Annotated in this window: 56 protein-coding genes and 1 pseudogene (1 of these 57 running past the window's edge); 21 read left to right on the forward strand and 36 right to left on the reverse strand. The window is 69.9% G+C overall.

Annotated elements, in window-relative coordinates; all coding sequences use genetic code 11:
- A pseudogene (locus DDV73_RS28165) lies at positions 1 to 186 on the forward strand (IS982 family transposase); the annotation flags it as partial.
- A gap of 25 nt (positions 187 to 211) precedes the next feature.
- Here the strand turns inward: DDV73_RS28165 and DDV73_RS01785 are convergent.
- The 6 genes from DDV73_RS01785 to kdd form a co-directional block, all read right to left on the reverse strand.
- On the reverse strand, positions 212 to 970 hold the full coding sequence (locus DDV73_RS01785; protein WP_109505546.1) for a polyprenol monophosphomannose synthase: 759 nt from the start codon (positions 968 to 970) through the stop codon (positions 212 to 214).
- Between the two features lie 17 nt (positions 971 to 987).
- Positions 988 to 2,535, reverse strand: a complete 1,548-nt coding sequence (gene lnt / locus DDV73_RS01790; RefSeq protein WP_240617049.1) for an apolipoprotein N-acyltransferase — start codon at positions 2,533 to 2,535, stop codon at positions 988 to 990.
- 472 nt (positions 2,536 to 3,007) lie between these two features.
- Complete coding sequence (kal, locus tag DDV73_RS01795) at positions 3,008 to 3,403, reverse strand: 3-aminobutyryl-CoA ammonia lyase (RefSeq protein ID WP_109505547.1); 396 nt, start codon at positions 3,401 to 3,403, stop codon at positions 3,008 to 3,010.
- Complete coding sequence (kamE, locus tag DDV73_RS01800) at positions 3,400 to 4,152, reverse strand: lysine 5,6-aminomutase subunit beta (protein WP_240617050.1); 753 nt, start codon at positions 4,150 to 4,152, stop codon at positions 3,400 to 3,402. Before kamE ends, kal begins: the two co-directional genes overlap by 4 nt.
- Positions 4,149 to 5,720 carry a lysine 5,6-aminomutase subunit alpha gene (gene kamD / locus DDV73_RS01805; RefSeq protein WP_109505548.1) on the reverse strand — a complete coding sequence of 524 codons (1,572 nt, stop codon included), beginning with the start codon at positions 5,718 to 5,720 and terminating at the stop codon, positions 4,149 to 4,151. Before kamD ends, kamE begins: the two co-directional genes overlap by 4 nt.
- Positions 5,720 to 6,772 (reverse strand): L-erythro-3,5-diaminohexanoate dehydrogenase, encoded by a 1,053-nt coding sequence (gene kdd / locus DDV73_RS01810; protein ID WP_109505549.1) that lies wholly within the window; start codon positions 6,770 to 6,772, stop codon positions 5,720 to 5,722. Before kdd ends, kamD begins: the two co-directional genes overlap by 1 nt.
- 165 nt (positions 6,773 to 6,937) lie before the next feature.
- On the opposite strand from kdd, the gene DDV73_RS01815 reads away from it, so the two are divergent.
- From DDV73_RS01815 to DDV73_RS01825, 3 genes are all read left to right on the forward strand, one after another.
- Complete coding sequence (locus tag DDV73_RS01815; protein ID WP_109505550.1) at positions 6,938 to 8,392, forward strand: KamA family radical SAM protein; 1,455 nt, start codon at positions 6,938 to 6,940, stop codon at positions 8,390 to 8,392.
- Between the two features lie 83 nt (positions 8,393 to 8,475).
- Complete coding sequence (locus tag DDV73_RS01820) at positions 8,476 to 8,949, forward strand: VOC family protein (protein ID WP_109505617.1); 474 nt, start codon at positions 8,476 to 8,478, stop codon at positions 8,947 to 8,949.
- Positions 8,950 to 9,142: 193 nt separating this feature from the next.
- Positions 9,143 to 10,105 carry a type IV toxin-antitoxin system AbiEi family antitoxin domain-containing protein gene (locus DDV73_RS01825; RefSeq protein ID WP_161962261.1) on the forward strand — a complete coding sequence of 321 codons (963 nt, stop codon included), beginning with the start codon at positions 9,143 to 9,145 and terminating at the stop codon, positions 10,103 to 10,105.
- 96 nt (positions 10,106 to 10,201) lie between these two features.
- Here DDV73_RS01825 and DDV73_RS01830 read toward each other — a convergent pair whose 3' ends face one another.
- Positions 10,202 to 10,639, reverse strand: a complete 438-nt coding sequence (locus DDV73_RS01830; RefSeq protein WP_109505552.1) for an Lrp/AsnC family transcriptional regulator — start codon at positions 10,637 to 10,639, stop codon at positions 10,202 to 10,204.
- A 40-nt stretch (positions 10,640 to 10,679) separates the two neighbouring features.
- Here DDV73_RS01830 and DDV73_RS01835 point away from each other — a divergent pair, with 40 nt between their 5' ends.
- The 4 genes from DDV73_RS01835 to DDV73_RS01850 are packed head-to-tail and all read left to right on the forward strand — an operon-like array spanning position 10,680 to position 13,481.
- Positions 10,680 to 11,615, forward strand: coding sequence for a 5'-3' exonuclease (locus DDV73_RS01835; protein ID WP_338066370.1), 936 nt, complete (start codon positions 10,680 to 10,682; stop codon positions 11,613 to 11,615).
- A complete protein-coding gene (locus DDV73_RS01840; RefSeq protein WP_109505554.1) occupies positions 11,612 to 12,229 on the forward strand; it encodes a hypothetical protein in 618 nt (205 codons plus the stop codon). Before DDV73_RS01835 ends, DDV73_RS01840 begins: the two co-directional genes overlap by 4 nt.
- An 18-nt stretch (positions 12,230 to 12,247) precedes the next feature.
- Positions 12,248 to 13,222 (forward strand): zinc-binding dehydrogenase, encoded by a 975-nt coding sequence (locus tag DDV73_RS01845; protein WP_109505555.1) that lies wholly within the window; start codon positions 12,248 to 12,250, stop codon positions 13,220 to 13,222.
- A gap of 10 nt (positions 13,223 to 13,232) precedes the next feature.
- Complete coding sequence (locus DDV73_RS01850; protein ID WP_109505556.1) at positions 13,233 to 13,481, forward strand: hypothetical protein; 249 nt, start codon at positions 13,233 to 13,235, stop codon at positions 13,479 to 13,481.
- On the opposite strand, the gene DDV73_RS01855 is transcribed toward DDV73_RS01850, so the two are convergent.
- The 11 genes from DDV73_RS01855 to pafA all read right to left on the reverse strand — a co-directional run bounded on the left by DDV73_RS01855 (position 13,474) and on the right by pafA (position 24,527).
- Positions 13,474 to 13,764: a hypothetical protein gene (locus DDV73_RS01855; protein ID WP_109505557.1), complete on the reverse strand. Its 291-nt coding sequence runs from the start codon at positions 13,762 to 13,764 to the stop codon at positions 13,474 to 13,476. The genes DDV73_RS01850 and DDV73_RS01855 overlap by 8 nt on opposite strands.
- Before the next feature lie 5 nt (positions 13,765 to 13,769).
- Positions 13,770 to 16,568, reverse strand: coding sequence for a DEAD/DEAH box helicase (locus DDV73_RS01860; protein WP_109505558.1), 2,799 nt, complete (start codon positions 16,566 to 16,568; stop codon positions 13,770 to 13,772).
- The gene (locus DDV73_RS01865) at positions 16,565 to 17,446 is read right to left on the reverse strand and encodes a diacylglycerol kinase (RefSeq protein WP_109505559.1); all 882 of its coding nucleotides are present in this window, start codon (positions 17,444 to 17,446) and stop codon (positions 16,565 to 16,567) included. Before DDV73_RS01865 ends, DDV73_RS01860 begins: the two co-directional genes overlap by 4 nt.
- A 27-nt stretch (positions 17,447 to 17,473) precedes the next feature.
- The gene (locus DDV73_RS01870) at positions 17,474 to 18,520 is read right to left on the reverse strand and encodes an ABC transporter substrate-binding protein (RefSeq protein WP_109505560.1); all 1,047 of its coding nucleotides are present in this window, start codon (positions 18,518 to 18,520) and stop codon (positions 17,474 to 17,476) included.
- On the reverse strand, positions 18,517 to 18,936 hold the full coding sequence (locus tag DDV73_RS01875; protein ID WP_109505561.1) for a hypothetical protein: 420 nt from the start codon (positions 18,934 to 18,936) through the stop codon (positions 18,517 to 18,519). The genes DDV73_RS01870 and DDV73_RS01875 overlap by 4 nt, the downstream gene beginning before the upstream one ends.
- Positions 18,933 to 19,769 (reverse strand): twin-arginine translocase subunit TatC, encoded by an 837-nt coding sequence (gene tatC / locus DDV73_RS01880; protein WP_109505562.1) that lies wholly within the window; start codon positions 19,767 to 19,769, stop codon positions 18,933 to 18,935. The genes DDV73_RS01875 and tatC overlap by 4 nt, the downstream gene beginning before the upstream one ends.
- A gap of 20 nt (positions 19,770 to 19,789) precedes the next feature.
- Positions 19,790 to 20,065, reverse strand: a complete 276-nt coding sequence (gene tatA, locus DDV73_RS01885) for a twin-arginine translocase TatA/TatE family subunit (protein ID WP_240617051.1) — start codon at positions 20,063 to 20,065, stop codon at positions 19,790 to 19,792.
- 46 nt (positions 20,066 to 20,111) lie between these two features.
- A complete protein-coding gene (locus DDV73_RS01890; protein ID WP_109505564.1) occupies positions 20,112 to 21,095 on the reverse strand; it encodes a helix-turn-helix transcriptional regulator in 984 nt (327 codons plus the stop codon).
- Between the two features lie 10 nt (positions 21,096 to 21,105).
- A complete protein-coding gene (locus tag DDV73_RS01895; protein WP_109505565.1) occupies positions 21,106 to 22,074 on the reverse strand; it encodes a helix-turn-helix transcriptional regulator in 969 nt (322 codons plus the stop codon).
- A gap of 21 nt (positions 22,075 to 22,095) precedes the next feature.
- On the reverse strand, positions 22,096 to 23,073 hold the full coding sequence (locus DDV73_RS01900; protein WP_109505566.1) for an FKBP-type peptidyl-prolyl cis-trans isomerase: 978 nt from the start codon (positions 23,071 to 23,073) through the stop codon (positions 22,096 to 22,098).
- Between the two features lie 92 nt (positions 23,074 to 23,165).
- On the reverse strand, positions 23,166 to 24,527 hold the full coding sequence (pafA, locus tag DDV73_RS01905) for a Pup--protein ligase (protein ID WP_109505567.1): 1,362 nt from the start codon (positions 24,525 to 24,527) through the stop codon (positions 23,166 to 23,168).
- An 85-nt stretch (positions 24,528 to 24,612) separates the two neighbouring features.
- Between pafA and DDV73_RS01910 the strand changes: the two genes are divergently transcribed.
- Positions 24,613 to 24,981: an alkaline phosphatase family protein gene (locus DDV73_RS01910; protein WP_109505568.1), complete on the forward strand. Its 369-nt coding sequence runs from the start codon at positions 24,613 to 24,615 to the stop codon at positions 24,979 to 24,981.
- 72 nt (positions 24,982 to 25,053) lie between these two features.
- Positions 25,054 to 26,592 carry an LCP family protein gene (locus DDV73_RS01915; RefSeq protein WP_109505569.1) on the forward strand — a complete coding sequence of 513 codons (1,539 nt, stop codon included), beginning with the start codon at positions 25,054 to 25,056 and terminating at the stop codon, positions 26,590 to 26,592.
- Here the strand turns inward: DDV73_RS01915 and DDV73_RS01920 are convergent.
- Both DDV73_RS01920 and DDV73_RS01925 read right to left on the reverse strand, forming a co-directional pair.
- On the reverse strand, positions 26,568 to 27,413 hold the full coding sequence (locus DDV73_RS01920; RefSeq protein ID WP_109505570.1) for an isocitrate lyase/PEP mutase family protein: 846 nt from the start codon (positions 27,411 to 27,413) through the stop codon (positions 26,568 to 26,570). The two genes, DDV73_RS01915 and DDV73_RS01920, sit on opposite strands and share 25 nt — an antisense overlap.
- Positions 27,414 to 27,479: 66 nt before the next feature.
- Positions 27,480 to 28,055 carry a TetR/AcrR family transcriptional regulator gene (locus tag DDV73_RS01925; protein ID WP_109505571.1) on the reverse strand — a complete coding sequence of 192 codons (576 nt, stop codon included), beginning with the start codon at positions 28,053 to 28,055 and terminating at the stop codon, positions 27,480 to 27,482.
- Between the two features lie 95 nt (positions 28,056 to 28,150).
- On the opposite strand from DDV73_RS01925, the gene DDV73_RS01930 reads away from it, so the two are divergent.
- From DDV73_RS01930 to DDV73_RS01945, 4 genes are all read left to right on the forward strand, one after another.
- On the forward strand, positions 28,151 to 28,627 hold the full coding sequence (locus tag DDV73_RS01930) for a nuclear transport factor 2 family protein (protein ID WP_109505572.1): 477 nt from the start codon (positions 28,151 to 28,153) through the stop codon (positions 28,625 to 28,627).
- A gap of 38 nt (positions 28,628 to 28,665) precedes the next feature.
- Positions 28,666 to 29,607, forward strand: a complete 942-nt coding sequence (locus tag DDV73_RS01935; RefSeq protein WP_109505573.1) for a bifunctional helix-turn-helix transcriptional regulator/GNAT family N-acetyltransferase — start codon at positions 28,666 to 28,668, stop codon at positions 29,605 to 29,607.
- Between the two features lie 110 nt (positions 29,608 to 29,717).
- Positions 29,718 to 30,104, forward strand: coding sequence for a hypothetical protein (locus DDV73_RS01940; RefSeq protein WP_109505574.1), 387 nt, complete (start codon positions 29,718 to 29,720; stop codon positions 30,102 to 30,104).
- A 6-nt stretch (positions 30,105 to 30,110) separates the two neighbouring features.
- Positions 30,111 to 32,216: a caspase family protein gene (locus DDV73_RS01945; RefSeq protein WP_109505575.1), complete on the forward strand. Its 2,106-nt coding sequence runs from the start codon at positions 30,111 to 30,113 to the stop codon at positions 32,214 to 32,216.
- Between the two features lie 7 nt (positions 32,217 to 32,223).
- Here the strand turns inward: DDV73_RS01945 and prcA are convergent, their stop codons facing one another.
- From prcA to dop, 4 genes are all read right to left on the reverse strand, one after another.
- The gene (gene prcA / locus DDV73_RS01950) at positions 32,224 to 33,162 is read right to left on the reverse strand and encodes a proteasome subunit alpha (protein ID WP_109505576.1); all 939 of its coding nucleotides are present in this window, start codon (positions 33,160 to 33,162) and stop codon (positions 32,224 to 32,226) included.
- A gap of 34 nt (positions 33,163 to 33,196) precedes the next feature.
- Complete coding sequence (prcB, locus tag DDV73_RS01955) at positions 33,197 to 34,033, reverse strand: proteasome subunit beta (protein WP_109505577.1); 837 nt, start codon at positions 34,031 to 34,033, stop codon at positions 33,197 to 33,199.
- On the reverse strand, positions 34,030 to 34,227 hold the full coding sequence (locus DDV73_RS01960) for a ubiquitin-like protein Pup (RefSeq protein ID WP_109505578.1): 198 nt from the start codon (positions 34,225 to 34,227) through the stop codon (positions 34,030 to 34,032). The genes prcB and DDV73_RS01960 overlap by 4 nt, the downstream gene beginning before the upstream one ends.
- A gap of 121 nt (positions 34,228 to 34,348) precedes the next feature.
- Positions 34,349 to 35,857, reverse strand: coding sequence for a depupylase/deamidase Dop (dop, locus tag DDV73_RS01965; RefSeq protein ID WP_109505579.1), 1,509 nt, complete (start codon positions 35,855 to 35,857; stop codon positions 34,349 to 34,351).
- Between the two features lie 39 nt (positions 35,858 to 35,896).
- On the opposite strand from dop, the gene DDV73_RS01970 reads away from it, so the two are divergent.
- Positions 35,897 to 36,433: an NUDIX hydrolase gene (locus DDV73_RS01970; RefSeq protein WP_240617052.1), complete on the forward strand. Its 537-nt coding sequence runs from the start codon at positions 35,897 to 35,899 to the stop codon at positions 36,431 to 36,433.
- Between the two features lie 11 nt (positions 36,434 to 36,444).
- Here the strand turns inward: DDV73_RS01970 and DDV73_RS01975 are convergent, their stop codons facing one another.
- Together DDV73_RS01975 and DDV73_RS01980 are read right to left on the reverse strand one after the other, a co-directional pair.
- Positions 36,445 to 36,897, reverse strand: a complete 453-nt coding sequence (locus DDV73_RS01975) for a hypothetical protein (protein ID WP_161962262.1) — start codon at positions 36,895 to 36,897, stop codon at positions 36,445 to 36,447.
- A gap of 16 nt (positions 36,898 to 36,913) precedes the next feature.
- A complete protein-coding gene (locus DDV73_RS01980) occupies positions 36,914 to 37,195 on the reverse strand; it encodes a hypothetical protein (protein WP_109505582.1) in 282 nt (93 codons plus the stop codon).
- Between the two features lie 169 nt (positions 37,196 to 37,364).
- Between DDV73_RS01980 and DDV73_RS01985 the strand changes: the two genes are divergently transcribed.
- Positions 37,365 to 37,727: a hypothetical protein gene (locus DDV73_RS01985; RefSeq protein ID WP_109505583.1), complete on the forward strand. Its 363-nt coding sequence runs from the start codon at positions 37,365 to 37,367 to the stop codon at positions 37,725 to 37,727.
- Entirely contained in the window at positions 37,720 to 38,202 is a 483-nt protein-coding gene (locus tag DDV73_RS01990) for a hypothetical protein (RefSeq protein ID WP_338066371.1), read from the forward strand. The genes DDV73_RS01985 and DDV73_RS01990 overlap by 8 nt, the downstream gene beginning before the upstream one ends.
- On the opposite strand, the gene DDV73_RS01995 is transcribed toward DDV73_RS01990, so the two are convergent.
- Positions 38,132 to 38,785, reverse strand: coding sequence for a hypothetical protein (locus tag DDV73_RS01995; protein WP_154402569.1), 654 nt, complete (start codon positions 38,783 to 38,785; stop codon positions 38,132 to 38,134). The two genes, DDV73_RS01990 and DDV73_RS01995, sit on opposite strands and share 71 nt — an antisense overlap.
- 69 nt (positions 38,786 to 38,854) lie before the next feature.
- Between DDV73_RS01995 and DDV73_RS02000 the strand changes: the two genes are divergently transcribed.
- Positions 38,855 to 39,493, forward strand: a complete 639-nt coding sequence (locus DDV73_RS02000; protein ID WP_109505585.1) for a class I SAM-dependent methyltransferase — start codon at positions 38,855 to 38,857, stop codon at positions 39,491 to 39,493.
- Here the strand turns inward: DDV73_RS02000 and DDV73_RS02005 are convergent.
- A complete protein-coding gene (locus DDV73_RS02005; protein ID WP_109505586.1) occupies positions 39,451 to 40,428 on the reverse strand; it encodes a helix-turn-helix transcriptional regulator in 978 nt (325 codons plus the stop codon). The two genes, DDV73_RS02000 and DDV73_RS02005, sit on opposite strands and share 43 nt — an antisense overlap.
- Positions 40,429 to 40,520: 92 nt before the next feature.
- Here DDV73_RS02005 and DDV73_RS02010 point away from each other — a divergent pair, with 92 nt between their 5' ends.
- Positions 40,521 to 41,666 carry an epoxide hydrolase family protein gene (locus tag DDV73_RS02010; RefSeq protein WP_109505587.1) on the forward strand — a complete coding sequence of 382 codons (1,146 nt, stop codon included), beginning with the start codon at positions 40,521 to 40,523 and terminating at the stop codon, positions 41,664 to 41,666.
- Positions 41,667 to 41,732: 66 nt separating this feature from the next.
- Here the strand turns inward: DDV73_RS02010 and DDV73_RS02015 are convergent, their stop codons facing one another.
- The 4 genes from DDV73_RS02015 to DDV73_RS02030 all read right to left on the reverse strand — a co-directional run bounded on the left by DDV73_RS02015 (position 41,733) and on the right by DDV73_RS02030 (position 46,166).
- Positions 41,733 to 41,936 carry a hypothetical protein gene (locus DDV73_RS02015; RefSeq protein ID WP_109505588.1) on the reverse strand — a complete coding sequence of 68 codons (204 nt, stop codon included), beginning with the start codon at positions 41,934 to 41,936 and terminating at the stop codon, positions 41,733 to 41,735.
- 200 nt (positions 41,937 to 42,136) lie between these two features.
- Complete coding sequence (gene arc / locus DDV73_RS02020; RefSeq protein WP_109505589.1) at positions 42,137 to 43,873, reverse strand: proteasome ATPase; 1,737 nt, start codon at positions 43,871 to 43,873, stop codon at positions 42,137 to 42,139.
- 100 nt (positions 43,874 to 43,973) lie between these two features.
- Positions 43,974 to 44,948 carry a tRNA (adenine-N1)-methyltransferase gene (locus tag DDV73_RS02025; RefSeq protein ID WP_109505590.1) on the reverse strand — a complete coding sequence of 325 codons (975 nt, stop codon included), beginning with the start codon at positions 44,946 to 44,948 and terminating at the stop codon, positions 43,974 to 43,976.
- Between the two features lie 54 nt (positions 44,949 to 45,002).
- Entirely contained in the window at positions 45,003 to 46,166 is a 1,164-nt protein-coding gene (locus DDV73_RS02030) for a site-2 protease family protein (RefSeq protein WP_109505591.1), read from the reverse strand.
- Positions 46,167 to 46,259: 93 nt separating this feature from the next.
- Here DDV73_RS02030 and DDV73_RS02035 point away from each other — a divergent pair, with 93 nt between their 5' ends.
- Positions 46,260 to 47,123 carry a RecB family exonuclease gene (locus tag DDV73_RS02035; RefSeq protein ID WP_109505592.1) on the forward strand — a complete coding sequence of 288 codons (864 nt, stop codon included), beginning with the start codon at positions 46,260 to 46,262 and terminating at the stop codon, positions 47,121 to 47,123.
- On the opposite strand, the gene DDV73_RS02040 is transcribed toward DDV73_RS02035, so the two are convergent.
- The 3 genes from DDV73_RS02040 to metH all read right to left on the reverse strand — a co-directional run bounded on the left by DDV73_RS02040 (position 47,117) and on the right by metH (position 53,134).
- Positions 47,117 to 48,517, reverse strand: coding sequence for an alpha/beta hydrolase family protein (locus DDV73_RS02040; protein ID WP_109505593.1), 1,401 nt, complete (start codon positions 48,515 to 48,517; stop codon positions 47,117 to 47,119). The two genes, DDV73_RS02035 and DDV73_RS02040, sit on opposite strands and share 7 nt — an antisense overlap.
- 53 nt (positions 48,518 to 48,570) lie before the next feature.
- Entirely contained in the window at positions 48,571 to 49,239 is a 669-nt protein-coding gene (locus DDV73_RS02045; protein WP_276310075.1) for an HAD family hydrolase, read from the reverse strand.
- Positions 49,240 to 49,330: 91 nt separating this feature from the next.
- Positions 49,331 to 53,134 carry a methionine synthase gene (gene metH / locus DDV73_RS02050; RefSeq protein ID WP_109505595.1) on the reverse strand — a complete coding sequence of 1,268 codons (3,804 nt, stop codon included), beginning with the start codon at positions 53,132 to 53,134 and terminating at the stop codon, positions 49,331 to 49,333.
- Between the two features lie 171 nt (positions 53,135 to 53,305).
- Between metH and DDV73_RS02055 the strand changes: the two genes are divergently transcribed.
- Positions 53,306 to 54,157, forward strand: coding sequence for a PAC2 family protein (locus DDV73_RS02055; RefSeq protein ID WP_109505596.1), 852 nt, complete (start codon positions 53,306 to 53,308; stop codon positions 54,155 to 54,157).
- A gap of 319 nt (positions 54,158 to 54,476) precedes the next feature.
- On the opposite strand, the gene mshC is transcribed toward DDV73_RS02055, so the two are convergent.
- A protein-coding gene (gene mshC, locus DDV73_RS02060; protein ID WP_109505597.1) for a cysteine--1-D-myo-inosityl 2-amino-2-deoxy-alpha-D-glucopyranoside ligase crosses the window boundary here: on the reverse strand, positions 54,477 to 55,022 show its 3' portion. It continues 681 nt past the right edge of the window; 546 of the gene's 1,227 nt are visible here — the last part of the coding sequence; the start codon falls outside the window, past its right edge; it ends in the stop codon at positions 54,477 to 54,479.

Consider the following 55,022-nt stretch of genomic DNA (forward strand, 5'->3'; position numbering starts at 1 on the left):
CAGATCATCGAGTCGGTCAACGCGACCCTGAAGACCCAGCTCGGCATCGAACGCCATCGCGGCAAGACCATCGACGGCGTCTGCACCCGCATCGCTCAACGAGTACTCGCCCTGACCGCCGCAATCTGGCACAACGACCGACTCGGACTCACCACCCGACGCTCACTGACCGCCTACGACCACTGAGCCCTTGGAATTTCTCATCTAGCGGCTAGGCGCGCCGCCTGCTGAACGCGCGGCGGATCTGCTTGCGGCGCTCGCGCAGACCCCAGCGGGTGATCTTCTTCAGCGACTCGCTTGCCACCGAGCCGCTCATCTTCGAGTCGCCCCGCTCCCGCTCGATGAACTCGATCGGCACCTCGGTGACCTTCAGCTCGGCCTGAAGCGTGCGCCAGGCCAGGTCGGTCTGGAAGACATAGCCGGCCGACTGCACCGAGTTCAGGTCGATCTTCTCCAGCGTGGTCCGCCGGAACAGCCTGTACCCCGCGGTCGCGTCACGGACCTTCACGCCCAGCAGCAGCCGGACGTACAGATTGCCGCCGCGCGAGAGCGCCTCCCGCGACTTGGGCCAGTTCACCACCGAGCCGCCCGGAACCCAGCGGGAGCCGATCACCAGGTCGGCACCGGGCAGCGCCGTGAGCAGCCGCTGGAGCTGCTCGGGCTGGTGCGATCCGTCGGCGTCCATCTCGCCGATCACGTCGTAGCCGGCGTCGAGCGCCTCCCGGAAGCCATGGAGGTACGCCGCACCCAGGCCTGCCTTCTCGGTCCGGTGCACGACCCGCACCTGCGGATCGGCCGCGGCCAGCTGGTCGGCAAGGGCGCCGGTGCCGTCGGGTGAGTTGTCGTCGACGATCATCACGTCGACGCCGGGCTGGGCGGCGCGCAGCCGACCGACGATCCACTCGATGTTCAGCGCCTCGTTGAAGGTGGGGACCACCATCACGACGCGACCGAGACCCTCGATGCTCATGGCGGGGACTTTCTGTGTCAGACCGGTAGGGGCGCGTCCTTCTCCACGGGAGGCTCCTCGATGGGCTCCGGTGAGGACTGCTTTCTACGACGATACGGGACGATCGCACACAGGATTGCACCCACGGAGACGGCTACTGCGGCGTACCCGCTCCACGGTCCGATCCTGACGCCGAGCGTTAAGTGATCGTTCAGGACGACGTCATCGACCAGCACCCGCTGGGTCCGGATGTCGGCGCGGGCCAGGACCTCTCCGTCGGGCGCGATGATGCCGGACACGCCGTTGGTGGCGGCGACGACGACGTACTTTCCGGTCTCGATGGCCCGCAGTCGGCTGATCGCGAACTGCTGCTCGATCTGGTCGGTGTGGATGAACATGGCGTTGCTGGTCTGGACGACGAGGAGCTCGGCACCCTCCCGCATCTGGTCGGCGATCCCGTCGTCGTACGCCACGTCGAAGCAGATCGCGTCGGCGACCTTCGCGCCGGCGATCAGGAGCGGCTCGGTGCGGGTGCCGCTGGCCATGTCGCGCGGGATCAGCGCCAGCTTGCCGAAGTTCTCCTTGAAGACCCGGTCGCGCCACGGGATGTACTCGCCGAACGGCACCGGGTGCCGCTTGGTGTAGCGGTCCCCTCCCCCGGTACCGGGATTCCAGACGATGCCCTGGTTCATGACCTGGTCGGGGTCGGGCGCGTCCACGATGCCGCCGACCACGATCGGCACATCGATGGCGGCGGACGCGTCGAGGATCCCCTGGTTCACGCCGGGGTCGCCGAACGGGTCGACCGCGGTCGAGTTCTCCGGCCAGAGCACGAAGTCGGGCTTCTTCTCCTCACCGCGGGCGACCCGCTCGGCGAGGTCGACGGTCGCCGACACATGGTTGGCGGTGACCTCGCGGTGCACCGACAAGATGTCGTCTCCGGAGCCCGGGACGTTGCCCTGGACCGCGGCCACGGTGAGCCGTCGGCCGTCGTCGGGTGGCTGGTACGGCGCGGCGGCGGGGGCGATCGAGAGCAGTGCGGCGCCGGCGACCAGGCCGACACCGGCCAGCCTCCCGGTGCGGGCGTGCAGGACCGCCCAGGCCCCGGCCGTGCCGAGGAGCGCGATCAGCAGGCTGACGCCGTTGACGCCCAGCCACGGCAGCCCGGCCGCCCACGGGGTGTCGACGACGGCGAAGCTGAGCCGGCCCCAGGGGAACCCGCCGAACGGCCACGACCCGCGCAGCACCTCGACCGCGACCCACAGGCAGGCGCACCAGAACGGCCAGCCCTTCAGTCGCTGGACCACGGTCAGCGCTGGGCCGAGCGCCACGAACCAGACGGTCTGGGCGGCCGCCAGAGCGATCCACGCATCCGGGCCGACGGCGCGCATCCAGGAGATCAGCGTGAACATGAACCCGACCCCGAACGCGAGGCCGGGCAGCCATGCACGGCGGACCGGGATGTCGCGCTGGACGAGCACGAACGCCGCGACCGCTATCGGCATCAGGAGCACCAGGCGGAGCGGCTCGAAGGCGAGGGCCAGCGCGGCCCCGGCCACCAGCGCTACACACGTCCGGACGGCCACACGCCCAGCCTACAAAGCAACGCGGCCGTGCCCTCCAACGCACTGCGCCCGTCCCGACTGCAGTGCGTTGGGGTGCACGGCCTTAGGTGTCCCCTGCAGGCTCGGAAGAGGCCCGCACGCTTCGGACCAACCCGAAGCCGGCTGGCTGCCGACGGCGGGAAGTTGTCTACGGCGCTGGGGCCCCTTCCGCATTCACCCTCGCGCGCGAGACCGGCCTCCGGGAACCGTGTCGAGCGGGCCGTGGTACCCGACCCGACGACACGGCCACCTGGAGGGCGGTCCGCTGCCACGATCTGCACGGGCGAACCCCTGCACCGTTGCAATTGGGGAGTGCCACTGTCAACTCCGCTCTGACCTGCGAAAACGCCTAAAACCGCAGGTCAGAAAGGGGGCCTTTCCAATCAAAAGGTGCGGGAAAATTTCAAAGTTTCCCGGCGTGTCGCCGCTGACACGCCGACTCGGTGTGCATTTCCTATCGGGAAGGCGGAACGACGACCGTCCCGGTGGCCGTCGTCGCCACGATCGGCTCGGCCAGGAAGCTGGCCGCACCCGGTGCCGCGGAGGTCGCGGCACCGCGCGCCACGACGTACACGACGAAGTCGATGACCCGCGACCGCGTGCCGACCTTGACCAGCTCGGCGGTGATCTCCAGGACGTCTCCGGCGCGGACCGGGGCCTTGAACTGCACGTCGGAGTACGACGCGAAGAGGCCCTCGTCGCCGTCGGTGACGATCGACATCTCGGTGGCCACGTCGCCGAACAGGCCGAGCGAGTAGGCGCCGTCGACCAGGTTGCCGGCGTAGTGCGCGTGCGAGTACGGAACGTAGCGGCGGTGGGTGATCTTCAAGCCGGGTACGGCGTTGGTCATGAGGCCCTCTTCTCGACGAGTCGGTGGACAAGGAAGCTGGCGACCTCGCCCGGCGTGGTCCCCCGGGAGAAGACACGGTCGACGCCGAGCTCCTCGGACATGGTCTCGTCGAAGCGCGGTCCGCCGACAATCAGCAGTGGCCTCTTGGCAGCCGGGTAGGACTCGCGGAACGCCGCCGACATCTCGCGGGTGTTGAGGATGTGGGCGTCCCGCTGGGTGACGACCTGCGACACCAGGACGGCGTCCGCCTTCTCCTGGCGGGCCCTCTCAACCAGCTGCGGCACCGAGACCTGGGCGCCGAGGTTGACCACCTTCAGCTCGCGGTAGTACTCAAGGCCCTTCTCCCCCGCGAACCCCTTGATGTTCATGATCGCGTCGATGCCGACGGTGTGCGCGTCGGTGCCGATGCAGGCGCCGACCACGGTCAGCCGCCGGCGCAGGCCCTTACGGATCGCGAGGTTGGCCTCCTTCGGCGACAGCAGCGGGTAGTCGCGCTCGACGACCTCGACCTTGCTGGTGTCGACCAGGTGGTTGACCCGGCCGTAGACCACGAAGAACGTGAAGTCGGGCCCCATCGGCTTGGCGTGTACGACGAGCGCCGGGTCCATGCCCATCTTGTTCGCGAGCTGCGCTGCCGCGCCCTCGGCGACCTTGCTGTGCGGCATCGGCAGCGTGAAGCTGAGCTGCACCATCCCGTCGCCGGTGGTGTCGCCGTACGGCCGGATGATGTGGTTCTGCTCCTCGCTCACGACTCCACCTCCAGGATCTCGCTGGCCGGGTTGTAGTAGGTCTCCGACTTCTTGGCCACGCCGTCAAGGCCGCGGCCGGCGTTGGCCGGCCGCTTCATCAGGCCGAAGGTGCCGTCGGCGATCGCGTCCAGCAGGCCGTTCTCGTGGTCGACGATCCGGTCGAGCAGGTCGATCGACTCCCCCAGCACCTGGCGGGCCCGGTTGGCGATGAACCCGTCCGGCTCCGGGCGGAAGTCCTCGTGCAGCTTGCCGGCGGAGTCCATGACGTAGCGGACGTTCTGCAGCGCGAGGTCGCGGTCCGACAGCCACGGCGTCACCACAGCCTCAGTCATCATGCCGACCAGCAGGATGCCCTGGCCGGTCAGCGCGCCGACCAGGTTGAAGAAGCCGTCGAGCAGGTAGCCGCGGAACACGTCGCCGGTCATGTGCCGGGTCGGCGGCATCCACTTCAGCGGTGCGTCCGGGAACAGGTCGCGGGCCAGCATCGCGTGCGCGAGCTCGAGCCGGAACGAGTCCGGGACCGCCGGGTCGATCTCGAAGGCGTGGCCCAGGCCGAGCTGCCAGTCCTCGAGGCCCGCCTCCTTGGCGAAGTACTCGTTGAGCAGCTGGCTGGTGGTGACGGTGTGGGCGGCCTCGACGGCGTCGGCGGTGGTGAGGTAGTTGTCCTCACCGGTGTTGATGATGATGCCGGCGCGGGCGTGGATCTGCCGGGACAGGCGCTGGTCGACGAAGGTGCGGATCGGGTTGATGTCGCGGAAGAGGATCCCGTACATCGAGTCGTTCAGCATCATGTCCAGCCGCTCCATGCCGGCCAGGGCCGCGATCTCCGGCATGCACAGCCCGGAGGCGTAGTTGGTCAGCCGGACGTAGCGGCCGAGCTCCTTGCTGGACTCGTCCAGCGCGGCCCGCATCAGCCGGAAGTTCTCCTGGGTGGCGTAGGTGCCGGCGAAGCCCTCGCGGGTCGCACCCTCGGGCACGTAGTCGAGCAGGCTCTGCCCGGTGGAGCGGATCACCGCGATGATGTCGGCGCCCTCGCGCGCGGCCTGCTGGGCCTGCGGGATGTCCTCGTAGATGTCGCCGGTCGCGACAATCAGGTAGATCCACGGCTTGCGGGGAGCGTCGCCGTGCTTCTTGATCAGCTTGTCGCGCTCGGCGCGGCGGACGTCGATGCGGCGTACGCCGGCGGCCACCTGCTTGCGGGACGCGGCCTTGGCGCGGGTGGCCTCCTTGCCCTCCGGAAGCCGGAACCGGACACTGCCGGCACTCGCCTTCTGGGCCAGCGTGGGCAGGTCGTCGGCCTCGCCGCGGACCAGCGCGTCCCAGACGGGAAGGGCGACGCCGTGCTCCAGGCCGAGGTCGGCGCGCACGCAGTCGAGGAGCCGGTTCACCCAGGGAATGCCGTCCGCATCCGCGCCTTCGAGGCCCGCCAGTCGCAGGGTGGCGCGCTCGACGGCGACGGTGGTGTGCTGCTGCGCGAGCTCGACGATGGGCTTGCCGACCTTCTCGGCGAGGCTGCGCGCCTGACGGACGGTGGCCGGGTCGAGCTGAAGCTTGCCGGGCTGTGTCATCAGCGGGCCGCCTCGTGTGCCAGCCGGTCGGTGAAGAGCTTGCGAACGCCGTCGGTGCTGCGCAGCAGCTCCATCGCGTACGCCGCGTGGCCGGGGACGTAGCCATTGCCGACCAGCATCGTGACGTCGGCCGCGAGGCCCTCGGCGCCCAGCGCCGCGGCGGCGAACGAGGTCGCCATCGAGAAGAAGATGACGGTGCCGCGGTCGGCGGTGCTCAGCACCGCGCCGCCCTCGCAGCCCGGGACGTCGACACAGACCACGGTCACGTCGGCCGGGCCGCCGGCGCTGGTCACCGCGTCGCGGAGCGCGAGCGGGTCGCGGGCGTCGGCGATCACGACCTGATCGGCAATGTCCGCGCCCTTGAGGGTCGCGGCCTCGGCCTCGTGCGGCACCACGCCGATGGTGGTCCTCGCGCCGGCGGCCTTGGCGGCCGCCAGGCTGAGCGAGCCCGACTTGCCGGCACCGCCGATGACGGCGACCACGGGTGCGTCGTACTGCTCGACGATGCGGCGGGTGAGCGCCGGCGCGCCGCAGACGTCCATGACCGCGAGGCTCAGGTCGGCCGGCAGGTCGTCGGGGATGACGGCGGCGATCGAGCGACCGAACAGGACGGCGTACCCGTCGGCGGGCACCTGCTCGCTGCGCCCGTCCCACCGTGCGAGGCCGTCCTCGATCACCAGCGGCGTCAGGCTGAGCGAGACCAGGGTGGCGATCCGGTCGCCAACCTTCAGGCCGAGATTTGACTCCGGGCCGACCTCCTCGACGGTCCCGACGAGCATGCCTCCGGATCCGGTTTCCGGGTTCTGCATCTTGCCGCGGCTGGCTACGATCGCCAGCACCTCGGAGCGGATCGCATCCCCGTCGCCGGAGTGCTTGCGCTCCAGCTGGCGGAATGACGCCGCATCGAGGTTGAGCTTCTCGACCCGGACCCGCACCTCGTCGGGCCACAGGTCGCGCCGGGCGTCCAGACGCTCGGCCGCCTGAGGCAGCACGGGGCGCTCGTCGAGAACCCGGTGCAGACCGGTCGGGTCTCCTTGCGCTGCGTTGACCACCGCGTGTCCTCCCAGAAATTTATCGTCGTACAGAAGATCTTACGGCTGAGTATTAGACGTGCCGTACATTCTCCTAATACTCTGTCAGATATAAGGCGCGTCACACAACACACGCGTCCCCGATGCGCGCCGTACATCCGGCGCGACGAACCAGTGGGAGTGCCGATGAGCATCGAGACCTCGATCGGTCTGGAGACCGGTCAGCCGTACCCTTACCGCCGCGTCGAGCTGGTCGAGCCCGACTGGACTCGGTTCCCCGGCTGGAAGGACGTCACGACCGCCGACTGGGAGTCGGTCCAGTGGCAGCGTGCTCACTGCATCAAGAACGTCCGGCAGCTCCGCGAGCTGCTCGGCGATCTGGTCGACGAGCGGTTCTACGCCGACCTCGAGCGCGACCAGGCCGAGCGGGCCACGATGTCGATGCTGGTGCCGCCGCAGATGATGAACACGATGGTGCCGGACGTGGCGCCCGCTGGTCCCGGCTCGCTGACCGAGGCGTTTTACGCCGACCCGATCCGCAACTACATGCTGCCGGTCTTCTCCGACCGGCGTACCGACTGGCCGTCGCACCCGCACGCCACTCGGGACTCGCTGCACGAGCACGACATGTGGGTGGCCGAGGGGCTGACCCACCGCTACCCCACCAAGGTGCTCGCCGAGCTGCTGCCGACCTGTCCGCAGTATTGCGGTCACTGCACCCGGATGGACCTGGTCGGCAACTCGACCCCGGTGATCGACAAGCTCAAGTTCGCCGGCAAGCCGGCCGACCGGCACGAGTCGATGCTCGACTACCTGCGGCGCACGCCGGGGGTGCGCGATGTCGTGGTGTCCGGTGGTGACGTCGCCAACATGCCGTGGGCGCGGCTCGAGGCCTTCCTGATGTCGCTGCTGGAGGTCGAGAACATCCGCGACATCCGGCTCGCGACCAAGGCGCTGATGGGCCTCCCCCAGCACTGGCTTCAGAACGACGTCGTCGAGGGCATGGGCCGAGTCGCGTCGCTGGCCAACGAGCGCGGCGTCTCGATCGCGATCCACACCCACGTCAACCACGCGGCCTCGGTGACGCCGCTGGTGGCGAAGGCGACTCGCGCCATGCTCGACACCGGGATCCGCGACGTACGCAACCAGGGCGTGCTGCTCAACGGCGTGAACGCCGACCCGCACGCGCTGCTGGACCTGTGCTTCCGGCTCCTCGACGGCGCCCGGATCATGCCCTACTACTTCTACATGTGCGACATGATCCCGTACTCGGAGCACTGGCGGGTCTCGGTCGCCGACGCGCAGCGGCTGCAGCACCACATCATGGGCTACCTGCCGGGCTTCGCGACGCCGCGCATCGTGTGCGACGTACCGTTCGTCGGCAAGCGCTGGGTGCACCAGCTCGCGTCGTACGACGTTGAGCGCGGGATCTCGCACTGGACGAAGAACTACCGCACCTCCATCGAGGCCTCGGACGCCGACGCGCTGAGCCGGACCTACCAGTACTACGACCCGATCCACACGCTGCCCGAGGCCGGCCAGCAGTGGTGGACCGAGCACGGCTCGCTCGACGAGTCGGCGCTGAAGGCCGCGGAGATGGCCGAGGCGTCGCGGCGTACGGCGGCGCTTCAGGCGTTCTGATGGTTTCTTTCTCAACCGATGAGTTGAGGACGTGTGGTGGGTCTGTCTCTTCGACGGACCCACTACTTCATTTGGAGGACATCATGTCCAGCATCGTTCCCAACCTCTGGTTCGACACCGAGGCCGAGGAGGCCGCTCGGTTCTACGTCTCCGCTCTCGGCGGCAAGATCCACAACGTCACCCACTACGGCCCCGGCATGCCGCGGGAGTCCGGCGTGATGACCGTCGAGTTCGAAGTCCGCGGGCAGGAGCTCACAGGCATCAACGGCGGCCCGGAGTTCAAGTTCACCGAGGCGGTGTCGCTGGAGGTGCAGTGTGAGGACCAGGACGATCTGAACCAGGTCTGGGACGCCCTGGTCGACGGCGGCGAGCCCGGCCCCTGCGGCTGGCTGAAAGACCGGTACGGCCTCTCCTGGCAAGTCACCCCCAAGAGCCTGGCCGACATGACCCGCCGCGGCGACAACGAAGCCTTCGCTCGCGCCATGGCCGTCGTCCTCACCACCAACAACCAGCCCTTCGACATCGCCGCCATCGAGGCGGCGTACGCCGGGGCGTAGGTGGTGGGATCCCCGGTCGACCGGGGATCCCTGACGTTGTGGGTCGTTGCAACGGCCCACAACGTCAGGAAGAGGCCAACAGGTCGCGTGCCCGAGGCCCACTAACTGTCCACAGAATCGACAGTGCCCGATCTATCCACAGGCAGACGCCGGGCGCCGGCCCGATCGGGCTGAATCGATGACCCTTGCTCGCATGGATTCTCTACTACGCGGCATCTGCGAGTCCGAAGGAGTCTTCCTTCGACGAGAGGCCGAGAGCTTCGGCTACCACGACCGCGAGATGGCTCGTCTCGTTCGAAGCGGTGTGTGGCATCGCGTGCGCCGCGGTGCTTACACCTTCCGCGACTCGTGGGACCAGCTAAATCCGCATGGTCAGCACCTGCTCCTAGCGAGAGCCGTGCTGCGTACTGCGAACACACCCGTCTGCCTGTCTCATGCCAGCAGTGCGATCGCTCTCGGCGCGGATATCTGGGACATCCCACTCGACGAGGTGCACCTGACCCGACACGACGGCAAGTGCGGGCGTCGCGAGGCCGGGGTTCGGCAGCATCGTGGCGTGGTCCTGCCCGAGGACCTCAAGGTCTCGGGCGCCGTTCCTCATATGTCGGCCACCCGGACTGCCCTTGAGGTGACGACCATCGCCGATGTCGAGCACAGCCTGGTTGTCGTGAACTCGCTGTTGCATCGAAAGCTCACGACGCAGGAGGCGCTCGCTGAGCGCTACCAGCTCATGCAGTTCTGGCCTGCGACTTTGGCAACCGACCTCGTCCTCCGGTTGTGCGACGACCGCATCGAGTCCCCGGGTGAGTCGCGGTCTGCGTATCTCTTCTTCCGTGGCGGGATACCGCGCCCCAAACCTCAGTACGACGTCTTCGACGAGCTAGGCGAGTTTGTCGGGAGGGTTGACTTCGCGTGGCCTGATCTCGGGGCCTTCATCGAGTTCGACGGCAAGGCCAAGTACACAAAGTTCGTCCGCGAGGGTGAAACACCGGGTGATGTCGTACTCCGGGAACGACAGCGCGAGGTGCGCATCTGTGAGGTCACCGGCTGGCGATGCCTTCGTCTGACCTGGGCGGACCTTGCGCGGCCCGCAATCACCGCAGCACGAATCCGAGCGTTCCTCGGCCTGGACGGGCGCGTTCGCCCGGGCACCTAACCCAGGGTTGATGGGCACTTCCTGACGTTGTGGGGCGTTGCAACGGCCGACAACGTCAGGTATCCCCGGCTGGCCGGGGATTCCTCCACCCCTCCCCTACGTCACCGGCCGGTTCTCGTACGGGGTGGAGAGGACGATGGTGGTGCGGGTGGAGACGTTGGCGGCGGCGCGGATGCGGGCGAGGAGGTCTTCGAGGTCGCTGGGGGTGGCGACTCGGATCTTCAGGATGTAGGACTCCTCGCCGGCGACCGACCAGCAGGACTCGATCTCGACGATCTCGCGGAGCCGCTGGGGCGAGTCGTCGGGCTCGGACGGGTCGATCGGGCGGATCGAGATGAAGGCGGTGAGCGGACGACCGATCTGTTCATGGTCGATAGTCGCGCCGTACCCCTTGATCAGGCCGCGGGACTCCAGGCGCTTGACGCGCTGGTGAACGGCCGATGTCGAGAGACCAGTGGACTTCCCGAGGTCGGTGTAGGACATCCGGCCGTCGGCAGCCAGCAGCGTGAGGATCTTGCGGTCAGTCTCTTCCACGCGGGACAGAGTAGCGCCGCGTCATGCAAGGATGCGGGACGTGACCAACCCGCAATCTTCGCGTCTGATGCTGCTCGACACAGCGAGTCTCTACTTCCGCGCGTTCTTTGGCGTTCCGGACACGATGCGCGCACCCGACGGCACGCAGGTCAATGCGGTGCGCGGACTGATGGATTTCATCGCACGCCTGGTCGGCGAGTACCGGCCGACCCACCTCGCGTGCTGCTGGGACAACGACTGGCGGCCGCAGTGGCGGGTCGACCTGATCCCGTCGTACAAGTCCCATCGCGTCGAGTACGTCGTGCCCGGGCCGACGCCGGACCGCGAGGTGGTGCCGGATCCGCTGGAGACGCAGATCCCGATCATCGTCGACGTGCTGCAGGCATTCGGGCTGGCGATCGTCGGCGCCGACGAGCACGAGGCGGACGACGTGCTCGGCACGCTGGCCACCGACGCCGGGATGCCCACCGACGTGGTGACCGGCGACCGCGACCTGTTCCAGCTGGTCGACGACGACGCCGAGGTGCGGGTCCTCTACATCGCCCGCGGGGTCGGGCGGCACGAGCGGGTCACCAACGCGGTCATCCGGGAGAAGTACGACGTCGACGCCAGCCAGTACGTCGACTTCTCGGCCATGCGCGGCGACACCTCCGACGGGCTGCCGGGCGTGAAGGGGGTCGGCGAGAAGACCGCCGCTACCCTCCTGCACCGGTTCGGCGACATCCCCGGGATCGTCGCCGCGGCCGAGGACCCCGACTCCGAGATGGGCCCCGGCCCGCGCGGCAAGATCAAGGCGGCCTCCGGCTACCTCGCGGTCGCCCCGAAGGTCGTGGGAGTGGTCCGCGACCTCGACCTCGGCAAGCCCGACCTGACCCTCCCCCGCACCCCCAAGGACCCTGAAGGGCTCCTCGAACTCGACAAGCGCTGGGACCTCGGCAGCTCCGCGGTCCGGCTGGTCGAGGCACTCCAGGGATGACCAATGCCGGGGCGCTTGACGTCTCCTACCGTCCGACCCCGAGGATCTGGTTGAGGCTGGTCGGCACAGCGTGGAACGTCGGCCTAGCGCTGCTTTGCTGCTGGATCGGGGTCTGGGCAGTCAGCCGAGACGGCCGTGGCCTGGTCGACCTCGTGCTCGGTCCCGTCCTGGCCGTCGTCGGGGTGGTCTTCGTCGTCGTCTCGCTACGGCACCTGATCCGCGGCGTCCGCTGGGCCAGGAGGCACCACCGGATTCTGGCCATGGACGCGCGGGAGATCCGCATCATCGCCGCCTCCTCCACGCTGAGATGGGACGACTGCGCTGCCGTCGTGGTGAGCCGCGGCCCGTGGCCGCGAGCGGCTCGGCGCGGCATCTGCGTCGTACAGTTCGTCGCAGCCAGCCCGGACGTGGTCGTGGGCAGTCCGGACACCAGGCACGCCGGAGGGCTGGCCGCGATCCTCGGCATCTCGGCTGCGGATGCGCGGACGACCTGTGTGATGACCAAGGCGATGACCCACAGTGTCGGCGATGTGGTCGCCTTCGCCCGGGCCGCGAATCCCGGCCTGCAGATCGTGTCAGCAGCCGACATCGGGCTTGACCTCAAGGGAACTTGAGCTTGCAGGCTGGTCGGCATGAGAGCGATCAGACTGCATGAGTTCGGCCCGCCGGAGAACCTCGTCCTCGACGAGCTCCCGGACCTCCACCCCGCGGCGGGCGAGGTGCGGATCGCGGTGTCTGCCAGCGGCGTACACCTCATCGACACCTCGCTGCGCCGAGGTGAGACCGGTGGCCCGATGCCGGCGCAGCCCGAGCTGCCGACGATCCCGGGCCGCGAGGTGGCGGGCGTCGTGGACGAGCTCGGCGACGGCGTCGACCCGGCGCTGCTCGGACGGCGGATGGTCGCCCACCTCGGCCTGGTCCCCGGTGGGTACGCCGAGCAGGCGGTCACCGCGGTCGGCAACCTGATCCCGATCCCTGATGGCGTTGCCGAGGACGAGGCGGTCGCACTGGTCGGCACCGGCCGCACCGCGGCGGCGATCCTCGAGGAGGCGGCGATCACGGCCACCGACGTGGTGCTGATCCCGGCCGCTGCGGGCGGGATCGGCTGGCTGGCAGTCCAGGCCGCCAAGAACGCCGGTGCGACGGTCATCGCGGCGGCGCGCGGTGAAGAGAAGCTCGCCCGGCTCCAAGAGCTCGGTGCCGATCAGGTGGTCGACTACAGCCAGCCCGGCTGGGCCGAACAGGTCGGGCGCAAGGCAACCGTTCTGCTTGACGGTGTGGGCGGTGACATCGGCCGGGCCGCGATGAAGCAGCTGGCGCCGGGCGGTCGGATGGTGATGTTCGGCTACTCCGCCGGCGCGCCCACCGAGCTCACCACGGCGGACATCGTCGAGGGCGGGCTGACCGTCTCCTGGAGCCTCGGGCCGAAGATGTTCGCCCGGCCTGGCGGGATCCGCGGTGTTGCCGAGGAGGCGGTGGCACGCGGCGGTCGCGGCGAGTGGCGTCCGCTTACCACGACGTACCCGCTCGCCGACGCCGCCCGCGCCCACCGTGACCTCGAGACTCGCCGTACCGTTGGAAAGGTGGTGCTTCTCGCCGGCGCGTAGCATCGAACCCATGAGGATCGCCGCCACGTTCGTGGCCACCGGGCTGCTGCTCGCGGTCGGCTCGAGCACGCCGACGGTTGCCGGCCCGGTCGACATCGACCGCGATGACGAGATCATCGGGCCGACCGTCGAGCAGCTCGACCCGCGAGTCGAGGCGTGCATCCTGCCGGTGGTCTACCGCGGTGGTCCGTTGGAGCCCTGCGCGTTCGCTGATGACCGGTTTACCCAGCCCGAGATCGTGCCGTTGCGTCCTAGGTGAGCCGCTCGGCGTGCAGCTTGGCGGCGCCGGCCTCCCACTCGTCCAGAGCGACCGTGAGCATAGAGACGGTCTCGTCGAGGTCGATCGGGTCGCGGATGTAGGCCTCGCCGGCGGCATGAGGCAGCGTGACCCGCCAGTGCCCGGCCCGGCGGCCGGCAGGGAGCTCCAGGTGGACGACGACGTCGGTCGAGCCGTCGTCGTACCGGATCAGGTCGATGTCGTGCACGCGGTAGAACGAGGAGCCCTGGTCGAGTGCGCGCGCCAGCTCAAGGGTCGTGACCATCGGGCTCACTCGTTCAGCGAGGAGTAGGCGACCACGCCACGGCGCAGCCGGTGCGACGTGTCTCGGGCGGTCGCACGCAGCGTGCGGTCGTCGCCGGCGGCGTCGGCGACCTGGTCGGCGAGGTCGAGCAGCTGCTTCATCCAGCGCACGAAGTCACCGGCGGCCAGGTCGGTTGCCCCGAGTACGTCGTCGAGCGCGTCGCCCTCCGCCCAGCGGTACGCCGCCCACGCGAAGCCGAGGTCGGGCTCGCGGAGGAAGTCGAGGTGATGGTCCCGCTCCAGCGTGTCGAGCTGGCCCCAGAGCCGCACCATCTCCCCCGCCACGTCGCGCACCCGGGTGCCGGGCAACCGCGGCGACGAGGCGTCGTCGGGCCGGCGGGCCTCGAAGACCAGCACCGACAACACCGCGGCCAGCTCACTCGGAGTCAGCCCGTCCCACAGCCCGTGCCGAAGCGACTCGGCGGCGACCAGGTCCATGTCGGTGTAGATCCGCATCAGATGCCGGCCACGGTCGGTGACAGTGTCGCCGTCGAGGTAGTCGAGTGCGGTGAGTACGTCGCAGACCCGGTCGAACTGGCGGGCGATGGTGTTGGTGCGCGACTCGATCCGGCGCTGCAGGGTCTGCGTATCGCGGTTCAGCTTGAACCACCGCTCGCCCCAGCGCGCGTGGTCCTCACGGTCGGGGCAGCCATGGCACGGGTGCGCCTTCAGCGCGGACCGGAGCCGGGCGATCTCCTTCTCGGGGCCGGTCGGCGCGGTCGCGTCACGGCCGGAACGGCCCTTCTGCGGCGGCACCATCAGCCCGTGGGTCTTGTCGCGCAGCGCGGAGGCCAGGTCGCGGCGCATCTGCGGGTTGCGGCCGTTGAAGGTCTTCGGCACCCGCATCCGGGTAAGCGCGGTGACCGGCGTCGGGAAGTCAATGATCGCCAGCCGCCGGGCCTGTCGGTCGGCGGTCAGCACGTAGGGCCGGGGCTCGTCGCTGCGTGGCCCGGGGTCGACGACGACTGCCAAACCACTGAACTTGCCGCCGGGTACGTCGATCACGTCGCCCGTCTTGAGCCTGGCCAGCGACTCCATCACCTCAACCCGGCGATCGAGCCGGCGCGCCTTGGCAGAGCCCTTCTCGGCATCGGAGATCTTGCGGCGGAGCGCGGCGTACTCCATGAAGTCGCCGAGGTGGCAGGTCGCGGCCTCTGCGTACCCGGCCAGCGCGTCCTCGGCCTTGCGCAGCTGGCGGGCCAGCCCGACCACGGCCTTGTCGGCCTGGAACTGCGCGAACGACGACTCCAGCAGCTCGCGGGCGCGCTCCCGGCCGAACTGGTGCACCAGGTTGACGGCCATGTTGTACGACGGCCGGAACGACGAGCGGAGCGGGTAGGTGCGGGTGGAGGCGAGGCCGGCGACCTCACGCGGGTTGAAGCCGGGCTGCCACATCACGACGCCGTGGCCCTCGACATCGAGCCCGCGGCGACCGGCTCGGCCGGTGAGCTGGGTGTACTCCCCCGGCGTGATGTCGGCGTGAGTCTCGCCGTTCCACTTGCTGAGCTTCTCGATCACGACGGTGCGGGCCGGCATGTTGATGCCGAGCGCGAGCGTCTCGGTCGCGAAGACCACCTTGCACAGCCCGCGCAGGTACAGCTCCTCCACGCACTCCTTGAACGTCGGCAGCATCCCGGCGTGGTGCGCGGCGACGCCGCGGGTGAGGCCGTCGAGGAACTCGTGGTAGCCGAGGACGTGCAGGTCGTCCTCGGGCAGGTGCCGGCACCGCTCCTCGACGAAGGCGAAGATCTCGTCGCGCTCGTCGGGGGTGGTGAGCCGGAGGTTGGCGTTCAGGCACTGGGTGACCGCGGCGTCGCAGCCGACCCGGCTGAAGATGAACACGATCGCCGGCAGCAGGCCCTCGCGGTCGAGCCGGTCGATCACGTCGGGGCGGGTCGGGATCCAGACCCGGCGGCCGTTGCCGACCTGACGGTGCTTGCTGGTGCCCTTCCGGTTGCGGTCGCGCGGCGAGCGCCGGTCGCGCATCCGCGAGCTGGCCCAGTCGTCGCGGGCGATCTTCATCAGCTCGGGGTTGACCGCCGCGCCCTCGCGGACGAAACCGGCGGCCGCGTCGACCTCGGAGGTCGAGAACAGGTCGTGCAGGTTGCGGCCGACCATGACGTGCTGGAACAGGGGTACCGGCCGCTTCTCCTCCACGATCGTGGTGGTCTCACCGCGTACCGTCTCCAGCCACTCGCCGAACTCCTCGGCGTTGGACACGGTGGCGCTCAGCGAGACCAGGGCGACCGAGTCCGGGAGGTGGATGATCACCTCTTCCCAGACCGCGCCGCGCGAGCGGTCGGCGAGATAGTGGACCTCGTCCATGACCACGAAGCCGAGCCCGGTCAGCGTCCGGGAGCCGGCGTACAGCATGTTGCGGAGCACCTCGGTGGTCATCACCACGATCGAGGCCTCGCTGTTGACCGAGTTGTCGCCGGTCAGCAGGCCGACCTTGTCGGGCCCGTAGCGGCGGACGAGATCGTTGTACTTCTGGTTCGACAGCGCCTTGATCGGGGTGGTGTAGAAGCACTTGCGGCCGGTCTCGAGCGCCAGGTGTACGGCGAACTCGCCGACGATGGTCTTGCCGGAGCCGGTCGGCGCGGCCACGAGTACGCCGCGGCCGTCCTCGAGCTCCCGGCAGGCCCGCTCCTGGTAGTCGTCGAGCTCGAAGTCGTAGTGGCCGGCGAACTCCTTGAAGACCGGGTGCTGGCGGCTGCGGGCCGCGTCGGCGTACCGCTCGGCGGGCGACCTGGTGTCCCCACTCATGCGATCACCTTCAGCGCGCCCGGCGCGCACTCGACGGTCAGCGGCAGCGCGCCGAGCCGCTCGCCGTCGGCGTACGCCACGATCCCGCTGGCGGCCACGGTCACCCGGCGGACCCGGTGGTGCTCGTACTGCGGATGGCTGGTGTGGGTGCCCTTGAAGAGCTTGGGGTAGGTGCGGATCAGGTCGAGCTTGGACATCGGCTTGATGATCACCACGTCGATCAGGCCGTCGTCGAGTACGGCGCCCTCGGTGATCCGCAGGCCGCCCCCGAAGGACGGGCCGTTGCCGACCGCGACCAGCATCGCGTCCAGCCGATGGGTGACGCCGTCCAGCTCCAGGGTGTAGGCGAGCGGCTCGAAGGTGCGCAGCTCGGCCAGCGTGGCCAGGTTGTAGCGCATCTGCCCCTTCGGCCAGGTCATCTCGTTGGCCCGCTCGTTGACGACCGCGTCGAAGCCCGCGGCCAGCACCGTGATGAAGTACGTCGCGCCCGCACGCGCCAGGTCGACGGTGCGGGTGCGGGAGGCGATCACCACGTCGGCTGCCGCGGCCGGGTCGCGCCGGGGAATGTCGAAGTAGCGGGCCACGTCGTTGCCGGTCCCGGCCGGGATCAGGCCGAGTGCGGTGTCGGTGCCAGCGACCGCCTGGGCGCCGAGGTGTGCGGCGCCGTCACCGCCGCAGACCACGAGCGCCTCGATTCCGCCGGCGACCGCCTGCTTGGCGAGCTGGTGTGCCTCGTCGGCATCGCGACCCTCGATGGTGCGGACGTCGAAGCCCGCCTCGCGTAGCCGCGGCAGTGCGATGTCGCGTGCGCGCGCCCCACGGCCCTTGCCGGCGGTGGGGTTGGTCAGAAGGGCGATCCTGCGCGCGGTGCTGGCCACCGGATGAGCCTATCCGGCGGCCCAGGCTCAGCCGGTGTGCAGGACCCGAAAGCGATCCGGAGTCTCCGGATCTCGGTCGACCACCTGGACCGGTGACCACGCCCACTGCCAGACGCCGATCCCGGGCGCGCGGGAGAACCGGATCGGCCCGCGGGTGCCCTCGACGGCGACCCGCGACCAGAACCCGGCGCCGGGCGAGCACAGCGCCTGGGCGAGGACGAGCGCCGTGTCGTAGCCCTCGAAGGCGACGAACGACGGTGCTTCGGACAGCCGGTCGCGGAGGGCTGCTTCGACTCGCGTCCAGAGCGGGCTTTGGTCCTCGGACTGGTAGCGCAGGAACGGGATCGCGGCGCCGTCGCCGCCCAGCAGCCCTACCCACTCGGCGAACTCCGGCTGCCCGGCCGGGCCACCGATCAGAACGTCGGCGAGCCGCCGGTCGCGGCGTACGGCCCGGACGATCGAGACCGTAGGCTCGGGGTGGCCGGCGAGCAGCAGGACCGCGGTCGCGCCGCTCTCGGCGAGCTCGTCGCACCCAGCCGTGGTGGTGAGCGTGCGGGCGTCGAGCGCGACGACACCTCCGCCGCGTCGCGCCAGGCGGTCGCGCAGGATGGCCGCGCCGGCCGCCCAGTAGACACTCCGCTCGGTCGCCACGGCGATCCGACGGTGGCCGGCGCCCAGGAGGAAGTCGGCGTACACCCGCCAGCCGTGCGACTGCGCCGGGGCGAGGCGGGCGACCACGTCCGTCGGCTGTTCGGTGAGTGCGTCGAGCACCGCCGACGAGCAGAGGAACGGCAGGCCGAGAGCAGCGGCCCGCGCAGCAGCGGCGCGAGCGACCACGCTGTGGTACTCCCCCGCCAACGCCGCTACGCCAAGGCGAGCCAGGTCGCCGACGGCCGCAGCGGCCCTGGCCGGGTCGGCCGCGGTGTCGCGGACCACCAGCTCGAGCGGTCGGCCGTCGATCCCGCCGGTGTCATTGACCTCGCGTACGCCGAGCTCGAGGCCGGCGAGCAGATGCCTGCCGGCCGTGACCCAGCCGGGCTGTGTCAGAGGGACGAGTGCGCCGATCCGGATCAAGGACGGCCGAACGCTCCGAGCCGAATCGCGGCGGTGAACCGCTCGGGCTTGCCGCCGACTGCCTTGGCGAGCCGGCCGAGCGCGGTCAACACCAGATCAGCGCTGAACTCGTGGCCGGGGCAGGCGAGTGTGAGCCGGCCGTCGTACTCGATCAGCAGCACCTCGCCGTTGTGCCATGCCTGGTGGGCCTGCCGCCGCCAGCCGCTGCCCGCGACCTGGCGTGGGTAGGCCTGGTCGATGGCAAGCAGGTCGCAGTCGAGCTCCTCGGCGGCCGTCGGGCTGGTCAGCCGGCCGTGGATGTGGTGACCGAACCGCTCGCCGGAGTCGGCGTACCAGGTGACGTCCGACTCCCCGACCCAGGACGGGAGGTCGAACGGGTCGGCATCCGCGATCGCCGGGCCCCCGTCCCCGCTCATAGCTCCGACATCTCGTCGTCGTCGAGGTCGGCGAGCGCGTGCCGGCCGCGACGGCGGTCCACGAACCGGCAGATCACCTCGGAGACGAAGAACAGCGCCATCATCGGGATCGCCAGGAAGAGCATGGTGAACGGGTCCGCGGACGGGGTGGCCACCGCGGCGAACACGAAGACGACGATCGTGATCCAGGGCCGGTACTGACCGAGGGACCGGCCTGAGACGACTCCCGCGGCGTTCAGCAGGATCACGAAGACCGGGATCTCGAACGCGATGCCGAACACCAGCAGCGTCCGCGACAGGAAGGTGAGGTACTCGGAGAAGTCGACCAGGTTGGTGAGCCCGCCGGGGGTGAAGCCGATCAGCACCTCCAGGCCCTTGGGGAGCGTGAGGTAGCCGACGGCGGCGCCGAGCAGGAACAGCGGACCCGCGATGGCGGCGAAGATGCGAGTCCACTTGCGCTCGTTGGCGTGCAGCCCGGGGAGGATGAACGCCCAGATCTGGTAGAGCCACAGCGGGCTGGTGACCACCACCGCGGCCAGCCCGCACAGCTTGAGGTGCAGCATCAGCGGACCGCCGGCGCCGCTGACGGTCGGCGTGGTCTCGATGTTGTCGGGAAGCCGCGCGGCCGCCTGCTCGTAGGGCCGCATCATCAGCTCGAAGATCTGGTCGAAGAAGAACAGCGCGACCACGATCCCGACGACCAGGATGACGGCGACCTTCAGCAGCCGAGCGCGGAGTTCCCGCAGGTGGTCCGACAGCGCCATTCGCCCGTCGTCGCCGACGGGATGGTGCGGCCGGCCGCGAAAGAGGTCAACGACCCCGACGATGGACACGACCCGTGTGTGAGCTGTGGTCAGCTAGTGGTGCCGTCGCGGTGCTCGCGAGTGATCGGGTCGGCCTCGGCCTCGGTGCGGCTCTGGCGGGACTCGATCTCGCGCTGCTCCGGGGTCTTCATGTCGTCATCGTCGTCGTCGATCAGACCCTTGGTCTCGGTCTTGAAGATCCGCAGCGCACGCCCGCTGCCTCGGGCCAGCTCGGGGAGCTTCTTGGCGCCGAAGATCAGGACCACGATGAACAGCAGCACGAGCCACTCAGCGCCCTGCGGCATTCCGATAAGCGGGTAGATCATGGCTTCCTCACGTGGGGTAGGTGCACTGGGACCATCGTACGCCGCGTCACTCGTAGAGCCGCAGCGCGTCCCGGGCGGCGGCTCTGGACGACTCGGTGAACTCTTCGGGCTCGATGACGGTGGCGTACGGCGCCAGTCGCAGGATCAGCCGCTGCAGCCAGCGCGGATCCCCGACGTACATCTCGACCTCGAGCCTGCCGTCGCCCACCTCGCGGGTGGACACGACCGGGTAGTACTCGGCGACCCAGCGGGCGGCGGTCTCCAGCAGCAGCCGTGCCCGGAGGTCGTCCTCGGACGGCTGGAAGATGCCTGCGGACAGGTCGCGCGGACCCTCGCTCGCGTGCTCGGACACGGGGAGGTCGAGTGGCTCGGCGCCGACGATCCGGTTCAGCCGGAACAGCCGGTAGTCGTCGGCGAGGTGACACCAGGCATCGAGGTAGGTGCCGCCCTGGGCGGACACGATCCGCAGCGGGTCAACCGCACGCTCGGTGTTCTCGTCACGGGCCGGCACGTAGTAGGTCAGGTGGACCTGCCGGCCCGCCTCGATCGCCTTGGTCAGCAGCGCCCGCAGCCCGTCGAGCTCGCGCTCCCGCCGGTCGACGGTGACGTCGACCTGCTGAGCTGCGCGGGCGCCGTCCTCGGCGGCGCCCTCCAGCTTGCGGATGGTGCGGTCGACGACGTCGGCGGTGGCGGCGTCGGCGCCGTCGCGGAGGGTACGCAGCGCGACGATCAGAGCGGAGGCCTCGGTGGGCGTGAGTCGGAGCGGCCGGGCGAGGTAGTCGGCGTTGGAGACCCGGACCACGCCCTGCTCTTCGAGCGCGTCGTAGTCGACGTCGATCAGGTCGTCAGGGAAGCCGCCGGGCAGACCGCACAGGAAGAGTACGCCGAGGTCTCGGCGCAGCTGGGCGGGCGTGACGCCCAGCGCGGCCGCCGCTTCGTCGACCCGCACCTCGCCGCGCTGGTGCAGCCACGGCACCAGCGTCAGCAGCCGGGCGACCTGCTCCTTGGCTCCGCTCGCGGCCGAGCTCATCGGGACCTACTCATCGTGCCCCCGCCGCATGGGTGAGCCGGTCGACGATCACCTTGCGCAGCTCGTCCGGCGCCTCGACGTACACGTTCGCGGCGTACCCCATCAACTCGTCGGCGAGGATGTCCGTGCCGGCGAACGGCACCGAGAGCCGGTCCCAGGCGGACGCGTCGTCGGGTCCGTCCACCCGCTCGCCGCTCGTGGCGCGGCGACGCAGCCCGTAGCAGGTGCCGGCCCGGGCGAGCAGGGTCGCGGTCTCCTGGTTGCGCGGTGCCGGCGCCAGCCGTCGGGTGACCTCGCGGAGGTCGGCGTTCTCCGGGATCGTGTATGAGCCGGGCGGACCTGACTTGCGGGCGGTTCCGCGGACCCGGGACAGCCGGAACACCCGGTCGTCGTCACGGTCGACGTCGCGGCCGACGACGTACCACCGCCCGGAGTAGCGGACCACTCCCCACGGCTCGAGCCGACGGGTCGCCACCTCCGCCGAGCCGCCGCGCTGGTAGTCGAAGGTGACCGGGATCCGCTCCTGCGCCGCTTCCCAGAACACGTCGAACGACGGCTCCTCCGCGGTCAGCTGGGGCTCCACGATGTCGAGCGCGGACTCGTCGACGGTGACGCCCGCGGCGGTCAGCTTCTTGAGCGCGTCCGAGGTGGCGTCGGCCAGCCGGGCGTGCTGCCAGACCCGGGTCGCCAAGCCGACCACGGCCGCCTCGTCGGCGGCCAGGTCGATCTCCGGCAGCGCGAAGTCGTCGGGGCGCACGCGGTAGCCGGGCTCCTCGAAGAAGGCGTCCAGGCTGCCGACCTCGATGGGTACGCCGAGCGCGCGCAGCTCGTCCTTGTCGCGCTCGAACATCTTCTCGAACGCGTCGTCGCTCGCCTCGGCGTAGAGGATCTCGCGGATCCGCTCCTTCGGGACGTAGTGGCGCTGCACGAGGAGCATGATCAGCAGGTTGAGCAGTCGCTCACTCTTGCGGACCGACATGACTTCCTCGCCGTACGCCGATCAGGCTGCGCCGAGGATGTCCACGACGAAGACGAGGTCGGCCTTCTTGCCGATGGTCGGCGGCTGGCCCGCTTCGCCGTACGCGTCCTTCCACGGGATCACCAAGATCACCCGGCTGCCGATGGTCTGGCCGGTGAGACCGTCGACCCAGCCCTTGATGACGCCACCCGGGAACTTCAGCGGGAACGCCGCCGGTTCCTTGCTGTACGACTCGTCGAAGGGCTTCTTTCCGCCGAACGTCACACCGAGATAGTCCGCGGTGATCTCCTGGCCAGCCGTGACCGGCTTGCCGGTGCCCTTGATCACCGGGATCACGCGAGTCTTGTCGCCAGGACGCGCGGCCGCGCTGAAGTCGAAGCCGGTGGGGACGTCCTTCTTCCAGATGATCTTCGGCGCGTCGGACGGCTGCGGAACCGCCTTGCCGGCCGGCTCCTTCAGCGGCGGGTCGACCTCGGAGATCAGGTCCACGATGAACACAACCTGGTCCTGGTTGCCGATGCCGAGCTGCGGGTTGCCGGCGTCACCGAAGGCGTCCTTCGGCGGTGCGGCCACGGCGACGCGGGAGCCGATCTTGTGGCCCTCGATCGCGGCCTTGATGCCCTTGGCCAGCTCCTCGCCCACGGTCAGCTTCTGAGGAGTCTTCTCCCCGTAGGTGCTGTAGGCCTCTTCCTCGGTGAACCCGTTGCCGATCCAGAGGTGGGCCATCACGATGTCGCCGTCCTTGACCTCGGCGCCCTCGCCCTCGACCAGCGTCTTCGACTCCAGCTTGTCGACGCCGATCTCGCCGCCCCACTTGACGGTGAGCTCCTTGCCGACGTCACCGCCGATCGTCAGCGAGTCCAGGCCCTTGCCGCTGGTGGCAGTGGAGCCGTCCTCGTCGCCGCAGGCGGCGAGTCCGGAGGCGAGCAGGGCGACGACGCCGACAGCGGCGATACGGCGGGCGAGCGACTGGCTCTTGAGCCGGGACGACCGGGACACGTTTCCACCTTCATAAGACTGATCCACGACATGGGTTTGCACCACAGCGCGGCTACCCTACCCGGCGTACCTGAGTACGCCGAAGGGGACGCTCACATGCCGTCGATCAGCCTCTGGACGCGCTCGTCCTGAGCGCGGAACGGGTCCTTGCACAGCACGGTGCGCTGGGCCTGGTCGTTGAGCTTGAGGTGCACCCAGTCGACGGTGAAGTCGCGGCGCCGCTCCTGGGCGCGCTTGATGAACTCCCCGCGCAGCCGGGCGCGGGTGGTCTGCGGCGGCAGTGACTTGGCCTCGAAGATCTTCAGGTCGGTGGCGACCCGGGCGACCGCGCCGCGCTTCTCCAGCAGGTAGTAGAGGCCGCGGTTGCGGTGGATGTCGTGGTAGGCGAGGTCGAGCTGGGCGATCCGCGGGTGGCCGAGCGGGAGGCCGTGCTTTGCGCGGTAGCGCTCGATGAGCTTCCACTTGATCACCCAGTCGATCTCGCGGTCGACCAGACTGAGGTCGCCGGAGTCGACCGCCTTCAGCCCGCGCTCCCACAGGTCGAGGGTGCGCTCGATGGTGGGGGTGTGCAGGTCGCGCCGGTCGACGAAGTCGCGGGCCTTGGTGAGGTACTCCTCCTGGATGTCCAGGGCGCTGGCCTCGCGGCCGTTGGCCAGCCGCACCTTCCGCCGACCGGTGAGGTCGTGGGAGATCTCGCGGATCGCGCGGATCGGGTTCTCCATCGTGAGGTCGCGCATCACCACCCCCTCCTCGATCATCCGCAGCACCAGGTCGCAGCTGGCCACCTTGAGCATCGTGGTGGTCTCGCTCATGTTGGAGTCGCCGACGATGACGTGCAGCCGGCGGTACTTCTCGGCGTCGGCGTGTGGCTCGTCGCGGGTGTTGATGATCGGCCGGCTTCGGGTGGTGGCGCTCGAGACGCCCTCCCAGATGTGCTCGGCGCGCTGGCTCACCGCGAACGACGCACCTCGCGGTGTCTGGGTGATCTTGCCGGCACCGACGATGATCTGCCGGGTCACCAGGAACGGGATCAGGATGTCGGCAAGCCGGCTGAACTCGCCCTGTCGGCCGACCAGGTAGTTCTCGTGGCAACCATAGGAGTTGCCGGCGGAGTCGGTGTTGTTCTTGAACAGGTAGATGTCGCCGGAGATGCCCTCGTCGTGGAGCCGCTGCTCGGCGTCCAGCAGCAGCCCTTCGAGGACCCGCTCCCCCGCCTTGTCGTGGGTGACCAACTCGACGATGTCGTCGCACTCGGGAGTGGCGTACTCCGGGTGGCTGCCGACGTCGAGGTAGAGCCGGGCGCCGTTGCGGAGGAAGACGTTGCTGCTGCGCCCCCAGGACACGACCTTCCGGAACAGGTAGCGCGCCACCTCGTCCGGGCTCAACCGACGCTGTCCGCGGAACGTGCACGTCACGCCGTACTCGTTCTCGATTCCGAAGATCCGCCGGTCCATGCCCCAACCCTACGGGCGCAACGGGCATCGTGGGGCGCCGGTCGCACGTCGGTCCTACAACACTTTTCGGACAGCCCTCTCATTCATGAGTAAGTTAGTCGACAACCAGGTCAGTGACACGCCGGTCGTCACGCAGGACTGGCACGCGACGTTCCTCGAGCTTGCCGGCACCGAGCCCGACCCGGACCGCCCTCTCGATGGCGTGTCCCTTGTCGGCCATCTGTTAGGCGGCCGGCCGGCGCCCGAGCGGGACCTCTTCTGGCGGATGCGGGGCAGCCGCGCGCTGCGCCGCGGCGACCTGAAGTACTACCAAGGTGCCGATGGCGTGGCCAAGCTGTTCGACCTCGCCACCGACGCCCGGGAACCGGCCAATCTCGCCGCCAAGTGGCCCGACGACCTGGCGGCTCTGAAGGCTGCGTGGGAGGACGTGAACGCGACACTTCTCCCCTACTGAGGCATCTGTGCATCCACCGGTTGGCGCAGCGGCTAATCTGACCTGATCAACGGGCAGGCGAGGGGGAAACGGATGGGTGCAGGTGAGCCTGCCGGCCGTCGCGCCCGCGGCGGCCGCCGCGCTCTGCGCGCTCCGAAGAAGCGCGCCCGCAACATCTGGACCGCCCTCGGGGTCACCACCGCCTGCGCGCTGCTGCCCGGCAGCGGCTTCCTGGTGGCCGGTCGCAAGCGGCTCGGCCTGTTCGTCCTGGTGCCGTACCTCCTTCTCCTCGGCGTCCTGATCTGGTACGCCGCGACCCACCGCCGCGACATCATCCGACTGGCGGTCGACCCCAATGGACTTGCGGCGATCGCGTGCGGCCTGCTGATCGTCCTCGTGGTGTGGGTCGTCGTCCTGATCGCCAGCTACCGGATGCTGCGACCCGAGAGCGCACTCGGCTGGCACCAGGCGCTCGGCGGCACCTGGGTGGCGGTGCTGTGCGTGCTGATGGCGCTGCCGATCGGCGTCGGCGCCCGGTACGCCATGGTCCAGCGCGACCTGATCACCTCGGTCTTCGACGACAGTGACAGCCTGACGAGCCCGGAGTTCGACGAGGAGAACCCCTGGGGCGACGACGGCCGAATCAACCTGCTGCTGCTCGGCGGTGACGGCGGCGTCGACCGGGAGGGCATCAGAACCGACTCGGTAATGGTCGCCAGCATCAACACCAAGAACGGCAAGACCGTGCTCTTCAGCCTCCCCCGCAACCTGGCGGAGGTGCCGTTCAAGAAGGGGACGCCGCTGGCCGAGCTGTACCCGGAGGGGTTCACCGGCGAGGGCGACGAGCTCGAGTGGGTGCTCAACGCGGTCTACCGGAACGTGCCGGCCATGCACCCGCAGGTCCTCGGCGCCGGGTCGGACAACGAGGGTGCCGACGCGCTCAAGCTCGCCGTGTCCGGCGCGCTCGGCCTCAACGTCGACTACTACATGCTGATCAACCTGAACGGCTTCGAGCAGGTAGTCGAAGCGATCGGCGGCGTGACGGTCAACATCAACGAGCCGATCCCGATCGGCGGTGACACCGACCGCAACATTCCGCCGTCCGACTATCTCGAACCCGGACCCAACCGGCACCTCAACGGCCACGACGCGCTGTGGTTCGCCCGCGGCCGCTGGGGCTTCGACGACTACCACCGGATGCGGCGGCAGCGCTGCGTCATGGACGCCATCATCGAGAAGGCGGACCCGGCCACCGTGCTGCGCCGCTACGAGAAGCTCGCCTCGGCCGGCAAGGAGATCCTCCGCACTGACATCCCCCAGGAGCTGCTCCCCGACCTGGTCGACCTCGCTGGCGACATCAAGGGCGCCAAGGTCACCAGCATCGTCTTCGAGCGCTCAGATGCCTTCAGCCCGAGCGACCCGGACTACGACTGGATGCACCGCCAGGTCAAGCGGGCGATCGGCATCGGCGGGAAGGGCAAGCCCGGCAAGCCGACCTCCTCCGCGACGGGCAACCCCGGCGGTGATCCGACCGGTGATCCCACAGACGACCCGACCGGCACGTCGGGCACCGATGTGGAACCCGACGAGCCGGAGGACTCCTGTGCCTACGACCCGGTGGAAGAGGAGTGACCCTCCACTAGGGCGTTGAGGGTGCCGTAGTCGACCGAGCCCTGCTCGGCCCACGCGTAGGTCCCCGCGGTGACCAGCTCGTCGACCGCCCGCCGGTACTGGCCGTAGGCCGCCGAGGCGGCGGCCGAGCCGGCGGATACGCGACGGACACCGACCTCGGCGAACTCCTTGACGCTCGGTGAGCCGGCGCCGACCAGCATGTTCACCGGCGCCTCGATGGCGGCGACAAGGCGCTCGGCCACCGCGAGGTCGGCCACCCCCGGGACGAAGATGCCGCTGGCCCCCGCCTCGAGGTAGGCCGCCGCCCGGCGCACGGTCTCGTCGTAGCGGCCGTCCTCCTCGCCGATCCCCCACAGGTATATGTCGGTGCGCGCGTTGACGTAGAGCCGGACGCCGGCCTCCTCGGCTGCGGCGCGGACCGCCGCGATCCGGGACGCCTGCTCCTCGGCCGGGCGGATGCCGTCGGGCGTGGTGTCCTCCAGGTTGATCCCGACGACGCCGGTGGCGACCAGGTCGCGGATGTTGGCGGCCAGGCCGTCGGTGTCGTCGGCGAACCCGCCCTCGAAGTCCACCGAGACCGGCACGTCGACGGCCCGGACGATGCGCTCCGCCAGGTCGATCACCGGCGCGGCGGACATCTGGTTGCCGTCGGGCAGTCCGTAGGCCCAGGCGACGGCGGCGCTGGTGGTGGCCACGGCCTTGGAGCCGGCGTCCTGCGCGATCACGGCGGACGCGACGTCCCAGGCGTTGGCGAGGACCAGGGTCCCGTCGGCGTGCAGGTCGTGGAAGAGATCGGCGCGGTCAGCTTGAGAAGAGGTCATGGCGAGAGCCTTGCAGAGGCCACCGACATTTCCTCGCGACAATCGGACCTGAACAGATCGGGCCAATCAGGTCGTGACCATCGCCGCCAGCGCATCCGCGAAGCGCTCGGGATCGACGTCGGCCGGAGGCCCTCCGACGAAGGCCGTCATGAAGTGGTAGCCGAGGCTGGCCGAGAGCACGACCGTCGCCGTCGCGGCGGCGTCGCGCCCGGCCAGCCGGGCGGCCTCGGAGATCTCGTCGGGCACCGTCACGATCAGCTCGTGGAGCTTGCCGAAGTCTTCGGCGAGGGCGGGAAAGCGGCCACCGTCGCGCATGAGTACGGCGATCAGCAGGGCGCGCTCGCGCAGGAACCGCTGGTTGTCGGCGATCTGGTCCCGGACCCGCTCCCGGCGGGCCAGAGCCCCGTCGTCGTCCGGGGCGGCCGCCAGTCCGTCCTCACGCGCCCGCACCAGGTCCAGCTCGCGGCCGACCACCGCCAGGAAGACCTCCTCCTTCGAGCGGAAGTGCCGGTAGAACGAGCCCGAGCCGGAGGCCAGGCCCGCGGCGGCCTCGATCTGGCTCACCGAGGTACCGGCAAAGCCGTTGGTCGCGAACAGCCGGAGGGAGACGTCGAGGACGCGGTCGCGGGTGCCAACAGCCATGCCGGCAAGGCTACTGGCGGTCCCTTGCTCGAGCCACGCGGCAAATGCAAGAGTTGTCTTGCATTTGGGAGTCAACACCGAGAAGGAGACCCGAGATGGGCCGATTCACCCGCGCCGAGCTGGCGGCGGCGTTCCACCACTACAGCGCGGTCGTCGACGGCTGTGCGACGTCCGGCGACTGGGGGCCGTTCGCGGACCTGTTCACCGAGGACGTCCACTACATCGAGCATGCGTACGGCGAGTTCCACAGCCGCGAGGACGTGCGGACCTGGATCGTTGGCGTGATGGCGCCGTTCCCGCACATGCGGTTCCCGCACGAGTGGGTGGCCTACGACGAGGAGAACGGCGCGATCCTGATCGGCATCAAGAACCTCCTGGACCACCCGACCGAGCCGGGCGCGGAGTTCTGGTTCCCGAACTGGACCCGCCTGGTGTACGCCGGTGACGGGCTGTTCTCCTCGGAGGAGGACGTCTACAACCCGCACCGCGATGCCGGCCGCGTGATCGGCGAGTGGATGAGCGCCGGCGGGCAGATGCTCACCAAGCCGATGGTGGACATGAGGTTCTATTAACCGTTGACAGTGACAACGGTAGTTGTTGCAATAGACAAATGAGCCAGCAGGTCACCGCCGAGCGGGTCGCCCGGGTCCGCGCCTTCAACCGCTTCTACACCGACGTCATCGGCGTGCTCCGGGGCACGCTGCTGGACAGCCCGTTCACGCTCACCGAGGCGCGCGTGCTGTTCGAACTCGCCCACGGAGAGGCCGCCGACGTGGCCAGCCTGCGCGCCGACGCCGACATCGACCGTGGCCACCTCAGCCGGGTGCTGACCCGGCTGGAGGCCGATGACCTGGTCCGCCGTACCCGCTCCGAGGCGGACTCGCGGCGACAGGTCGTCGAGCTCACCGACAAGGGCCGGGCGGCGGCCGCCGACCTGGACGGCCGCTCTGTCGCCTCGGTGACCGAGCTGCTCGAGCCCATCGCCGGGCCCGAGCAGGAACGGCTGCTGGCTGCGATGGCCACGATCGAGGAGCTGCTCGGCAAGCGCGACCGGTCGCCGGGCTTCACGGTGCGCCCGGCCCGTCCGGGTGACCACGGCTGGATCGTGGAGCGGCACGGGGCGCTCTACCGGTCCGAGTACGGCTACGACGAGCAGTTCGAGGGCATGGTCGCGCAGATCATGGCGGACCTGATCGAGGCCCGCGAGGACCCCGGCGTCGCCGTCTGGGTGGCCGAGCAGGACGGCGTCCGGGTCGGCGCGATCTGCTGCGCCCGCGACGACGAGGAGACCGCGCGGCTGCGCTGCCTGCTGGTCGAGCCGACGGCGCGCGGCGCCGGCATCGGCCGCTACCTGGTCGACGAGTGCCTGCGCTTCGCCCGGCAGGCGGGCTACCGCCGGATGGTGCTGTATACCCACGAAGGGCTGGACGCTGCCCGGCGTGCGTACGAGCGGGTCGGCTTCACGCTTGAGGCGGCCGTGCCCCAGCACGCCTTCGGCACCGACGTCGTCGAGCAGACCTGGGCGCTCGACCTCCGCTCCCCTGTCCGCTGAACAGCGGAGTTGCCGAAACCGCTTGTGGCCATCACATGCCGGGAGGATCCTGAGACAAGCGAGCCGTGTCCGGGACGGCAAGGCTCGCGATTGCGTTCTACGGAGGGGCGATGGCGCTCGATCTGGTGCTGGCCGTCACGGAGGACGGCGCTGATGACGTCCGCCTTGACGAACACGCGCGGCTGCTGCGCGAGGAGTTTCTCGATCTCGATCTGACGGCCGTGCCAGCGACGGACGGTCCCGCTCCCCAGGGCACCCGCGGCGACCTGGCGGCGACGGCGGGCGCCCTCGCGCTGACGGTGCCGGGCCTCGACGTGCTCCGGGGCGTGGTGCTGCTCGTGCATGACTGGCTGAGCCGCGCGGTCGACCAGCGGGTGGCGCGAACCGTCACTGTTGAGCTCGCCGGCGACCGGATCGAGCTGACCGGAGCCTCGGGCGAGCTGCAGCAGCAACTGGTCGACGCCTGGCTGCGCCGCCACGCCACCGCCACGGAGTGAGACCCGATGACCGGCGAGCGGCATGCCCTGATCGTCGCCGTCGACCAGTACGAGCACCCGGGTCTGGGGCAGCTGGCCGCACCGGCGTACGACGCCGCCGCACTCGGTGCGGTGCTGGACGACCCAGCCATCGGCGGGTACGACGTACAGACCCTCGGCAACCCGACGTCACGCGAGCTGATGCTGGGACTCGAGGACTTCTTCGCCGATCGCGACCCGACCGACCTGCTCCTGGTCCACGTCTCGTGCCACGGCATCAAGAACCCAGCTGGCGAGCTCTTCCTGGCCGCCTCGGACACCCAGCCCGACCGGCTGGCCTCGACCGGCGTACCCGCTGCTTTCGTCAACCGGCAACTGGCCGACAGCCGCGCGCAGCGGGTCGCGCTCTTCCTCGACTGTTGTTACGGCGGGGCATTCCCACGCGGCATGGTGGTGCGTTCGGTCGCCACGGCGCCGGGCCGAGACCTGTTCGCCCAGCAGGACGACGCGGGCGGCGGCCGTGGCCGGGTCGTGGTCACGGCGTCGAGCGCGATGGAGTACGCCTTCGAGGAGGGCAAGCTCGCCAGCACCAGCCAGCAGGGGCCATCGGTGTTCACTAGCGCGGTGGTCGACGCCCTCCGCTCCGGTGAGGCCGACATGGATGGCGACGGCTGGGTCGGACTGGGCGAGCTGTTCGAGTACGTCGCCTCCCGGGTCCGCCGCAGCACTACCCACCAGACGCCGCACATGTGGGTCTTCGGTGCCCAGGGTGGCGAGCTCCTGATCGCGCGCAGCCCGAGCCGGGCGGTGCGCCCAACCCCGCTGCCGCCGCAGATCGCCGAAGCACTGTCCGCCGAGTTCGTCGGCACCCGGCTGGGGCTAGTCGGCCTGCTCCGCGAGCGGGCCGCCGCAGACGACCTCGGTCAGGCACTCGCCGCGCGGGAGGCGCTGCAGCAGCTGGTGGACGACGACAGCAGACGGGTGTCGACGACGGCCGCCGAGGCGATCGCGGAAACCTCGCTGCGGGTCGAACCGCCGGTCCTCTCGCTCGGTGCCGAGCCAGTTGAGGTCCGGCTCGTGGGCCCGCCGCTCGCCCGTGCCGTGACGGCTCGCGCCAGCGCACCATGGCTGCGGGTGGATCTGGGTGAGGACTCCGCAGCAGTATCGGCTGGCGCCGGTCCGGGTGAGTACGACGCGGCGGTCCGCCTGGAGGGGCCGGCCGGCGTAGTTGATGTCCCGGTGCACGTCAGCATCCCGCAGTCGGGGAGCCCGCCTGCCGCACGGCCTGCGCCAGCGCCCGAACCACCGCCTGCGCTACCGCCGATGCCGACCCGGCCTTCCTCGTCGCCCGCCTCTGAAGCGCCCGCGCCGGACCTGCCGTGGTGGCGGCGTCTCGAGTGGCAGGCAGTGGTGCTGCTCGCGGTCGGCAACCTGCTCGCCTTCGGGATCGGGCCCGCCGGCTCCGGCTGGATCGACGAGCGCCATGGACTGAAAGGGGAGGCGAGCTATGTCGATGGCTACTGGTTCGCCGAGCTGCTGTTGGTGGTGGCGGCCTGCCTGGTGCTCGCCTGGACCAGGAGCCGGCCAGCGGCGTACGGCGCTGCGGCCGGCGCTGCGGCATACCTCACGGTCGCCGGCATCGTGATCGGGCTGTCGGGCCTGGCGGCATCGGACTGGCTGCTCGCGGCGACGGCCCTGGCGATCGTGGCGATCACGGCGTCGGCGGTCGCGATCCGGCCCGTGCTGCCGCGGGCGCGCTCGCTTGACCTCGGCGGCACGGTGCTGGTCGTGCTGGCAGCGGTGTCGGCCGTGGTCTCAGACGCGACCACGGGTGAGCCGAACTGGCTGGAGATCACCCGCGGGTTCTCCCTGGCCGGCGCGGCGGCGTTGCTGGTCCTCGGTCTCCTGGCCGCGGCCGTCCCCTGGACCGGTAACGCACGAGGCTGGCGCGGTGAACAGGCCTGGTTCTACCGGGCTGCCCTGACGACGTACGTTGCGCTCGGAGCCGTCAACCTATGGATCTCCGAGGCGGAGTTCGACCTGCCACAGGAGACGGTGGTCTTCGCGATCTCCAGCTACGTGCTGGTGCTGTCCGGCGCGACGTTGGCCTATCTCCACCACACCCGCGCGTGAGATGCGCTCAGGGCGCGATCGGCGGCTCCCCCGGATGCGGCGGTGCTGGCGGCGCCACAGGCGGCTGTGCGGGCGGCGGCTCGTCCGCGGGCGGTGCGACCGGCGGTTCTCCGGTCGTCGGGTCCTCCAGCGGCGGTACGCCGCCACTCACCTGGTCGGTCGGGTCGGCCGGGTCGTCGGTCGCCGGAGCGGACGGTGCCCCGCCGACGGCGTCGTCGTCGGGCGACGGCTGGTCCGGAGTCTCCGGCCCACGCTCCCCCAGCAGCTCGGCCAGCCGGGGCGGCATGATCCGCTTGAACTTCCGGGGCTGGGTGCGGGTACGGTCCAGCACCGCGACCTCGAGGTGCTCGTCGGGGATCACCCGGTCGCCGGAGTCGGAGTGGCCGAGCGCGGCCACCGCGAGCCGCACCGCGTCCTGCAGCGGCGCGCCCTCGGCGTACCGCTCCTTGAGGTAGGCGACGACCTGCTCGGTCGCGCCACCCATCACCGCGTAGCCGTGCTCGTCGGCCACCTGGCCGTCGTAGGTCAGCCGGTAGACCTGGTCGTCGGCCGCCTCGTCGCCGATCTCGGCCACGAAGACCTCGACCTCGTAGGGCTTCTCGCCGCCGCTGGAGAAGATCGTGCCGAGGGTCTGCGCGTAGGCGTTGGCCAGGCCGCGGCCGGTCACGTCGCGCCGGTCGTAGGCGTAGCCGCGCATGTCGGCGAGCCGGACGCCGGCGATCCGGAGGTTCTCGAACTCGTTGTAGCGGCCGACGGCGGCGAACGCGATCCGGTCGTAGATCTCGGAGATCTTGTGGAGCGCCTGGGACGGGTTCTCCGAGACGAACAGCACGCCGTCGGCGTACTGGACCGCCACCACCGAGCGGCCGCGGCCGATGCCCTTGCGGGCGAAGTCGGCCCGGTCCTTCATCAGCTGCTCAGGGGAGACGTAGAACGGCATGCTCATGGGTTCACTCCGGTGATCGAGCTCGTCGAGATCATCAGGTCAGGGCCGCGGAGGGGCCGTCGGGTCGGGTCATCCGGCCGGCGATGACGCGGTCGGCCAGGGCTGCGACCTCGTCGTCGGGGATCCGGCGGCCGCCGTCGGCGGTGATCACGTTGACGACCGGGAAGATCCGTCTGGTCAGGTCCGGGCCGCCGGTCGCGGAGTCGTCGTCGGCGGCGTCGTACAGGGCCTGCACGACCGCGATCGTGCACTCCTCCTCGGTAAGGTCGTCCCGGTAGAGCTTCTTCAGCGAGCCGCGGGCGAACAGCGAGCCGGAGCCGACCGCGTGGAACGCGGTTTCCTCGTAGCGGCCGCCGGTCACGTCGTAGGAGAAGATCCGACCAGCCTCGGTGGTCAGGTCGAAGCCCGCGAACAGCGGCACCACGGCCAGGCCCTGCATCGCCATCGCCAGGTTCGAGCGGATCAGCGCGGCCAGCCGGTTCGCCTTGCCGTCCATCGACAGCGTGGTGCCCTCGATCTTCTCGTAGTGCTCGAGCTCGGTCTGGAACAGCCGCACCATCTCCACCGCGAGCCCGGCGCTGCCGGCGATGCCGACGGCGCTGTACTCGTCGGCGGGGAAGACCTTCTCGATGTCGCGCTGGGCGATGATGTTGCCCATCGTGGCCCGGCGGTCGCCGGCCATCAGCACGCCACCGGGGTACGTCGCGGCGACGATCGTGGTGCCATGCGGAGCCAGGTCAGCCGCGCTGCCCTGCGGTACGGCGGCGCGGCGCGCGGGCAGCAGATCGGGTGCCTGGTCGGCCAGGAAGTCGGCGAACGAGGACGTGCCGGGAGTGAGGTAGGCGGCAGAGAGCCGCGCTCCCTCGCTCACTGGCCACCCTTCTGGATGAACGACTTCACGAAGTCCTCGGCGTTGGTCTCCAAGACGTCGTCGATCTCGTCGAGGATCGCGTCGATGTCCTCGTCGAGCTGCTCCTTGCGCTCGGCGACGTCAGCCTCGGGAGCGACCTCGGTGCCCTCTTCGGTCTCCGATGCCTTCTTCGGTTGCTTCTGCTCCTGTGCCATCAGGCTGCCTCCTCCTGTGTGGTGACCGCCCCACACCGGGGGTGTGCGAGCGGCTCACCTAGACCCTATCCAGAGGAACCGACAGATGGTTGCGATGCCCAGGGCGCGTTGACAAACGTGACTATCGGGTGAGCGCGGCGAAAAGCTGTTCGGCGGTGTCACAGCGGTCCAGCAGCTCGCCGACGTGGGCCTTGCTGCCGCGCAAGGGGTCGATGGTCGGCACCCGCTGCAGAGACTCCCGGCCGGGCAGGTCGAAGATCACCGAGTCCCAGGAGGCGGCGGCGACGTGCTCGGCGTACTTCTCCAGGCAGCGGCCGCGGAAGTAGGCGCGGGTGTCGATCGGCGGCTCGTGCATCGCCCGGTCGACGGTGTCGCCGCCGAGCAGCCGGTCGATCTTCCCGAGCCGCAGCAGCCGGTGGTAGAGGCCCTTCTCGGGCCGGATGTCGGCGTACTGAAGGTCGATCAGGCCGAGCTTGGCGTCGTCCCACTCGAGGCCGTCGCGCTGCCGGTACTGCTCCAGCAGCTTCAGCTTGGCCACCCAGTCCAGCTCGGTCGCGCAGAGCATCGGGTCCCGCTCCAGCCGGTCAAGGACCGACTCCCAGCGACTCAGGATGTCGGCGGTTTGCGGGTCGGTGTCGCTGCCGAAGCGGTCCTCGACGTACTTCTTGGCCAGGTCCAGGTACTCCAGCTGCAGCTGTACGGCGGTCACCTTCCGACCGTCGGTGAGCGTGATCAGCGTCTTCAGGCTGGGGTCGTGGGAGACCGCGCGCAGCGCCGCGACCGGACCCTCCACGACCAGGTCGCGGGTGAAGAACCGGTCCTCGATCATGGCCAGGACCAGCGAGGTGGTGCCGACCTTGAGGTACGTCGAGATCTCGGCGAGGTTGGCATCGCCGAGGATGACGTGCAGCCGGCGGTACTTCTCCGGGTCGGCGTGCGGCTCGTCGCGGGTGTTGATGATCGGCCGCTTGAGCGTGGTCTCGAGGCCGACCTCGACCTCGAAGTAGTCGGCCCGCTGGCTGAGCTGGAAGCCGTGCTCGCGGCCGTCCTGGCCGATGCCGACCCGCCCGGCGCCGCAGACCACCTGGCGGGACACGAAGAACGGGGTGAGGTGCCGGACGATGTCGCCGAACGGCGTCGACCGCCGCATCAGGTAGTTCTCGTGGGCGCCGTACGACGCGCCCTTGTTGTCGGTGTTGTTCTTGTAGAGCACGATCGGCGTGCCGCCGGGCAGCGCGCCGGCGCGCGCGGCGGCGTCGAGCATCACCTGCTCGCCCGCCTTGTCCCACGCCACGATGTCCAGCGGGGTGGTGCACTCCGGGGTGGAGTACTCCGGGTGGGCGTGGTCGACGTAGAGCCGGGCGCCGTTGGTGAGGATCACGTTGGCCAGGCCCATGTCCTCGTCGGTGAGCTGGCTTGCGTCGGCGAGCTGGCGCGACATGTCGAAGCCGCGGGCATCGCGCAGCGGCGACTCCTCCTCGAAGTCCCAGCGGGCCCGGCGCGCCTTCAACGTGGCCGACGCATACGCGTTCACCACCTGTGATGAGGCCACCATCGGGTTGGCCATCGGCTGGCCCTGCACCGAGATGCCGTACTCGACCTCGGTACCCATCACCCGGCGAACGCTCATGCCTTTGAGCCTAACCGGGCGGTCGACAAGATGGACGCTGTGGCTACCGAAACTCAGGAGATGGTCAACCTCGTCGACGCGGACGGGCGGGTGGTCGGCACGGAGTCGCGCGAGGTGGTGCGCCGTGACAACCTGCGGCACGCCTCGACCGCCGTGCTGGTCAGGAACTCGGCGGGCGAGATCTTCGTCCACCTGCGGGCCGCGACCAAGGACTGGGCGCCGTCTCATCACGACTGCTGTGCGGGCGGGGTGATCCAGGCCGGCGAGGACCCGCGGGAGTCCGCGGTCCGGGAACTCGCCGAGGAGCTCGGCATCACGTCGGCCACGCTCACCGCGCTCGGCACCTCGCTGTACGAGGACGACACCACGCGCTGCTTCGAGCACGTCTTCGAGACGACCTGGGACGGTCCCCTGGTGTACGCCGACCACGAGGTCGTCTCGGGCGAGTGGCTGACCCTGGACCGGCTGGCGGCGCGGCTCGCGGACCCGTCCTGGCCTTTCGTCCCGGACAGCCGGAAGCTGCTGGCCGGCCTGGCCGCGCGCGGCGTACACGACTACGCGCGGCTGGCCGGCTAGCCGCCTCGCTGTCAGTCGAGCAGGTTCCTAAGGTCACCCTTGAGCTCGCTGCGCGGCGGGGTGTACTTGGTGCCGACCTTCGTCGCCGGGCGGTTCACCTTGCGCAGAGTCGCCGTGATCGGCGCCTGCGCCTTCACGCTTCCGGTGCCGGCACCACCTTGGCAGGCGTAGGCCACCCGGTGCCTGGCAGCGATCGTGTAGACGTTGCTCATGCCGAAGACGCCGTCGGAGACGTCCTTGCTGAAGTCTGCCTGCGCCCCGGCCATGACCCCGCCCATGTTCGGATCTGCGTTCGGGCGGAAGGTGCGCTCGGCGTCCGCCAGCACACAGGTGAACCAGCCAACGCCGCTGGAGGTCGGGTTGCTGACCATGCCGTTCAACGTCACCAGATAGCTGCCGGCCGGAACCCGGAACGCCTTCCACTTGAGGTTCGTCAGGGTCTCTCCCTGGCGAGCGAGCACCACCCGGATCACCCCCGGCTCAAAGCCTCTTCGCGTCCAGTCCGTCGACCTTGTCGGCGTTCAGCCTGGCGATCTTCTTGCCGCTGGAGACCTTCAGCGGCGGCGACGCCGCACGGTTCTTGAGCACCAGCGCCGGGCCGCGCCCGGTGTTGGCGATCGTCGTCGGTCCGTTCGCCTTGTTGATCCGGCCCGTGATCAGGCCGTCGCCGGTCGCGGCGTACGTCGCGATATCGGTGCCGGTGACCAGCAGCGCGGCCGCGCCGACGACAGCCAGCGTGGTGCGGATGTTGAGCGTGCTCAAGATGTTTCCCCTCGTGGTTGATGAAGTCACGAGCAGGCTAGGCAGCCGCCTCGGTCCGGCCCGGGGTTCGTCCGGGTGGCTCTCAGGTAAAGGAGGGTGGGCCATTCGGGCAAGCCGGCTTCTGAAAGACTCGCGGTGAAGTCGATCCCGGGAGCTTGGAGGGCACCGCGTGCTGGAACCGCTGTCGATAACCCTGACCATTGCCGCACTGGCGCTGGCCGCCGTGGTGGTGGGGTACGTCGTCATCGACCGCCGGCCGGACCGGACCCTGCTCGCGGCGCTCACGCTGCTGGAGGCCGGCCTGGTTGCCCAGTGCGGGATCGGCATCTGGCAGCTGGTGGGCGACTCCGTGGAGGTCTCGGCGGTGACCTTCGTCGGCTACCTGATCGGCGCGCTGGTCGTCGTACCCCTCACGGCGGTCTGGGCGGTCGGCGAGCCGACGCGCTCCGGTACGGCGGTGCTGGTGGTCGGCCTGCTCGTGGTTCCCGTGCTGGTGCTGCGGCTCGAGCAGATCTGGGACGCCGGTGGCTGAGCAGGTGACCCAGGCGAGGTCGACACGCTCCGGGCCCGGCCGGGTCCTGATCGCCGTGTACGCCGTGTTCGCGGTCTCCGCGGCCGGCCGCTCGCTCGTCCAGCTCGGAACGAAGGCCGACGAGGCGCCGTTCCCCTACGTGCTGTCGGCGATCGCGGCCGCCGTCTACGTCGCCGCCACCGTCGCCCTCGCCCGCAGCACCCGCCGGTCGCGTCAGGTCGCCTGGAGCGCGGTGCTGGTCGAGCTGGTGGGCGTGCTCGTGGTCGGCACGCTCAGCGTCGTACAAGAGGACTGGTTCCCCGACGACACCGTCTGGTCGCGGTACGGCGCCGGCTACGGCTGGCTGCCGCTGGTGCTGCCGTTCGCCGGTGTCGCCTGGCTGCTTCACACCCGACGTGCGGCGGCTACGACTCGGCCGGCTGCTCAGCACGACCCGGCCGACGGTGGGTCCACAGAGTCTGCACCACCGAGATGACGCCGATCGCGATCCACAGCCGGACGAACACGATGGCGACGCCGACGAGCGGGTGATCCGAGCGGGCCGGCCGGTCCCAGTCGAAGGAGTCGGTGAGCTCGAGGACCGGCACCGTCCGGGCGGCGTGCCACGACAACAGCTCGAGCACCTCGCGGCTACTGGCCGGACCGGCGCACGTCTCGGCGCCGGCTGCCACCCGGCATGTCGTGATCGTGACTCCCAGGTCGCGGGCGAGGAAGGCCAGCAGCAGCGCCGACACACCGAGCACGAAGCCGAAGAGCAGCAGCGCGCGTCCGACGGCCCGTGCCACGCCGACGTCACCGAGCTCGCGCAGCATCGCGATCAGCAGCACACTCGCCATCAGCAGCGTCAGCGCCGCCACCCCGGCCGCCACCTCGGGCGAGCTCTCCCCCGGGTCGGCGGGCCGGCGCAGCGGCTGGGTGCCGACGATGCTGGGTGCCAGCAGGCCGACGACCACCAGCCAGTAGCCCACGTGCCGCAGCCAGACCGGCCGCCTGCCCCACCACGAGACTCCGCTCGGATGATCCGACCCGTGGAACCAGCTTCGCTCCTCCCCGCCCATGCGAGCGAGTGTCCCACTGGGCGGCCCTGGCTAGGCTGCGAATGCTGCCGATCCCGAAGGGAGTTCGTCGTGGGCTGGTGGGAGAACTGGGTGGTCCCGAGGATCACCGAGGTCGCGTGCGGCTCCCGGGAGCTTCGACCGTGGCGGGAGCGGACGTGCGCGGGACTGCACGGGCGAGTGCTGGAGCTCGGCTTCGGGTCGGGTCACAACACCGGCCTCTACCCGGCCGCGGTGACCTCGGTCTCGGCGGTCGAGCCGTCGGACGTCGGGTGGGAACTGTCGGCACAGCGCCGAGCACGCAGCAAGATTCCCATCGAGCGGACCGGGCTGGACGGGCAGGCGCTGACCTCGGCCGATGCCGCGTTCGACAGCGCGCTGTCCACGTTCACGCTGTGCACGATCCCGGACGCCGTCGCGGCACTGCGTGAGGTACGCCGGGTGCTGGTGCCGGGAGGCACGATCCACTTCCTCGAGCACGGGCTGGCGCCGGACGACGGCGTGGCGCGCTGGCAGCGGCGGCTGGAGCCGGCGCAGCGCGCGTTCTCCGGGGGCTGTCACCTGACTCGCGACATCCCAGACCTCCTAGCCGCGGCCGGCTTCGAGGTGCTCGACCTGGCCGAGCAGTACCTGCCGGGTCCGAAGGCGGCCCGGCCGTGGTCCTACGGCTATCTGGGCCGTGCGGTCGCCGCGGGCAGCGCGCCGCGGTAGCGGTCGGACAGCGTCCGGATGTGATCAACCAGCTCGGGCGGCTCGGTCACGTGGAAGTCCAGACCGAGCAGGCCGATCCAGACCGCGATCATCTCGAGACTGTCGGCCCCGGTCGCCAGCACCGAGTGGTTCTCGTCGACCGTCTCGACCACGCCGACGGTCGGGTTGATCCGGGCCAGTACGTCGTCCGCCGGCGCGTCGACCGCGATCCGCGCGTGCACCTTCCAGCCGGTGGAGGCGACGTCGCGGAGCACGAACTCGGCGTAGTCCCCGCCCTCGAGCGGCTGCGGCGTGAACTGGCCGGCACCCGGCACACGGAGCGTGATCCAGTCGGCACGGAACGCCTGCCACTCCCCCGTCGGCCGGCGCCGCGCCACGGCGTACCAGCGCTGCTGCCAGCTCACCAGGCGGTACGGGTCGGCCTCGACAGGCTCCTCGGCAGCGCCGTAGAAGAAGCGGATCGCCTCCTGGTCCCGGCACGCCGCTGCCAGGTCGGCGAGCAGCCCGGGGTCGACGGGCGGTGCTTCGACGTTGGTAGCGGTGTTGGCCGGCCCGACGTCGGTGCTGTCGTGCAGGGCACGAACCCGCCGCCGGAGCCGGTCCGGCAGCACCTGCTCCAGCTTGGCCAGGGCGAGCGTGCTGGTCTCCTCGATGCCGGGTACGGCGCGCACCTGGCCGAGCCCGACCGCCACCGCGACCGCCTCGTCGTCGTCGAGCAGCAGCGGCGGCAGCTTTCCGTGCTCGCCCAGCCGGTACCCGCCCGCGGGACCGCGCACGGAGTCGATCGGGTAGCCCAGCTCGCGCAGCCGCTCGACGTCCTTGCGCAGCGTCCGCTCGCCGACGTCGACCCGGGCGGCAAGTTCGGCACCGGGCCACATTCCGCGGGTCTGCAGCAGGCCGAGTACCGCTAATAGCCGAGCTGAGGTCTCTAGCATCCGGACTCCGAACAAAAGATTCGTAGCAACTGGGGTGAGAACTAGGAAAGTTCCGGAACGAAGCGTGCCGGAACCGCCTCTACGTTAGCCATATGACGACGAACCAGCAGCCCACCACCACCCTCGACGTTCGGCCCTTCAAGGTAGACATCCCGCAGGCCGACCTCGACGACCTGCAGGCCCGGCTCGCGAACACCCGCTTCCCCGCCGAGGCGCCCGGCGACACCTGGGACCTCGGTACGCCGGTCAGCTACCTGCGCGACACGGTCGACCACTGGCTGACCTCGTTCGACTGGCGCGAGCAGGAGGCCAGGATGAACGAGTTCCCGCACTTCCTGACCGAGGTCGACGGCCAGACCATCCACTTCATCCACGTCCGCTCGCAGCACGAGAACGCGACCCCGGTCGTGCTCACCCACACCTACCCCGGCTCGTTCGTCGACTTCCTGGACGTGATCGGCCCGCTGACCGACCCGGAGGCGTACGGCGGCAGCGCCGAGGACGCCTTCCACGTGGTGGTGCCGAGCATGCCGGGGATGGGCTTCAGCACCCCGGTCGCCGACGGCGGCTGGACGATGGAGCGGGTCGCCGGGACCTGGGACAAGCTGATGCGCGGCCTCGGCTACGCGTCGTACGGCGCGCACGGCTCGGACAACGGCGCGATGGTCTCCCGTGAGCTGGCGATCCTGAACCCGGAGGGCTTCCTCGGCGCCCACGTCCTGCAGCTGTTCGCCTTCCCGAGCGGCGACCCGGCCGAGTTCGAGAAGATGGGGCCGAGCGACTACGCGGCGCTCGAGTTCGCGGGCTGGTTCCAGACCGTCAACGGGTTCTCGCACATGAACGGCTCCCGGCCGCAGACCATCGCGGCCGCGCTGAGCGACTCGCCGGTCGGCCAGCTGGCCTACAACGAGCTGTTCGAGAACTTCGGCAATGGCACCGGCCTGATGACCCGTGACCAGGTGCTGACCCAGGTGAGCCTCTACTGGCTGACCAACACCGCCGCCGGCGCGGTGCGCTACTACCACGCCGAGAAGAACGTGGAGGCGCGCGTCAACGAGGGTCCGATCGGGATCACGGTCTTCGCCGACGACTTCAAGTCGATGCGGCCGTTCGCGGAGCGCGACAACACCAACATCGTGTCCTGGACCGAGCAGCCGCGCGGTGGCCACTTCGCCTCGATCGAGGTGCCCGACGTGCTGGCCGAGGAGATCCGCGCCTTCTACCGCAAGGAGGCCTGACCCACGTCAAGCGACGGCGCCGGCCACCCCATCTGGGGTGGCCGGCGCCGTCGCGGTTCTCGCGGGCTAGCCCGGAGGAGGATTGAGCAGCTGGGTGATGTTGCGGTGCGAGGTCTTCGCGGCCTCCAGCCCACCGGCCGCGTTGACGGCGTGGCTCCCGGTCCTCCGGCTGGGATCGCCGGTCCATGGCCGGCGCCAGCGCGCCGGCAGCAGTCGCGCGGCGGCGATGACCACCAACGCGCTGCCCAGGACGATGATCCAGAAGTTCATAACGCCTCCTCTGCCGTGACGCCGCTCCCCGTATGTGCGGCGTTCCTGCGTTGCCGCCGACGGTAACGGGAGGTTGAGGGCAGGCACCGGGCAGAACCTGGTCAATCGGTGGCCGGGCTGCCGTACCGAAGAGTACGACGGACCCGCGCGTGCGAATCCGTCGTACTCTTCGGTACCGCGTCTTGGCGGCGCTGCTCGGGCTAGAGGTACTGGCCGGTGTTGGAGATGGTGTCGATCGAGCGGCCGGGCTCGGTGCCGGACTTGCCGGTGACCAGGGTCCGGATGAAGACGATCCGCTCGCCCTTCTTGCCGGAGATCCGCGCCCAGTCGTCGGGGTTGGTGGTGTTCGGCAGGTCCTCGTTCTCCTTGAACTCGTCCACGCAGGCCTGCAGCAGGTGCAGCACCCGCAGACCCTTCTGGTCGTGCTCGAGGAGGTCCTTGATCGCCATCTTCTTGGCCCGGTCGACGATGTTCTGGATCATCGCGCCGGAGTTGAAGTCCTTGAAGTAGAGGACTTCCTTGTCGCCGTTGGCGTAGGTGACCTCGAGGAAGCGGTTCTCCTCGGTCTCGGTGTACATCCGCTCCACGGTCGCCCGAATCATGCCGCCGATGCAGGCGTCGCGGTCGTCACCGAACTCGCCGAGGTCCTCCGGGTGCAGCGGCAGGTCGGGCGTGAGGTACTTGCTGAAGATGTCGCGCGCCGACTCGGCGTCGGGCCGCTCGATCTTGATCTTCACGTCCAGGCGGCCGGGCCGCAGGATCGCCGGGTCGATCATGTCCTCGCGGTTGGAGGCGCCGATGACCAGCACGTTCTCGAGCGTCTCGACGCCGTCGATCTCGCTGAGCAACTGCGGGACGATCGTGTTTTCCACGTCGGAGGAGACACCGGAGCCACGGGTCCGGAACAGCGAGTCCATCTCGTCGAAGAACACGATGACCGGAGTGCCCATCGACGCCTTCTCACGAGCCCGTTGGAACACCAGCCGGATGTGCCGCTCGGTCTCGCCGACGTACTTGTTGAGCAGCTCGGGGCCCTTGATGTTGAGGAAGTACGACTTCCCCTCGGCGCCGGTCTTCTCGCTGACCTTCTTGGCTAGTGAGTTGGCCACTGCCTTGGCGATCAGGGTCTTGCCGCAGCCGGGCGGGCCGTAGAGGAGGACGCCCTTCGGCGGCTTGAGCTTGTGCTCCTTGAAGATCTCCGGGTAGAGGTACGGCAGCTCGACGGCGTCGCGGATCTGCTCGATCTGGCCGATCAGGCCGCCGATCTGGCTGTAGTCGATGTCGGGGACCTCTTCGAGGACGAGCTCCTCGACCTCGGACTTCGGCACCTTCTCGTAGACGTAGCCCGCGCGGCTGTCCAGCAGCAGCGAGTCGCCGGCCCGCAGGGCGTCCGCGCGCAGCGGCTCGGCGATGCGTACGACGCGCTCCTCGTCGGCGTTGGCGATCACCAGGACGCGGTCGCCGTCGGCCAGGATCTCCTTGAGCATGACGACCTCGCCGACCTGCTCGAACTCCAGCGCCGCGACCACGTTGAGCGCCTCGTTGAGCATGACCTCCTGGCCGCGCTGCAGGCTGTCGAGGTCGACGGTCGGGCTGACGTTGACCCGGAGCTTGCGGCCGCCGGTGAACACGTCGATCGAGTCGTCGTCGTTGCGCGTCAGGAAGGTGCCGAAGCCAGCGGGCGGCTGGGCGAGTCGGTCGACCTCTTCCTTGAGCTTCATGATCTGGTCACGAGCCTCGCGCAGGGTCTGCGCAAGGCGCTCGTTCTGGCTGGTCACGGCCGCGAGGGACCGTTGGGTGTCAGTGAGCCGCTGCTCCACCCCACGCGAATGCACCGGTGCGTCCGCCAGTCGGCGGCGCAGGTCGGTGACCTCGGCCTCCAGGAAGCGAACCTGGCTGGCCAGCTCTTCCGCACTCCTGTTGTGCGATGCCGACATGGCGATCACCTCCTACCTCTGCGACCCTACCCGCGTCTCCGGTGAACGGAAGTGGTTGGGATGCATGTCTCGTTAACGAATTGGTCGTAGCGCAGATGCGCTATGCGTCGTACTCCTCCTCAGCGAGCTGCGGAGGCAGATCGGGCGGCCGCGGGCCGGTGTAGTCGCTGCCGTAGGCGCCCGGAGCGGGCCGCCGCTTCTTCGCCATTGGCCTCTCCCCCGGCGCCATCCGGCGGGCGGTGACCAGGAACGCGGTGTGCCCGATCATCTTGTGGCCGGGCCGTACGGCGAGCCCCTCGACGTGCCAGTCGCGGACCAGCGACTCCCACGCCTGCGGGTCGGTGAAGCCGCCGTGGGCGCGCAGTGTCTCCACCACCCGAGACAGCTGGGTGGTGGTCGCGACGTACACGCAGACGATGCCGCCGGCGACCAGCGCGTCGGCGACCGCGTCGACACACTCCCAGGGCGCGAGCATGTCGAGGATGATCCGGTCGGCGCGGTCGCCGCCCGCGGGCAGCGCCTCGGCCAGGTCGCCGAGCCGCAGCTCCCAGGCCGGGTGGCTCTGTCCATCGCGGGCCCCGAAGAACTGGGTGACGTTCTGCCGGGCGACGTCCGCGAACTCCTCGCGCCGCTCGAACGACAGCACCTTGCCGTGCGGGCCGACTGCCCGCAGAAGCGAGCAGGTCAGCGCACCGGAGCCGACGCCCGCCTCTACGACCCGGGCACCCGGGAAGATGTCGGCCGCCGAGACGATCTGGGCGGCGTCCTTCGGATAGACCACGGCCGCGCCACGCGGCATCGAGACCACGAACTCCGACAGCAGCGGCCGGAACACGAGGTACTGGCCGCCCGCCGACGAGGTCAGCGTGAAGCCCTCCTCGCGGCCGATCAGTTCGTCGTGCTCGAGGTGGCCGCGGTTGGTGAAGAACCGCTTGCCGGGCTCCAGGCAGATGTTGTGCCGGCGGCCCTTCTGGTCGGTCAGCCGCACCCACTCGCCCGCCCGCAGCGGACCGCGGTGAACCCCGGACCAGGCCTCGGGAGGTACGTCGGGGAGCGGCGTCGGATCAGCGGGCATGTCGGAACCCTATGGGGAGCCTCCGACAACCACCGAACGCGGTCCAGGGTCGGCTCAGTGGGCGGCCCGGAACGCCTTGTCGACGTCGTCGGTGGCGAGGATGCCGAAGACGCTGCCGTCCTCCTCGACCAGGAGGTACTCGGCGGCCGGGCGGCGGCTGATCGCCAGCACCAGGTCCTCGCCGTAGATCGTCGCCGGCAGGGTCAGCCCCTCCTCGAGCGCTCGGGACACCGACGAGACCGGCAGCCACGGCCGGCGGTCCTCCGGGGTGGCGAGGAGTGCCTGCTCGTTGACGATGCCGGTGGGCAGGCCCTCGCTCGTCACGGTCACGATGCCGCCGGCCTCGGCCTCCTGGGCGCGGCGTACGGCCTCGGCGAGCGGGAGATCGTCGGGCACCGCGAGGGTACGCCGGGCGAGCTCGCGGCCGACCAGGTGCGGGAGCTTGCTGCGGATCCGGGCGGCTCCCATAGCGGCGGTCGCGCCGGACCAGAGGAAGGCCGCGATCACCACGGCCAGCACGTAGTCGAGCATCGTTGAGCGGATGTCGAGCACGACCTCCTGGAAGATCGGCCAGCACAGCGCCAGGATGGCGGCGATCCGGCCGCCCCAGCCGGCGACGATGGTGCCGCGGTGCATGTTGCCCGTCGTGCCCCAGACCGCGGCCTTCAGCACCCGGCCGCCGTCGAGGGGCAGGCCGGGCAGCAGGTTGAGGACGCCGACCACGAGGTTGGCGCCGAACAGGCCCTCGACGGCAAGCTTCAGCAGGCCGTCCGGGGTGATGAACCACAGACCGAGCGCACCCGCCGCGACCGCGAGCGAGGTCAGCGGGCCGACCACCGCGATCATGAACTCCTCGCGCGGCTTGCGGGCCTCACCGTCGATCGCAGTCATGCCGCCCAGGAAGTGGAGCGTGATGGTGGGCACCCGGAAGCCGTAGTGGCGGGCCATGAACGCGTGCGAGGCCTCGTGCAGCAGCACCGACAGGTAGAGCAGCACGGCGAACGCGACGCCGGCCAGGTACTTCCAGCCGCCCAGACCGGGCTCGACTTCGTCGACTCGAGGGGCCACCAGGAACGCGATCAGCGCTGCGACGATGAACCACGATGACGAGATGAGGACGTCAGCGCCGGCGAGGGTGCCGATCCGAAATGTCCCGGGAGGCCGCGGGTGGCGAACGGGACCCTCGGCATGACGGGACTTGGAATCTTGGTCGGGCACACTTCGAGGCTATCCGATCGCCGCTCGATCGCCGTTCCGGCTCATCCAAGCTCATCCAAGAATGTCCGTGGCGTCGCCTAGGGTCGGTATGTGATGTTGTCAGAGCAGCAGCCGACGGAAGTCGACGGGGAGAACGTGCTGGGCGCGCTCTCGCCGAGCCGCGCGGCCGACTTCATGACCTGCCCGCTGCTCTACCGGTTCCGCACCATCGACAAGCTGCCCGAGCCGCCGGCCCGGGAGGCGGTGCGCGGGACCGTGGTCCACCAGGTGCTGGAGGACCTCTTCGATCTGCCTGCCCCGGAGAGGACCCCGGAGCGGGCGCGCGAGCTGCTGGTCCCCACCTGGTCCGACATGGTGGCGGCGTACCCCGAGGTCGCCGAGATGTTCGGCGAGGAGGGTCCGGACGTCGCGACCTGGCTGGCGTCCTGCCGCGACGTACTCGACACCTACTTCACCCTGGAGGATCCGCGCCGGCTGGAGCCAGCCGAGCGCGAGCTGTACGTCGAGGCGCTGCTCGACTCCAAGCTGCTGCTGCGCGGCATCGTCGACCGGCTCGATATCGCGCCCGACGGTGCGGTCCGAGTGGTGGACTATAAGTCCGGGTACTCCCCCAAGGAGGGCTTCGAGGGCAAGGCGCTGTTCCAGATGCGGTTCTACGCGCTGGTCATCTGGCGGGCCCGCGGGGTGATTCCGGCGATGCTGCAGCTGGTCTACCTCGGCAACGGCGAGATCCTCCGCTACGTGCCCGACGAGGCCGACCTGCTGGCGACCGAGCGCAAGGTCGAGGCGCTGTGGCAGGCGATCCGGACCGCCCAGGAGACCGGCGACTGGCAGCCGAGCCCGGGCTGGATGTGTGGGGTGTGCGCCCACCGGGCGCTCTGCCCGGCGTGGGGCGGCACCCCGCCACCGCTGCCCGAGCCCGTCGTCGACGAGGTGCCGCAGGAGGTGGCTCAGTAGGCTATGCCGACGTCCCCGCGCGCCTCCCACCGGTCGTACTGCCACTGGCTCATCGCCGGCCAGTCCGTGTCGCCCGGCCGCGGGTAGACCCGCGAGAAGTAGGACCCGGGCCTCGCCGTGGTGTCGAAGAAGCAGCCCTCGCCGTACGTCGCGTCGAAGGCCGGGCAGTCATCGGCGAGCGAGGCCCTGGTCGGTCGGCCCTCGCCCCGCACCCAGTCGTGCAGGGCGTCGACGACGGTGGCGTACTCCGAGTCGCTCAGCGAGCTGTGCTCTGCCTCGGTCGTGAATGCCTGGACCAGGTGGTGGTCCGTGCCCGCACCCCGCAGCGTCGCGCGGTAGGCCGACTCGTGCTCGACGAACGCCGTCGGGTCGTCCAGCGCGTGCAGGCTGAGCACCGGGATCGACACGTGACCGGTGAGGTCGCTGTCGAATCGCAGGTCGCGGCGCGCGCCCGGGTCGGCGGCGTACCGCTGCACGCCGCGGTTGAGCGCGCGGTCGTCGTCCGAGCCGCGGTAGCGCACGCCGACGTTGCTGAACGGGTTCCGGTCGCCGAGCCGTTCGTGCACGATGTCGCGGAACGTGAACGTCGCGAAGCTCAGGTGTGAGTAGAGGGTGCGCTCGGGGATCCGCAGCACCGACAGCAGGTTGGCGAGGTTGCGACGCTGGGTCTCGGATCGCTCCTCCGGTGCCGACTGGTAGCCCGTGCACTCCTGGAGGCGCGAGCGCAGGCCGGTAGCGGTCATCGTGGAGCCGGCTCGCAGGCCCTGCCACAGCGGGTACTGCTGCTCGTCGGGCCGCGGGTGGTTGCGGCAGTAGTACTGGTAGACGACCCGGAGGTCGACCCGGTAGTCGTAGCCGCGGCTGCCGCCGCCGAGCACGCCGTTGGTGAGCAGTGCGCCGTCGTACCGGCCGGGGAACATCTCCACCGCCTTCGCGGCGATGTTCCCGCCCCACGACTGGCCGTGCAGCAGGGTCGTGTCGGGCTTCCCGAAGTGCTCGGCGAAGAGCCGGTGCAGCTGCTCGACGTCGGTGGCGCCCATCCGGGTGCCGTACCCACCGCGACGGTACGACGTACCCGCCCAGGCGTAGCCCTCCCGCACCATCACCGACCAGCGGTCGAGATCATCCTTGCTCCGCGCCGGGTCCGCCTCGCCGAGGTCGGGCCCGCCGTGGGCGTGCAGGACCAGCGTGCCGTCCCAGCCCTCGGGGACCGCGATCCAGTACCACGACCCCGATGCCTGCTGACCCGAGTAGCAGGACGTGCCGGCCTGCAGCGAGTCCGGACAGGTGGCTGGTGGCAGGTCGGGCTCGGGAGCCGTCGACTGCCCGGCGGAGGGCGGTCCGATCGAGGTGGCGACGAGCGCGGCGAGCAGGGCGACGATCTTGAGCTTCATATGCGTCCTCCGGTTGGTCTCACCGCGGAGTCAACGCCTGAGTGTGACGCCCGTCACCCTTCTGTTCGTTGTGTTCGCGACGCCGCGATGTCGGCCAGGCCGGCCGCGTCGAGCCCGGCCAGGGTGTCGGCGAAGACCCGCCGCTCCCCCGGCAGCACCGGCACGTGGTTCGGTACGACGAGCACCGTGCAGCCGGCAGCCTCAGCGGAGCGGACGCCGGTGTTGGAGTCCTCGATCGCCAGGCACGCGGCCGGGTCGACCTCCAGCAGCGCCGCGGCCTCGAGATACGGCTCCGGGTGCGGCTTGCCGTGGGTGACCGCGTCACCGGTCACGATCACCTCGAAGGTGCCCTCGGGCAGGCGTGCCAGAACCGGGTCGACGAAGCGGCGATAGGACATGGTCACCAGCGCGCACGGCACCTCGGCCGCGCGCAGGTCGGTCAGCAGCTCCAGGGCGCCCGGCCGCCAGGGCACCGACTTCTCGACCTTGGTGACCACGCCGTCGAGCAGCTGCTCGACGATCTCGGCCGGCTCGAGGTCGATGCCCATGTGCTCCTTGATGTAGCGACCGGACACCAGCAGGTCGTTGCCGACCAGCTCCAGCGCGTGCGCCTCGCTCCAGGTGCCGCCGTACCGCTCGGCCAGCTCGAACTCGGTCGCGATCCAGTAGGGCTCGGTGTCCACCAGCGTGCCGTCCATATCCCAGAGGACAGCAGCAGGCAGCGGGTACTGAGGGGACGGTGGTTCAGGCTGCTTCGCCTCGGACCGAGGTGGAGAGGCAGCGCTCGCTGACGCTCGCTTCTGCATCTCGACCTCAGTCCTCGGGGTCATAGCCCAAGTTTGCCGACAGCCAGCGCTCGGTCTCCGCGAGGGTCCAGCCCTTCCGCTCGGCGTACTCCTCGACCTGGTCGCGGCCGAGCCGGCCGACCACGAAGTACTGGCTCTGCGGGTGCGAGAAGTACCAGCCGGAGACCGAGGCGCCCGGCCACATCGCCATCGACTCGGTGAGCTCGATGCCGGTGTTGGCCTCGACGTCGAGCAGCTCCCACAGCGTCTGCTTCTCGGTGTGCTCGGGGCAGGCGGGGTAGCCGGGCGCGGGCCGGATGCCGGCGTACTGCTCCTTGATCAGCGCGACGTTGTCGAGGTGCTCGTCGGGCGCGTAGCCCCAGTACTCCTTGCGCACCCGCTCGTGCATCCGCTCCGCGAACGCCTCGGCCAGCCGGTCGGCGACCGACTCCAGCAGGATCGCGTTGTAGTCGTCGAGCTTGGCCTTGAACTCCGCGACCTTGTCCTGGGAGCCGAGTCCCGCGGTGACCGCGAAGCCGCCGATGTAGTCGCGCAGGCCGGTGGACTTGGGCGCCACGAAGTCGGCGAGCGAGCGGTTGGGTACGCCGTCGCGGTGCTCGCCCTGCTGCCGCAGGTGGTGGAGCACGGCGTGCGGCTCGGCGCGCTGCTCGGTGAGGTAGACCTCGACGTCATCGCCGATCGCGTTCGCCGGGAACAGCCCGATCACGCCGCTGGCGCGGATCCACTTCTCCGCGATCGCCTGGTCCAGCATCGCCTGCGCGTCGTCGTACAGCTTGCGGGCGGCCTGGCCGCTGGCCGGGTTGTTGAGGATGTCGGGGAACGACCCCTTCATCTCCCAGGCGTTGAAGAACGGCTGCCAGTCGATGTAGCGGCGCAGCTCGCCGAGCGGGTAGTCACGGAAGACCCGCACATGCTGGGTGGCGGTGCCGTCGCGCGCGGTCACCGAGGAGACGTCGCGCTCCTGCTGGAGGAGCAGGTGCGGGCGCGGCGGGCGGTAGCCGGTCCACTCGATCGGCGTCCGGTTGGCGCGCGCCGTCTCCAGCGACACGATCGGCCGATCGTGCTTGGCGGCGTGCCGGGCGCGGAGTGCGTCGTAGTCGGCCTTCACCCCGGCCATCAGCGTCGGGCGCTGGTCGTCGCTGAGCAGCGCGGCCGCGGTCGGGACCGAGCGGGAGGCGTCCTTGACCCAGACCACGGGGCCGTCGTACTTGCCGTCGACCTTCACCGCGGTGTGCGCGCGCGAGGTGGTCGCGCCGCCGATCAGCAGCGGGATCTCCAGACCCTGGCGCTGCATCTCCGCGGCGAAGCCGACCATCTCGTCCAGCGACGGCGTGATCAGGCCGGAGAGCCCGATGATGTCGGCCTGGTGCTCCTTGGCGGCGTCCAGGATCTTCTGTGCCGGGACCATCACGCCGAGGTCGATCACCTCGTAGTTGTTGCACTGCAGCACCACACCGACGATGTTCTTGCCGATGTCGTGGACGTCGCCCTTCACGGTCGCCATCACGATGGTGCCGTTGGTGTCCTTCTGGGTGGCGAGGGCCGGGTCGTTGGCCTTCTCCTCCTCGATATAGGGGATCAGGTAGGCGACGGCCTTCTTCATCACCCGGGCGCTCTTGACCACCTGCGGCAGGAACATCTTGCCGGCGCCGAACAGGTCGCCGACCACGTTCATGCCGTCCATCAGCGGGCCCTCGATCACCTCGATCGGGCGGCCGCCGCGGTCGGCGATCTCCTGGCGGAGCAGCTCGGTGTCGTCCTCGATGAAGGCGTCGATGCCCTTGACCAGGGCATGGGTGATCCGCTCGCCGAGTGGCAGCGCGCGCCACTCCTCCTCGGTCGCCTCGACCTCGTCGGCCGACTTGTTGTGGGCCTCGGCGATCTCCAGCAGCCGCTCTGCTGCGTCGGGACGGCGGTTGAGGACGACGTCCTCGATCCGGTCGCGCAGCTCGGCGTCGACCTCGTCGTACACCGCGAGCGCGCCGGCGTTGACGATGCCCATGTCCAGCCCGGCCTCGATCGCGTGGAACAGGAAGACCGCGTGGATCGCCTCGCGGACCGGGTTGTTGCCGCGGAACGAGAAGCTAACGTTGGAGATGCCGCCGGAGACCAGCGCGCCGGGCAGGTTCTGCTTGATCCAGCGGGTGGCCTCGATGAAGTCCAGGCCGTACGACGCGTGCTCCTCGATGCCGGTCGCGACGGCGAAAACGTTCGGGTCGAAGATGATGTCCTCGGGCGGGAAGCCGACCTGCTCGGTGAGGATCTTGTAGGCACGCCCGCAGATCTCCTTGCGGCGGTCCAGCGAGTCGGCCTGGCCGTCCTCGTCGAAGGCCATCACGACCGCGGCCGCGCCGTACTTGCGGACCAGGCGGGCCTGCTCGATGAACTTCTCCTCGCCCTCCTTCATCGAGATCGAGTTCACGATCGCCTTGCCCTGCACGCACTTCAGGCCGGCCTCGATCACCTCCCACTTGGAGGAGTCGACCATGATCGGCACCCGGCTGATGTCGGGCTCGGACGCGATCAGCTTCAGGAAGCGGTCCATCGCGGCGACGCCGTCGATCATGCCCTCGTCCATGTTGACGTCGATGACCTGCGCGCCGTTCTCGACCTGCTGCGCGGCGACCGACAGCGCGGTGTCGTAGTCGCCGTCCTTGATCAGCTTGCGGAAGCGCGCGGAGCCGGTGATGTTGGTCCGCTCCCCCACGTTGACGAACAGGCTGTCCTCGGTGATGTTGCACGGCTCCAGGCCGGACAGCCGCATCGCCTGCGCAGCGGTCGGTACGACGCGGGGCTCGGCGCCCTTGACCGCGTTGGCGATCGCCTCGATGTGGGGTGCGGTCGTGCCGCAGCAGCCGCCGACCAGGTTGAGCAGGCCGGAGCCGGCGAACTCGCCGAGCACGCCCGCCATGTGGTCCGGCGTCTCGTCGTACTCGCCGAACTCGTTGGGCAGCCCGGCGTTCGGGTGCGCGGAGACGAAGCAGTCGGCGATCCGGGACAGCTCGGCGACGTACGGCCTGAGGTCCTCGGCGCCCAGCGCGCAGTTGAGGCCGACCGCGAGCGGCCGGACGTGCCGGATCGAGTTCCAGAACGCCTCGGTCACCTGGCCGGACAAGGTGCGGCCGGACGCGTCGGTGATGGTGCCGGACACGATGACTGGCCAGCGCCGGTCGCGCTCCTCGAACAGGGTCTCGACCGCGTAGATCGCGGCCTTGGCGTTCAGGGTGTCGAAGATGGTCTCGATCAGCAGGATGTCCGCGCCGCCGTCGACCAGGCCGCTGGCCTCCTCGTGGTACGCCTCGACCAGCTCGTCGAAGCTGACGTTACGCGCGCCGGGGTCGTTGACGTCGGGCGAGATCGAGGCGGTCTTGGTGGTGGGGCCGAGCGAGCCGACCACGTAGCGCGGCCGGTCCGGCGTACTGACCGCGTCGACCGCCTCGCGAGCAACCCGGGCGGCCGCGACGTTGAGCTCGTAGCAGAGGTCCTCGAGGCCGTAGTCGGCCTGGGAGACGCGGGTGCCGTTGAAAGTGTTGGTCGAGATCAGGTCGGCGCCGGCGTCGAGGTAGGCGGCGTGGATCTCGCGGATCAGGTCGGGCTGGGTGAGGACCAGCAGGTCGTTGTTGCCCTTGAGCTCGCCCTCGAAGTCGGCGAACCGCTCGCCCCGGTACTGCGCGTCCTCCAGCTGGTAGCCCTGGATCATCGTGCCCATCGCGCCGTCGATGACCAGGATCCGCTCGGTGAGCGCGGCGGTCAGCTCGGCTGTCGCATCAGGTCTACTGGCGTCTATCCGGTTGGGACTGGAGTCCGGCACGTGGGTCCCTCTCTACTCCCGGGCGGGCGGTACCCGTCCACATCCAGGCTAGGTACGACGTCCACAGGCTGGACGGCATTCCCGCATCGTGAACGACTCTTTCATCGTTCCACCGTCCTCACCGTGCGGCGAAATCCTCGCCGCTGCCGCCGCCTGGTTAGGGTGGGTCGGGTGATCGAGATCGAGGACCTCAGCGACCTGGTCGACCCGGTGGTCATCGCCGCGTTCGAAGGTTGGAACGACGCGGCCGACGCGGCGTCGTCCGTGGTCGACCACCTGCTGAAGGTCTGGGAGGCGAAGGTGGTCGGCGCGATCGACCCCGAGGACTTCTACGACTTCCAGATGAACCGGCCGATCGTCGGCACCGACGAGAACGGGCACCGGCGGATCACCTGGCCCTCGACCCAGATCGCGATCGCCAGCCCGCCCGGCCTTGACCGCGACGTGATCCTGATCCGTGGCATCGAGCCGAACATGCGCTGGCGGCAGTTCTGCGCCGAGCTGCTGGCGGCGTGTGACGAGCTGGGCGGCGAGCTGGTGATCACCCTGGGCGCGCTTCTCGCCGACACCCCTCACACCCGGCCCATCCCGGTCACCGGCACCGCCACCGAGCCGGAGATCGTCGACAAGCTCAAGGTCGAGCAGTCGTCGTACGAAGGGCCGACCGGCATCGTCGGCGTCTTCCAGGACGCGTGCGTCCGGCTGGACATCCCCGCCGTGTCGTACTGGGCCGCCGTACCCCACTACGTCGCGCAGCCGCCGTGCCCGAAGGCGACGCTTGCCCTGGTCGGCCAGCTGGAGGACCTGCTGGAGATCAGCATCCCGCTCGGCGACCTCCCCGACGAGGCTCAGGCCTGGGAGCGTGGCGTCGACGAGCTCGCCGAAGAGGACGAGGACATCGCCGACTACGTCCGCGCCCTCGAAGAGACCCGCGACACCACCGACCTCCCCGAAGCCTCCGGCGAAGCCATCGCCCGCGAGTTCGAGCGCTACCTCAAGCGCCGCGGCACCGACGAGTCCTGACATTCGCCGACCCGGCCCGTGTTGACGCCGTAGGCCGCTGACCCGGCCCGTGTTGACGCCGCAGGTCGTCGACCCGGCCCGTGTTGACGCCGTAGGTCGTCGACCCGGCCCGTGTTGACGCCGCAGGCCGTCGACCCGGCCCGTCTCGACGCCCGCAGATCGCTGACCCGGCCGGCATTGACAGCCGGGTCAGCGTTGCTGGGCGTGAACACCGGCCGGGTCAGCGTTGCTGGGCGTGAACACCGGCCGGGTCAGCGTTGCTGGGCGTGAAGACGGGCCGGGTCAGCGCGCTCAGGCGTCAACACCGGCCGGGTGGGCGTCAGAGGTCGAGGCCGAGGGTGGCGTCCAGGAGGGTGCGGATGATGGCGGGGCTGCCGGGTTCGGTGCGGTCGCCGGAGTCGGTGGCGTCCATCCAGGCCTGCGCAGCGGCGACGGCGGTGGGCGCGTCGAGGTCGTTGGCGAGCGCGGTGAGTACGGCGTCGACGACCGGACCAGCCGGTGCGCCGGCCTCCAGCGCCAGTAGCGGCCGCCAGACATCGAGGGTGTCGACGGCGTCCCAGAGCAGGTCGTCGGTCCACTCCCAGTCGCTGCGGTAGTGCTTGCGGAGCAGGGTGAGCCGGATCGCCATCGGGTCGACCTCGGAGTTGCGCAGGGCGGAGACGAAGACCAGGTTGCCCTTCGACTTCGACATCTTCTCGCCGTCGTACCCGACCATCCCGGCGTGCGAGTACACCTGCGCGAACCGCGCGGCCGGGTGCGCGACCTGGGCGTGCCCGGCCGACATCTCGTGGTGCGGAAAGACCAGGTCGTTGCCGCCGGCCTGGACGTCGAAGGCGTGGCCGAGGTGCTCGAGCGCGATCGCCGA

It is taken from the genome of Nocardioides speluncae, assembly GCF_003121585.1.
GTDB classification, from domain to species: Bacteria; Actinomycetota; Actinomycetes; order Propionibacteriales; family Nocardioidaceae; genus Nocardioides; species Nocardioides speluncae.

Excerpts from the sequence above, each read along its gene's own strand:
- DDV73_RS01785 (WP_109505546.1), bottom strand. The coding sequence starts at position 970 with ATGAGCATCGAGGGTCTCGGTCGCGTCGTGATGGTGGTCCCCACCTTC.
- kal (WP_109505547.1), bottom strand. The coding sequence starts at position 3,403 with ATGACCAACGCCGTACCCGGCTTGAAGATCACCCACCGCCGCTACGTT.
- kamD (WP_109505548.1), bottom strand. The coding sequence starts at position 5,720 with ATGACACAGCCCGGCAAGCTTCAGCTCGACCCGGCCACCGTCCGTCAG.
- DDV73_RS01815 (WP_109505550.1), top strand. The coding sequence starts at position 6,938 with ATGAGCATCGAGACCTCGATCGGTCTGGAGACCGGTCAGCCGTACCCT.
- DDV73_RS01820 (WP_109505617.1), top strand. The coding sequence starts at position 8,476 with ATGTCCAGCATCGTTCCCAACCTCTGGTTCGACACCGAGGCCGAGGAG.
- DDV73_RS01825 (WP_161962261.1), top strand. The coding sequence starts at position 9,143 with ATGGATTCTCTACTACGCGGCATCTGCGAGTCCGAAGGAGTCTTCCTT.
- DDV73_RS01840 (WP_109505554.1), top strand. The coding sequence starts at position 11,612 with ATGACCAATGCCGGGGCGCTTGACGTCTCCTACCGTCCGACCCCGAGG.
- DDV73_RS01845 (WP_109505555.1), top strand. The coding sequence starts at position 12,248 with ATGAGAGCGATCAGACTGCATGAGTTCGGCCCGCCGGAGAACCTCGTC.
- DDV73_RS01850 (WP_109505556.1), top strand. The coding sequence starts at position 13,233 with ATGAGGATCGCCGCCACGTTCGTGGCCACCGGGCTGCTGCTCGCGGTC.
- DDV73_RS01855 (WP_109505557.1), bottom strand. The coding sequence starts at position 13,764 with ATGGTCACGACCCTTGAGCTGGCGCGCGCACTCGACCAGGGCTCCTCG.
- DDV73_RS01860 (WP_109505558.1), bottom strand. The coding sequence starts at position 16,568 with ATGAGTGGGGACACCAGGTCGCCCGCCGAGCGGTACGCCGACGCGGCC.
- DDV73_RS01875 (WP_109505561.1), bottom strand. The coding sequence starts at position 18,936 with ATGAGCGGGGACGGGGGCCCGGCGATCGCGGATGCCGACCCGTTCGAC.
- tatA (WP_240617051.1), bottom strand. The coding sequence starts at position 20,065 with ATGATCTACCCGCTTATCGGAATGCCGCAGGGCGCTGAGTGGCTCGTG.
- DDV73_RS01890 (WP_109505564.1), bottom strand. The coding sequence starts at position 21,095 with ATGAGCTCGGCCGCGAGCGGAGCCAAGGAGCAGGTCGCCCGGCTGCTG.
- DDV73_RS01895 (WP_109505565.1), bottom strand. The coding sequence starts at position 22,074 with ATGTCGGTCCGCAAGAGTGAGCGACTGCTCAACCTGCTGATCATGCTC.
- pafA (WP_109505567.1), bottom strand. The coding sequence starts at position 24,527 with ATGGACCGGCGGATCTTCGGAATCGAGAACGAGTACGGCGTGACGTGC.
- DDV73_RS01910 (WP_109505568.1), top strand. The coding sequence starts at position 24,613 with ATGAGTAAGTTAGTCGACAACCAGGTCAGTGACACGCCGGTCGTCACG.
- DDV73_RS01915 (WP_109505569.1), top strand. The coding sequence starts at position 25,054 with ATGGGTGCAGGTGAGCCTGCCGGCCGTCGCGCCCGCGGCGGCCGCCGC.
- DDV73_RS01920 (WP_109505570.1), bottom strand. The coding sequence starts at position 27,413 with ATGACCTCTTCTCAAGCTGACCGCGCCGATCTCTTCCACGACCTGCAC.
- DDV73_RS01925 (WP_109505571.1), bottom strand. The coding sequence starts at position 28,055 with ATGGCTGTTGGCACCCGCGACCGCGTCCTCGACGTCTCCCTCCGGCTG.
- DDV73_RS01930 (WP_109505572.1), top strand. The coding sequence starts at position 28,151 with ATGGGCCGATTCACCCGCGCCGAGCTGGCGGCGGCGTTCCACCACTAC.
- DDV73_RS01935 (WP_109505573.1), top strand. The coding sequence starts at position 28,666 with ATGAGCCAGCAGGTCACCGCCGAGCGGGTCGCCCGGGTCCGCGCCTTC.
- DDV73_RS01940 (WP_109505574.1), top strand. The coding sequence starts at position 29,718 with ATGGCGCTCGATCTGGTGCTGGCCGTCACGGAGGACGGCGCTGATGAC.
- DDV73_RS01945 (WP_109505575.1), top strand. The coding sequence starts at position 30,111 with ATGACCGGCGAGCGGCATGCCCTGATCGTCGCCGTCGACCAGTACGAG.
- prcA (WP_109505576.1), bottom strand. The coding sequence starts at position 33,162 with ATGAGCATGCCGTTCTACGTCTCCCCTGAGCAGCTGATGAAGGACCGG.
- DDV73_RS01960 (WP_109505578.1), bottom strand. The coding sequence starts at position 34,227 with ATGGCACAGGAGCAGAAGCAACCGAAGAAGGCATCGGAGACCGAAGAG.
- dop (WP_109505579.1), bottom strand. The coding sequence starts at position 35,857 with ATGAGCGTTCGCCGGGTGATGGGTACCGAGGTCGAGTACGGCATCTCG.
- DDV73_RS01995 (WP_154402569.1), bottom strand. The coding sequence starts at position 38,785 with ATGGGCGGGGAGGAGCGAAGCTGGTTCCACGGGTCGGATCATCCGAGC.
- DDV73_RS02005 (WP_109505586.1), bottom strand. The coding sequence starts at position 40,428 with ATGCTAGAGACCTCAGCTCGGCTATTAGCGGTACTCGGCCTGCTGCAG.
- DDV73_RS02010 (WP_109505587.1), top strand. The coding sequence starts at position 40,521 with ATGACGACGAACCAGCAGCCCACCACCACCCTCGACGTTCGGCCCTTC.
- DDV73_RS02015 (WP_109505588.1), bottom strand. The coding sequence starts at position 41,936 with ATGAACTTCTGGATCATCGTCCTGGGCAGCGCGTTGGTGGTCATCGCC.
- arc (WP_109505589.1), bottom strand. The coding sequence starts at position 43,873 with ATGTCGGCATCGCACAACAGGAGTGCGGAAGAGCTGGCCAGCCAGGTT.
- DDV73_RS02025 (WP_109505590.1), bottom strand. The coding sequence starts at position 44,948 with ATGCCCGCTGATCCGACGCCGCTCCCCGACGTACCTCCCGAGGCCTGG.
- DDV73_RS02035 (WP_109505592.1), top strand. The coding sequence starts at position 46,260 with ATGTTGTCAGAGCAGCAGCCGACGGAAGTCGACGGGGAGAACGTGCTG.
- DDV73_RS02040 (WP_109505593.1), bottom strand. The coding sequence starts at position 48,517 with ATGAAGCTCAAGATCGTCGCCCTGCTCGCCGCGCTCGTCGCCACCTCG.